This is a genomic window from Arthrobacter sp. 05N425 (assembly GCF_056397125.1).
Map to the genome: position 1 here is coordinate 223,035 of NZ_JBFTMU010000004.1, position 55,403 is coordinate 278,437.

General features: G+C 67.9%; 54 protein-coding genes and 1 tRNA gene (2 of these 55 cut by a window edge). 24 read left to right on the forward strand and 31 right to left on the reverse strand.

Annotated features, from left to right (window positions below; genetic code table 11):
• The 4 genes from nhaA to AC1DGE_RS08710 form a co-directional block, all read right to left on the reverse strand.
• Window positions 1-195, reverse strand: partial view of a Na+/H+ antiporter NhaA gene (gene nhaA, locus AC1DGE_RS08695; RefSeq protein WP_476893448.1) — the beginning only. Its footprint begins 1,167 nt before the window's first position; 195 of the gene's 1,362 nt are visible here — the first part of the coding sequence; its start codon is at window positions 193-195; its stop codon lies off the left edge, out of view.
• Window positions 196-271: 76 nt separating this feature from the next.
• On the reverse strand, window positions 272-967 hold the full coding sequence (locus AC1DGE_RS08700) for a potassium channel family protein (RefSeq protein ID WP_476893449.1): 696 nt from the start codon (window positions 965-967) through the stop codon (window positions 272-274).
• Complete coding sequence (locus AC1DGE_RS08705) at window positions 960-2,351, reverse strand: TrkH family potassium uptake protein (protein ID WP_476917282.1); 1,392 nt, start codon at window positions 2,349-2,351, stop codon at window positions 960-962. Before AC1DGE_RS08705 ends, AC1DGE_RS08700 begins: the two co-directional genes overlap by 8 nt.
• A gap of 79 nt (window positions 2,352-2,430) precedes the next feature.
• Window positions 2,431-3,225, reverse strand: coding sequence for an alpha/beta hydrolase (locus AC1DGE_RS08710; protein WP_476893451.1), 795 nt, complete (start codon window positions 3,223-3,225; stop codon window positions 2,431-2,433).
• Between the two features lie 206 nt (window positions 3,226-3,431).
• Here AC1DGE_RS08710 and AC1DGE_RS08715 point away from each other — a divergent pair, with 206 nt between their 5' ends.
• Window positions 3,432-4,538, forward strand: a complete 1,107-nt coding sequence (locus AC1DGE_RS08715; protein WP_476893452.1) for a GTP pyrophosphokinase — start codon at window positions 3,432-3,434, stop codon at window positions 4,536-4,538.
• Between the two features lie 37 nt (window positions 4,539-4,575).
• On the opposite strand, the gene AC1DGE_RS08720 is transcribed toward AC1DGE_RS08715, so the two are convergent.
• Window positions 4,576-5,016, reverse strand: coding sequence for a protein-tyrosine phosphatase family protein (locus AC1DGE_RS08720; protein WP_476893453.1), 441 nt, complete (start codon window positions 5,014-5,016; stop codon window positions 4,576-4,578).
• Between the two features lie 128 nt (window positions 5,017-5,144).
• Here AC1DGE_RS08720 and AC1DGE_RS08725 point away from each other — a divergent pair, with 128 nt between their 5' ends.
• On the forward strand, window positions 5,145-5,438 hold the full coding sequence (locus AC1DGE_RS08725) for a DUF4287 domain-containing protein (protein WP_441419084.1): 294 nt from the start codon (window positions 5,145-5,147) through the stop codon (window positions 5,436-5,438).
• 10 nt (window positions 5,439-5,448) lie between these two features.
• Here the strand turns inward: AC1DGE_RS08725 and AC1DGE_RS08730 are convergent, their stop codons facing one another.
• Complete coding sequence (locus AC1DGE_RS08730; RefSeq protein WP_476893454.1) at window positions 5,449-6,972, reverse strand: SulP family inorganic anion transporter; 1,524 nt, start codon at window positions 6,970-6,972, stop codon at window positions 5,449-5,451.
• A 198-nt stretch (window positions 6,973-7,170) separates the two neighbouring features.
• Between AC1DGE_RS08730 and AC1DGE_RS08735 the strand changes: the two genes are divergently transcribed.
• From AC1DGE_RS08735 to AC1DGE_RS08745, 3 genes are all read left to right on the forward strand, one after another.
• The gene (locus AC1DGE_RS08735; RefSeq protein WP_476893500.1) at window positions 7,171-7,566 is read left to right on the forward strand and encodes a MerR family transcriptional regulator; all 396 of its coding nucleotides are present in this window, start codon (window positions 7,171-7,173) and stop codon (window positions 7,564-7,566) included.
• A 70-nt stretch (window positions 7,567-7,636) separates the two neighbouring features.
• Window positions 7,637-8,647 (forward strand): bile acid:sodium symporter family protein, encoded by a 1,011-nt coding sequence (locus AC1DGE_RS08740; RefSeq protein WP_476917283.1) that lies wholly within the window; start codon window positions 7,637-7,639, stop codon window positions 8,645-8,647.
• A gap of 147 nt (window positions 8,648-8,794) precedes the next feature.
• On the forward strand, window positions 8,795-9,394 hold the full coding sequence (locus AC1DGE_RS08745; protein ID WP_476893456.1) for a DUF6919 domain-containing protein: 600 nt from the start codon (window positions 8,795-8,797) through the stop codon (window positions 9,392-9,394).
• A gap of 14 nt (window positions 9,395-9,408) precedes the next feature.
• On the opposite strand, the gene AC1DGE_RS08750 is transcribed toward AC1DGE_RS08745, so the two are convergent.
• The 5 genes from AC1DGE_RS08750 to AC1DGE_RS08770 all read right to left on the reverse strand — a co-directional run bounded on the left by AC1DGE_RS08750 (window position 9,409) and on the right by AC1DGE_RS08770 (window position 15,677).
• Window positions 9,409-9,705: an antibiotic biosynthesis monooxygenase family protein gene (locus AC1DGE_RS08750; protein ID WP_175322995.1), complete on the reverse strand. Its 297-nt coding sequence runs from the start codon at window positions 9,703-9,705 to the stop codon at window positions 9,409-9,411.
• 211 nt (window positions 9,706-9,916) lie between these two features.
• Complete coding sequence (locus tag AC1DGE_RS08755; RefSeq protein WP_476893457.1) at window positions 9,917-11,698, reverse strand: acetyl/propionyl/methylcrotonyl-CoA carboxylase subunit alpha; 1,782 nt, start codon at window positions 11,696-11,698, stop codon at window positions 9,917-9,919.
• A complete protein-coding gene (locus AC1DGE_RS08760) occupies window positions 11,698-13,404 on the reverse strand; it encodes a 5-oxoprolinase subunit B/C family protein (protein ID WP_476909626.1) in 1,707 nt (568 codons plus the stop codon). The genes AC1DGE_RS08755 and AC1DGE_RS08760 overlap by 1 nt, the downstream gene beginning before the upstream one ends.
• 30 nt (window positions 13,405-13,434) lie before the next feature.
• On the reverse strand, window positions 13,435-14,808 hold the full coding sequence (locus tag AC1DGE_RS08765; RefSeq protein WP_476917284.1) for an MFS transporter: 1,374 nt from the start codon (window positions 14,806-14,808) through the stop codon (window positions 13,435-13,437).
• A gap of 95 nt (window positions 14,809-14,903) precedes the next feature.
• A complete protein-coding gene (locus AC1DGE_RS08770; protein ID WP_476917285.1) occupies window positions 14,904-15,677 on the reverse strand; it encodes a LamB/YcsF family protein in 774 nt (257 codons plus the stop codon).
• Window positions 15,678-15,785: 108 nt separating this feature from the next.
• Here AC1DGE_RS08770 and AC1DGE_RS08775 point away from each other — a divergent pair, with 108 nt between their 5' ends.
• Window positions 15,786-16,472 (forward strand): GntR family transcriptional regulator, encoded by a 687-nt coding sequence (locus AC1DGE_RS08775; RefSeq protein ID WP_441419092.1) that lies wholly within the window; start codon window positions 15,786-15,788, stop codon window positions 16,470-16,472.
• 30 nt (window positions 16,473-16,502) lie between these two features.
• On the opposite strand, the gene AC1DGE_RS08780 is transcribed toward AC1DGE_RS08775, so the two are convergent.
• The 8 genes from AC1DGE_RS08780 to AC1DGE_RS08815 all read right to left on the reverse strand — a co-directional run bounded on the left by AC1DGE_RS08780 (window position 16,503) and on the right by AC1DGE_RS08815 (window position 25,578).
• Window positions 16,503-17,030, reverse strand: a complete 528-nt coding sequence (locus AC1DGE_RS08780) for a hypothetical protein (RefSeq protein ID WP_476917286.1) — start codon at window positions 17,028-17,030, stop codon at window positions 16,503-16,505.
• Between the two features lie 101 nt (window positions 17,031-17,131).
• Window positions 17,132-18,313 (reverse strand): galactokinase, encoded by a 1,182-nt coding sequence (gene galK, locus AC1DGE_RS08785; protein WP_441419094.1) that lies wholly within the window; start codon window positions 18,311-18,313, stop codon window positions 17,132-17,134.
• Window positions 18,310-19,452, reverse strand: coding sequence for a galactose-1-phosphate uridylyltransferase (galT, locus tag AC1DGE_RS08790; protein ID WP_476917287.1), 1,143 nt, complete (start codon window positions 19,450-19,452; stop codon window positions 18,310-18,312). Before galT ends, galK begins: the two co-directional genes overlap by 4 nt.
• Before the next feature lie 90 nt (window positions 19,453-19,542).
• Window positions 19,543-20,445 (reverse strand): aldose 1-epimerase family protein, encoded by a 903-nt coding sequence (locus AC1DGE_RS08795; RefSeq protein WP_476917288.1) that lies wholly within the window; start codon window positions 20,443-20,445, stop codon window positions 19,543-19,545.
• On the reverse strand, window positions 20,442-21,962 hold the full coding sequence (gene araA / locus AC1DGE_RS08800) for an L-arabinose isomerase (RefSeq protein WP_476917289.1): 1,521 nt from the start codon (window positions 21,960-21,962) through the stop codon (window positions 20,442-20,444). Before araA ends, AC1DGE_RS08795 begins: the two co-directional genes overlap by 4 nt.
• 36 nt (window positions 21,963-21,998) lie before the next feature.
• Complete coding sequence (locus AC1DGE_RS08805; protein ID WP_476917290.1) at window positions 21,999-22,709, reverse strand: L-ribulose-5-phosphate 4-epimerase; 711 nt, start codon at window positions 22,707-22,709, stop codon at window positions 21,999-22,001.
• Window positions 22,706-24,421 carry a ribulokinase gene (araB, locus tag AC1DGE_RS08810; protein ID WP_476917291.1) on the reverse strand — a complete coding sequence of 572 codons (1,716 nt, stop codon included), beginning with the start codon at window positions 24,419-24,421 and terminating at the stop codon, window positions 22,706-22,708. Before araB ends, AC1DGE_RS08805 begins: the two co-directional genes overlap by 4 nt.
• A gap of 134 nt (window positions 24,422-24,555) precedes the next feature.
• Window positions 24,556-25,578 carry a LacI family DNA-binding transcriptional regulator gene (locus AC1DGE_RS08815; RefSeq protein WP_441419100.1) on the reverse strand — a complete coding sequence of 341 codons (1,023 nt, stop codon included), beginning with the start codon at window positions 25,576-25,578 and terminating at the stop codon, window positions 24,556-24,558.
• Between the two features lie 273 nt (window positions 25,579-25,851).
• Between AC1DGE_RS08815 and chvE the strand changes: the two genes are divergently transcribed.
• From chvE to AC1DGE_RS08835, 4 genes are all read left to right on the forward strand, one after another.
• On the forward strand, window positions 25,852-26,976 hold the full coding sequence (chvE, locus tag AC1DGE_RS08820; protein WP_476917320.1) for a multiple monosaccharide ABC transporter substrate-binding protein: 1,125 nt from the start codon (window positions 25,852-25,854) through the stop codon (window positions 26,974-26,976).
• A 103-nt stretch (window positions 26,977-27,079) separates the two neighbouring features.
• Complete coding sequence (gene mmsA, locus AC1DGE_RS08825; RefSeq protein WP_441419101.1) at window positions 27,080-28,609, forward strand: multiple monosaccharide ABC transporter ATP-binding protein; 1,530 nt, start codon at window positions 27,080-27,082, stop codon at window positions 28,607-28,609.
• Between the two features lie 5 nt (window positions 28,610-28,614).
• Window positions 28,615-29,922, forward strand: a complete 1,308-nt coding sequence (gene mmsB / locus AC1DGE_RS08830; protein ID WP_441419102.1) for a multiple monosaccharide ABC transporter permease — start codon at window positions 28,615-28,617, stop codon at window positions 29,920-29,922.
• Between the two features lie 131 nt (window positions 29,923-30,053).
• Entirely contained in the window at window positions 30,054-30,389 is a 336-nt protein-coding gene (locus AC1DGE_RS08835) for a hypothetical protein (protein WP_476917292.1), read from the forward strand.
• Window positions 30,390-30,423: 34 nt separating this feature from the next.
• Here AC1DGE_RS08835 and AC1DGE_RS08840 read toward each other — a convergent pair whose 3' ends face one another.
• The gene (locus AC1DGE_RS08840) at window positions 30,424-31,161 is read right to left on the reverse strand and encodes a LysR family substrate-binding domain-containing protein (protein WP_441419104.1); all 738 of its coding nucleotides are present in this window, start codon (window positions 31,159-31,161) and stop codon (window positions 30,424-30,426) included.
• A 133-nt stretch (window positions 31,162-31,294) separates the two neighbouring features.
• Here AC1DGE_RS08840 and AC1DGE_RS08845 point away from each other — a divergent pair, with 133 nt between their 5' ends.
• On the forward strand, window positions 31,295-31,699 hold the full coding sequence (locus AC1DGE_RS08845; RefSeq protein ID WP_138767873.1) for a DUF5997 family protein: 405 nt from the start codon (window positions 31,295-31,297) through the stop codon (window positions 31,697-31,699).
• Between the two features lie 86 nt (window positions 31,700-31,785).
• On the opposite strand, the gene AC1DGE_RS08850 is transcribed toward AC1DGE_RS08845, so the two are convergent.
• Window positions 31,786-32,163 (reverse strand): VOC family protein, encoded by a 378-nt coding sequence (locus AC1DGE_RS08850; RefSeq protein ID WP_441419105.1) that lies wholly within the window; start codon window positions 32,161-32,163, stop codon window positions 31,786-31,788.
• A gap of 134 nt (window positions 32,164-32,297) precedes the next feature.
• Between AC1DGE_RS08850 and AC1DGE_RS08855 the strand changes: the two genes are divergently transcribed.
• Complete coding sequence (locus AC1DGE_RS08855) at window positions 32,298-32,915, forward strand: hypothetical protein (RefSeq protein ID WP_476917293.1); 618 nt, start codon at window positions 32,298-32,300, stop codon at window positions 32,913-32,915.
• Window positions 32,912-33,550: an NADPH-dependent F420 reductase gene (locus AC1DGE_RS08860; protein ID WP_476917294.1), complete on the forward strand. Its 639-nt coding sequence runs from the start codon at window positions 32,912-32,914 to the stop codon at window positions 33,548-33,550. The genes AC1DGE_RS08855 and AC1DGE_RS08860 overlap by 4 nt, the downstream gene beginning before the upstream one ends.
• A 36-nt stretch (window positions 33,551-33,586) precedes the next feature.
• On the opposite strand, the gene AC1DGE_RS08865 is transcribed toward AC1DGE_RS08860, so the two are convergent.
• The 4 genes from AC1DGE_RS08865 to AC1DGE_RS08880 form a co-directional block, all read right to left on the reverse strand.
• Entirely contained in the window at window positions 33,587-34,069 is a 483-nt protein-coding gene (locus tag AC1DGE_RS08865) for a pyridoxamine 5'-phosphate oxidase family protein (RefSeq protein WP_441419108.1), read from the reverse strand.
• A gap of 140 nt (window positions 34,070-34,209) precedes the next feature.
• Window positions 34,210-35,739, reverse strand: coding sequence for an APC family permease (locus tag AC1DGE_RS08870; RefSeq protein ID WP_441419109.1), 1,530 nt, complete (start codon window positions 35,737-35,739; stop codon window positions 34,210-34,212).
• Window positions 35,736-36,650 (reverse strand): universal stress protein, encoded by a 915-nt coding sequence (locus AC1DGE_RS08875; RefSeq protein WP_476893465.1) that lies wholly within the window; start codon window positions 36,648-36,650, stop codon window positions 35,736-35,738. Before AC1DGE_RS08875 ends, AC1DGE_RS08870 begins: the two co-directional genes overlap by 4 nt.
• Window positions 36,651-36,724: 74 nt before the next feature.
• The gene (locus AC1DGE_RS08880; RefSeq protein WP_476917295.1) at window positions 36,725-38,110 is read right to left on the reverse strand and encodes a flavin monoamine oxidase family protein; all 1,386 of its coding nucleotides are present in this window, start codon (window positions 38,108-38,110) and stop codon (window positions 36,725-36,727) included.
• 168 nt (window positions 38,111-38,278) lie between these two features.
• Here AC1DGE_RS08880 and AC1DGE_RS08885 point away from each other — a divergent pair, with 168 nt between their 5' ends.
• Window positions 38,279-38,968, forward strand: coding sequence for a TetR/AcrR family transcriptional regulator (locus tag AC1DGE_RS08885; RefSeq protein WP_476917296.1), 690 nt, complete (start codon window positions 38,279-38,281; stop codon window positions 38,966-38,968).
• A 111-nt stretch (window positions 38,969-39,079) separates the two neighbouring features.
• On the opposite strand, the gene AC1DGE_RS08890 is transcribed toward AC1DGE_RS08885, so the two are convergent.
• A tRNA-Leu gene (locus tag AC1DGE_RS08890) sits at window positions 39,080-39,162 on the reverse strand.
• A gap of 386 nt (window positions 39,163-39,548) precedes the next feature.
• Between AC1DGE_RS08890 and AC1DGE_RS08895 the strand changes: the two genes are divergently transcribed.
• From AC1DGE_RS08895 to pknB, 7 genes are read left to right on the forward strand one after another with little or no spacing between them, the layout of a single operon-like run.
• Complete coding sequence (locus tag AC1DGE_RS08895; RefSeq protein WP_441419113.1) at window positions 39,549-40,292, forward strand: FhaA domain-containing protein; 744 nt, start codon at window positions 39,549-39,551, stop codon at window positions 40,290-40,292.
• Window positions 40,289-40,771 (forward strand): FHA domain-containing protein FhaB/FipA, encoded by a 483-nt coding sequence (locus AC1DGE_RS08900; protein WP_056736728.1) that lies wholly within the window; start codon window positions 40,289-40,291, stop codon window positions 40,769-40,771. The genes AC1DGE_RS08895 and AC1DGE_RS08900 overlap by 4 nt, the downstream gene beginning before the upstream one ends.
• Window positions 40,772-40,773: 2 nt before the next feature.
• Entirely contained in the window at window positions 40,774-42,453 is a 1,680-nt protein-coding gene (locus AC1DGE_RS08905) for a PP2C family protein-serine/threonine phosphatase (RefSeq protein ID WP_476917297.1), read from the forward strand.
• On the forward strand, window positions 42,450-43,907 hold the full coding sequence (locus tag AC1DGE_RS08910) for an FtsW/RodA/SpoVE family cell cycle protein (RefSeq protein WP_476893468.1): 1,458 nt from the start codon (window positions 42,450-42,452) through the stop codon (window positions 43,905-43,907). The genes AC1DGE_RS08905 and AC1DGE_RS08910 overlap by 4 nt, the downstream gene beginning before the upstream one ends.
• Entirely contained in the window at window positions 43,904-45,361 is a 1,458-nt protein-coding gene (locus AC1DGE_RS08915) for a peptidoglycan D,D-transpeptidase FtsI family protein (RefSeq protein WP_476917298.1), read from the forward strand. Before AC1DGE_RS08910 ends, AC1DGE_RS08915 begins: the two co-directional genes overlap by 4 nt.
• Entirely contained in the window at window positions 45,358-47,181 is a 1,824-nt protein-coding gene (locus AC1DGE_RS08920) for a protein kinase domain-containing protein (RefSeq protein WP_441419117.1), read from the forward strand. Before AC1DGE_RS08915 ends, AC1DGE_RS08920 begins: the two co-directional genes overlap by 4 nt.
• Window positions 47,182-47,187: 6 nt before the next feature.
• Complete coding sequence (pknB, locus tag AC1DGE_RS08925; protein ID WP_441419118.1) at window positions 47,188-49,173, forward strand: Stk1 family PASTA domain-containing Ser/Thr kinase; 1,986 nt, start codon at window positions 47,188-47,190, stop codon at window positions 49,171-49,173.
• A gap of 13 nt (window positions 49,174-49,186) precedes the next feature.
• Here the strand turns inward: pknB and AC1DGE_RS08930 are convergent, their stop codons facing one another.
• From AC1DGE_RS08930 to AC1DGE_RS08940, 3 genes are read right to left on the reverse strand one after another with little or no spacing between them, the layout of a single operon-like run.
• Window positions 49,187-49,828, reverse strand: a complete 642-nt coding sequence (locus AC1DGE_RS08930) for an anthranilate synthase component II (RefSeq protein ID WP_476917299.1) — start codon at window positions 49,826-49,828, stop codon at window positions 49,187-49,189.
• Complete coding sequence (locus AC1DGE_RS08935; RefSeq protein ID WP_476909589.1) at window positions 49,825-49,995, reverse strand: hypothetical protein; 171 nt, start codon at window positions 49,993-49,995, stop codon at window positions 49,825-49,827. Before AC1DGE_RS08935 ends, AC1DGE_RS08930 begins: the two co-directional genes overlap by 4 nt.
• 3 nt (window positions 49,996-49,998) lie before the next feature.
• Window positions 49,999-50,814, reverse strand: coding sequence for a class E sortase (locus AC1DGE_RS08940; RefSeq protein ID WP_476917321.1), 816 nt, complete (start codon window positions 50,812-50,814; stop codon window positions 49,999-50,001).
• Window positions 50,815-50,994: 180 nt separating this feature from the next.
• On the opposite strand from AC1DGE_RS08940, the gene AC1DGE_RS08945 reads away from it, so the two are divergent.
• Both AC1DGE_RS08945 and AC1DGE_RS08950 read left to right on the forward strand, forming a co-directional pair.
• A complete protein-coding gene (locus tag AC1DGE_RS08945; RefSeq protein WP_441419121.1) occupies window positions 50,995-51,249 on the forward strand; it encodes a cell division protein CrgA in 255 nt (84 codons plus the stop codon).
• Window positions 51,250-51,378: 129 nt separating this feature from the next.
• Entirely contained in the window at window positions 51,379-51,984 is a 606-nt protein-coding gene (locus AC1DGE_RS08950) for a DNA-3-methyladenine glycosylase I (protein WP_476917300.1), read from the forward strand.
• Between the two features lie 1,003 nt (window positions 51,985-52,987).
• Here the strand turns inward: AC1DGE_RS08950 and AC1DGE_RS08955 are convergent.
• Together AC1DGE_RS08955 and AC1DGE_RS08960 are read right to left on the reverse strand one after the other, a co-directional pair.
• Entirely contained in the window at window positions 52,988-53,881 is an 894-nt protein-coding gene (locus tag AC1DGE_RS08955; RefSeq protein WP_476917301.1) for a rhomboid family intramembrane serine protease, read from the reverse strand.
• Between the two features lie 8 nt (window positions 53,882-53,889).
• Window positions 53,890-54,435 carry a peptidylprolyl isomerase gene (locus tag AC1DGE_RS08960; RefSeq protein ID WP_441419124.1) on the reverse strand — a complete coding sequence of 182 codons (546 nt, stop codon included), beginning with the start codon at window positions 54,433-54,435 and terminating at the stop codon, window positions 53,890-53,892.
• Between the two features lie 154 nt (window positions 54,436-54,589).
• Here AC1DGE_RS08960 and AC1DGE_RS08965 point away from each other — a divergent pair, with 154 nt between their 5' ends.
• On the forward strand, window positions 54,590-55,403 hold the 5' portion of the coding sequence (locus AC1DGE_RS08965) for a hypothetical protein (RefSeq protein ID WP_476917302.1). 125 nt of this gene lie beyond the right edge of the window; only the first 814 of its 939 coding nucleotides appear in the window; it begins with the start codon at window positions 54,590-54,592; its stop codon lies off the right edge, out of view.

A 55,403-nucleotide genomic window follows, 5' to 3' on the forward strand; every position in this document is an offset into this window, starting at 1 on the left:
CGCAAAGTAGCTCTCCGACGCCGGCGAGTTGGCCCAGATCAGCGCGGCGACGGCCGCGAACACGAGCAGGGCTCCGCCGACGGTTTCCTTTCGGAGGATTTCGCCGATGCGCAGGGATTCGGCGTAACTGCCGCGACCGAAGATGGTCAGGCGCGGCGTGCCGGCCTGGGGCGCGGGAGGAGGTGTGTGGCTCATGCGGAAGTCCTAAAATTTGGGTCGACTGAACTATGCCGACCAGACTTCCCGGCGCACCAGATCCCAGTCTACTTGCCTACGGCATCGTGCTGAATCGTTCCGCCTGTGACTTGGCACCCTGGACGATGATCTGGTCCTCCTCATAGAGGACCGTTTGCGCCGTGGTGTGGCCCCAGATCCCGCCGGGGCGCTTGACGGCCACCACGGTCACGCCGAATTTCTCCCGCAGTCCCACGACCCCGAGCGGGCGGTCCCGGACGATAGCCGGAGGGCCCGTCCGGATCATCACAAAATCGTCCTCGAATTCCACGTAGTCGAGGATGGAGCCGAGGACCAGGTGGGCCACCCGCCTGCCCATGTCATGCTCAGGCCGGATCACGTGCTCGACGCCGAGCTGGGCGAGGATTTCGGCGTGCGGCTCGCTGATTGCCTTCGCCCAGATCTGCGGGCGCTGGAATTTCAGCAGCCGCGAGGTGGTCAGGATGCTGGCTTCAATGTCGGAGCCGATGCCCACCACCGCGCGGTCAAACTCGTGCACGGACAGCTGGCGCAGCACCTCCTCCTTAGTCGAATCGGCCCTGACCACATGGGTGAGGCGCCCGTTGAAGGACTGGACAATTTCCTCGCTGGCGTCCACCCCGAGGACCTCGGTCCCCTGGGCCTCGAGCTCCAGGGCCAGGGAGCCGCCGAAGCGGCCGAGCCCAATGACCACCACCGAGGACGCCTTGGTGCTGGCGGCCGCAGTGCGGGCGGCAAAAATGTTCTTAGCCAATGAGCGGCCTTTCCTTGGGGAATTCGTAAAGCAGGGGCCGTTCGCGCAACGCGAGGGCGGCGCCGAGGGTCACCGGCCCCAGCCTGCCGACGAACATTAGCAGGATCAGGACCAGCTGGCCGGCCGGCGGCATGGCGGCGGTGATGCCCGTGGACAGGCCCACTGTCGCGAAGGCGGAGACAACTTCGAAAAGGATCCGCTCCTGGCCAAAGTCGGTAATGAGCATCAGGAACATGGTGGATCCGACCACCAGGGCGATCGCGAGGAGCACCACGGTGATCGCCTGGCGGTGGACGGCCCGGGAGAGCCGTTTCCCGAAGATGTTCACGGCCGTGCCGCCCTGGAGTTCGGTGCTGAGGATGAAGAAGAGCACGGCGAAGGTGGTGATCTTCAAGCCGCCGGCGGTTCCGGCCGGGCCACCGCCGATGAACATCAGGATGTCCATGCCGAGCCAGGACACGGGATGCATCTGCGAGATGTCGATGCTGTTGAAGCCGGCGGTGCGGGTGATGGCGGACTGGAAGAAGCCGGCGAGCACGCGGTCACCGGCCGGCAGCGCGCCGAGTGTGGCCGGGTTGGTCCACTCCACCGCGGTCAGGAAAACGGTCCCGCCGGTGAGTAGCACCGCCGAGCCGACCAGGACCAGTTTCGTGTTCATGCCCCAGAAGATCGGGCGCCGGTACTGCCGGACCAGTTCAAAGAGGACAGGGAAACCAAGGCCGCCGATGATCACCGCCGCGGCAATCGGAAGGCACACCCAGGGGTCGCCGACGAACCCCATCAGGTTGTCCGAATACAGGGCGAAGCCGGCGTTGTTAAAGGCTGACACCGCATGGAAGATGCCACGCCATACGGCCTCGCCGGGCGGGTAGCCGTAGCCGGCCATGAAGCGGGCCGCGAGAATCACGGCCAACAGCGCTTCCACGATCAGGCTGATGCCGAGGACCCCCACCAGCACCCCGCGGACGTCGCCGAAACCGGTGCTTTTGGTCTCCGCGGCGGCGGACAACCGGGATTTCAGGCCCAGCCGACGGGCGGTCAGGACCCCGAGCAGGGTGCCGAAGGACATCACGCCGAACCCGCCGATCTGGATCAGCACCAGGATGACCACCTGGCCGAAGCCGCTCCAGAACACGGGCGTGTCCACGGTGCTCAGGCCTGTCACGCAAACGGCTGAGGTGGCCGTGAAGAGGGCTTCCAGGAAGGTGGCCCCGCCGTCGCCGGTCTTCGCCACCGGCAGGGACAGCAGTCCGGTCCCCGCGGCGACGGCGCCGGCAAAGCCCAGGACGATCACCTGGGCGGGATGGCTGGGCGCGAAGGCGCGCGCGAACCTGGTGAAGCCCGCCACGGGGGCACGGAGCACCGCGGGAACTTTCACATGCATGGGGCCACGCTATCACCGGCGCCGGGCTGCTTCGCCGGGCCCTTTCGGGCGGCCGCTCCCGGGGGCCGCCTCGGCCGGTTCAGCCCAGCAGTTGCTGCACGAGCTCGCGGCATTTCCGGTAGGCGGCCGCCTTCGGGTCGATCAGCGCGAAGTGGTCGCCGGGGACCTTGAGGAACTGGACCGGGGCGCCGCAGGCCTTGGCCGCGGCCGAGTAGGCCTCGGACTGGCTCATCGGCACAGTATCGTCCTCGGTGGTGTGCACGGCGTACACCGGAACCCGCAGCGGCACGGCGCTCATCGGGTCGGCGAACTTATGCCGTTTGGGGTATTTTTCCGAGGAACCGCCCAGGAAGTTGCTCACCGCGCCGTTGCTCAGGTTGAGCCGCTCCGCCTCGGCCAGGTTCAGCAGCCCGGACTGGCTGACGACACCGGTAAGGTGCACCGCGCCGTCGTCGTCCTTGCGCTGCAGCTGGCGGTCCGCGTCCGGGGCGCCGAGCTGGCCAAGCCGGCTGCGGCCGGCCGCCCAGACGGCCAGGTGCCCGCCGGCGGAGTGGCCGAGCGCGACGACGCGGTCCAGGCCGAGGCCGTGTTCGTCGGCGATGTCGCGCAGCTTGTCGATTCCGGCGAGGATGTCCGCGAAAGTGTGCGGCCAGCCTCCGCCGTTGCCGGCCCGCCGGTACTCCAGGTTCCAGGCGGCCACGCCGTGCGCAGCGAGGTCCTTGGCCAGCGGTTCGCCGAGTTCGGCGCCGTACTGCGAACGCCAATAGCCGCCGTGGATCACCACGACCACGCCCCTGGGCTCGGCCGCGTCCGGGAGGAAGAGTTCCCCCCACTGGCTCGGGTCGTCGCCGTAGTGGTACTTCTGCCGCTTCACTGTGTCCTCCTTGGGGCCCGGTGAACAGGCAGCGACCGCCCCCAGTGTCGCCGCCGCTGCGGCCGCCAATAGAGTCCGACGCCGCACATCAGCCATCTGCAGAGCCTACCTTGGGCGCCGCGCGGCGCCGTTGAGGCCGGCGCTGTATTGCCGCCACACGGTGACGGGCCGGGCTGGCTGTCACAGCTGCGCCGTAAGCTAGGCCCATGGCTAGCAACTGGGAGCGCCTTGACCCCGCGCTGCGCGAATCCGTGCAGGACAACGTGGAACTCTATGAGCGGGTCCGTCCTGCCCTGAAACTGGTCACCCGCGAAGTGCTGCTGACGCTGCGTGCCATGCTCAAGGGCACGGAGGTGACACCGCTGTTCGTGACCGGCCGGACCAAGACGGTGGAGTCGTTCCGCGAGAAGATTTCCCGCATTGAGGAACCGCTGGAGCCGGGCGGGCCGCCGGTGCTGAAATTTCCGGACCCGTTCCGCACGCTCAATGACATGGTCGGCATCCGCGTCATCACCAAGCTCCCGGCCGAAAACGCCGTCGTCGCCAACCTGATCAAGCGCCAGCGCCAGCTCTTCGACTGCCGGGGCGACCGCGAGAAGGACATCGGCTCGATCGAGTCCGGAACCTACGGCTACTCCAGCCGGCACCTGATCCTGCGGACCATCCAGAATGATGCCGTCAAGGAGTACCAGCAGGCCTTCAACCCAGAGGCGCAGCCCAACGGCAGCTACTTCTTCGAATGCCAGATCCGGACGGTCTTCGCGCACGCCTGGAGCGAAATTGAGCACGACATCCGGTTCAAGGCCGAGGATCCGCGGGCATGGACCCCGCATTTCGACCGCCAGTTCACCGCCACGGCCGCCATGTTGGAGACCGTGGAGGGCGCCTTCGCGGACCTGCATGAGCGCTACGAGGAGGTCCGCAGCTACTGGGACATGGACGGCGAGGGCGCCGCGCAGCTCACCCCGAACCGGATCCGGGACGTCTGGCGGACACTGCTGCCGCACGTGGACCGCAAGGTCGACGACGACTGGGGCTGGGCCGCCGAGTTGATGGCCGCGCACGGCTTGAACCAGACCGTGCAGCTCGCGGGCCTGCTCAGCGCCAACCGGATCACCGAGGTCCGTAAGGCCCTGGACCACCGCTACTCCCCCGGCCCAGACCGGCTGCTGGACGACCTGCTGCTGTGGCAGTACGGAACGGCGCACATCGACCTCACCGCGGAACCGGCCGACGCCGTCCCGCACCCGCGGCGCGACAGCCTGCTGCGCCGGCTCAAGCAGATCGAGCGCTACCGGCTGACGCAGGGCTAGGGCTGGGGAATCGGCGCCTCGCCGATGCGTTTGCGGCTTAGGAAACTGCCCCGCCAAAGCGCCTGACGTAGCGACGCTGCCAGGGCGTCTCCACGGCGGTGCGCCGGTAGTTCCGCCGCACGAAGGCGACAGCTTCGGCGGGCGGGACGCCGTCGAGCACCGCGATGCAGGCAAGAGCGGTGCCGGTCCTGCCCCGGCCTGCCCAGCAGGCCACCTCGACCCGCTCCGTCTCCGCGCGCCGCCACGCCTCCCGGAAGGCGTCTAGGGCATCGGCGTCGTCGGCGGGAACATGCAGGTCCCGCCAGCGGACCCAGCGGGAGTCCCACTCCGTCGGATGCGGGCGACTGCCCAGCAGGTACAAGCCGAATTCGGGCCGTGGACCGGACGGGAACGGCGCCAGCAGGCCCCGGCCACGGATCAGGCGTCCGGAAGGAAGACTGAGCACACCGGGTTGACCCGGTTCCCATGTCTGCGCCATAGTCCCGAGCGTAGCCCCTCCCGGTACCCGGTTGAAGGACCCCAAATTAGGGCCAGACGGGTCTGGCGGTAACCGATCCCGGTCCTTAGAGTGGCCGGAACTCAAGAACCGCTGAAGGGAATCCAAGGATGTCATTCCAGGCGTACCTCGACACGATCGAGGACAAGACCGGGCTTACTCCCCGCCAGCTCCTCGAGCTCGCCCGGCAGAAGGGCTTCGCGGACGCGCCCGCGCAGGCCGGGGAGATCCTCGACTGGCTGAAGACGGATTACGGGCTGGGCCGCGGCCACGGGATGGCACTCGTCCACGTCATCCGGCAGGGCCCCGGCATCAGCAGCAAGCACGTTGGCGCCACCGGCGCGCACAGCGACGAGTCTGACACGCTCTGGCTCGACGGGAAGGCGTCCAAGCCGTCCTCGTAGCGCCCGGTTCCTAGTGCCCGGCGCCGAGTTTGCCGCCGAGGCGTTCGCGCATGTGGACGCTGGCGTCGTTGAGGCCGACGACCAACACGTCCTTGCCGTGTTGGTGGTACTTCTCGGTGATGGCGTCCAGCGCCGCGATGGTGGAGGCATCCCACAGATGTGAGGCATGCAGGTCGATGACCACGCGCTGGGGGTCCAAGGCGTACTCGAACTGGGTATAGAGGTCGTTTGAGGAAGCGAAGAAGAGTTCCCCGTCGACCCGGTAGGTGGCGACGGGGCCGCCGTCGACCTCTGCCACGGTGCGGTGCACGGTAACGAAGTGAGCGACCCGGCGGGCAAACATCACCATCGCGACCAGCACCCCGACGCCGACGCCGATCGCCAGGTTGTGGGTGGCGACGGTGACGATGACGGTGGCGACCATGACGGCGGTTTCGCTCTTGGGCATCATTTTCAGGGTCCGCGGACGGATACTGTGCCAGTCGAAGGTGGCCACGGAGACGAAAATCATCACAGCAACGAGCGCGGCCATCGGGATCAGCGAGACGATGCCGCCCAAGGCCACCACCAGGATCAGCAGGAAGACACCGGCCAGGAAGGTGGAGATCCGGGTGCGGGCGCCGGAGGCCTTCACGTTGATCATGGTCTGGCCGATCATTGCGCAGCCACCCATGCCGCCGAAGAACCCGGTGACGACGTTTGCCACGCCCTGGCCCCAGGCCTCCCGGGTCTTGGGCGAGCGGGTGTCCGTGATGTCATCGACCAGTTTGGCGGTCATCAGGGATTCGAGCAGCCCCACGAAGGCCATGGCGAGGGCGAAAGGGAAGATAATTTGCAGGGTCTCGAGCGTGAAAGGCACGTTCGGGATGAAGAGCGCGGGCAGCGAATCGGGCAGTGCGCCCTTGTCCCCCACGGTAGGGACGGCGACGGCGGCGAACACCGTGATGAGCGTCAGCGCCACGATAGCGACCAGCGGGGCAGGGACTGCCTTGGTGAGCTTGGGCAGCCCGAACACGATCAGCAGCCCCAGCGCCGTCAACGGGTAGACCAGCCACGGGACGCCGATCAACTCCGGCAACTGCGAGAGGAAAATCAGGATGGCCAGCGCATTGACGAAGCCCACCATCACCGAGCGCGGGATGAAGCGCATCAGCTTGGCAACCCCGGAGAGTCCCAGGATGATCTGGAACAGGCCGGCCAGGATCACCGCGGCGACTAGGTAGTCCAGCCCATGGGACTTCACCAGCGGGGCGATCACCAGGGCGACGGCTCCGGTCGCAGCCGAAATCATTGCCGGCCGGCCGCCGACGAAGGAGATGGTGACGGCCATGGTGAAGGACGCGAAGAGCCCGATTCGCGGATCGACGCCGGCGATAATCGAGAAGGCGATCGCCTCCGGGATCAGGGCCAGCGCGACGACGAGTCCGCCCAGGACCTCTGTCTTCAGCCGCCGAGGGGACAGCAGGGCGCCCCGGACCGATTGCAGCTGTTCGGGAGTGAAGGCCGGGGAATTCCCGGCGGTTTTGACGGCCATCGCTGGCTCCGTTCAGGGTCAGGAGGCGCGGCAGGGCCCCTCAGTTGCGAAGAATGCGGGGGCGCAGCACTGCGCCGGCAGGGAGCGGGACCGGCCTTGGCGGTCGCACCACTCCCCACAAACTCTACCCTAACGTGATGGTAGAGTTTCAACCGGACGAAGGAAGGGGCCCCATTGACGGACGCGAGCCGCAGCACCATGCACATCGGCGAACTGGCAGAACGCACCGGACTGTCCTTGCGGACTATTCGCCATTACGACGACGTCGGGCTGCTCCCCGCGACGGCCCGCACCGGGGGCGGCTTCCGGGTCTATTCCGAGTCTGACGCCGCGCGCCTGATGCTGATCAAGCAAATGAAACCGCTGGGCTTCTCCCTCGAGGAGATGGCCGAAATCCTGGGCCTGCTAAGTACGGAGGCCGCCGGCCCCGCTGACACTGCTGGCGCCGACGCCCGGCTGGCTGAATTCCTGGAACGGGCCGAACACCAGCGCGCCAAGATGGCCCGCAACCTGCGCCAGGCGGAGGAGTTCATCGCCATGCTGGGCCAGCGAACCCCGTCGCCTAACCCCGCTAGCCCGGCACCGGGGCTTTAAATCTGACATACTCGTCCGCCGATTGGTCATAAAGTGGCCGCATGGCGGACGCTGGTGGCACCATGCTTGGATGCTTGAGGCAACCAAATCCCCACAGTCCGCACCGGAGTCCCGCACTGACGCGGCCACCCCGGTCAATCCGGCCCTCGCCGCCGAGGCGAAGATCGCCCGCATTGCGGTCAGCGTTTTCCCGCTCCTGGTGGTGGTGGCCGGCGTCGCCGGTTTCCTCCTGCCGGGCGCCTTCAAACCGCTCGCTCCGAGCGTGCCGTACCTGCTCGGCATCATCATGTTCTGCATGGGCCTGACCCTGACCCCGCCGGACTTCGCCTCCGTGGCGAAGCGCCCCTGGGCCGTGGTGCTGGGCATCGTGGCGCACTACGTCATCATGCCCGGCGCCGGGTGGCTGATCGCCCAGGCACTGCACCTTGAGCCGGAACTCGCCGTCGGCCTGATCCTGGTCGGCTGCGCCCCGTCGGGCACGGCGTCGAACGTGATGGCGTTCCTGGCCAAGGGCGATGTGGCCCTCTCGGTGGCCGTCGCCTCCGTGTCCACGCTGATCGCCCCGATCGTCACACCTTTGCTGGTGCTCTTCCTGGCCGGGTCCTACCTTCAGATCGACGCCGCAGGCATGGTGCTGGACATCGTCAAAACCGTGCTGCTGCCGGTAATCGCCGGCCTGCTGGCCCGCCTGTTCCTGAAGAAGGTCGTCGCCAAGGTGCTTCCGGCGCTGCCCTGGGCCTCCGCCGTCGTCATTTCGCTGATTGTGGCAATCGTCGTGGCGGGCAGTGCGAACAAGATCGTGGCCGCCGGCGGCATCGTCTTCCTCGCCGTGGTGCTGCACAACGGCTTCGGCCTGGGCCTGGGCTACCTGGCCGGAAAGCTCGGACGCCTGGACGACAAGGCCCGCCGCGCCCTGGCCTTCGAGGTGGGAATGCAGAATTCCGGCCTCGCGGCGACGCTGGCCACGGCCCACTTCAGCCCGCTGGCGGCCCTGCCGTCGGCCGTGTTCTCGCTCTGGCACAACATCTCCGGCGCCATCGTGGCCGCCTGGCTGGCCCGGCGCCCGCTGCGCGAGGCCTGATTCCCGCCGGGGCCCTTCCCGGTTCACATCGATTGCTCCGGCAGCCGTTCCGTGACGCGGCGCTAAATCTGCCTTGCGGTGGAAGCTCGGGGTCAGCAGGATGAAGTAGACCGGATTCAATGCACGGCAGGGAGGTGGAACTCGCTCATGGACGACCAGTACACAACTGAACGGGACAGCTTCGGCAGGCTGCTGGCGGACCGGCAGGTCTGGCGGCAGGCCACCACGATCCCAGCAGCCGGCGAACTGACGGCACGCTGGCTGGAGGGCCGGAGCCAGTACCAGCCCGGAACGTTCACCCCCGGCATCGATGCGGAGACGGAGGCGATCGCCGGCCAGCTGGCGGCACTCAACCGGAACGGGCTGTTCACCAAGGAGTCGCAGCCCGGGCTCCGCGAGGGCGGCAACGTCCAGCGGGCCTACGTGACGGGCTACTGCACCCCGGAGTCGGCGGGCAGCCTTCTGGACCTCTCCTCGCGGACGGAACTGGTGACGGTGGCACACGCCCCGGGGGAAATGAGCCGCGCCTCGATTCCCGTGACACTGCAGGACGCCGAGATCGTTACCGTGCTGGGCACCAGCGAAAGCCCGATCGAAGCGGACCAGCTCAAAGACTGGTCCGCCGAGGCCAACGAATCGCTGGCGCTGGTGCTGGCCGAGTCCTGGTACGTCGAGATTTTCGACCCCGTCTGGGGCCGGGACGGTGTGCTGCTGGCTGCCGTGCTGGACGCACTGGCACAAAGCTGACGACGGCGGCTGCCTCAGCCGATGCTGGCTGCCTCGTCGAGCGTGCGCGATTCGAAGTGCTCCAGCATCTCGCGCATTGCGTCCACCCCCTGGGTGAAGGTGGCTGATGCCCGCCACTGTTCAATCTGTTCGAGTGATTCCCAGGGGCCGGTGCTGATGAACCGGTTCCTGACGTCATGGTCGTGCATCAGCACGGCCTTGGTGTTGGGATAGTCCTCCTGCGTTTTCCTCGCCAAATCCCGCCAGGCCTGGACAAAATCATTCTCGCGTCCCGGGTGGACCAGCCAGATTCCAAGCGTGTAGACAGACATGGCTGCCGCCTTCCATTCTCCGTACGGGGTTGATACCGCCGATTATGTTCCCGGGACGCGCGTGGCGGTAGGGCCGGACTGCCCGGCGGTGCGGCCGAAAGCTCGGAAGGCGGCCCGCTCGACGGACGAGCATGCCCAGCCCTGAGCGCCGGGGTTGGACATAGTGGCACTATGTCCACCCGCCGGCTCGGGAGGTGGGCATGTCCCGCGGCTACCCGATCAGCGCCAGCACCGCTCCGGCCGTGACCACGCCGCCGGCTTCGGCCCGGACGTCGGTCACCGTTCCGTCCCGGTGTGCGGCAACCTGGGTTTCCATCTTCATCGCTTCGAGCACGACGACGGGTTCCCCCGCCGCGACCTCGGCCCCCGGCGCGACGAGCCACTTCACCACGGTCCCGGCCATGTGGGCCCGCAGTTCCCCCGGATCCGCGGGCGCGGCAACGCCGCCGTCGGACGCGGTCCCCGGTGAGCCCTCCAGCGAGCCCCCAAGCGAAACTCCGCCAGGCAGCGCCCGGCCGGACCGCGCCCAGCCGTCCAGCAAATCCGCCGGCAGCCCGACGGCGAGCCGCTTGCCGTCGACCTCGACCGTGATGGTGCGGCGTTCGCCGTCGGGCGCAGTGGTGCTGTAGCCGGGGTCGGCCGGAATCCGGTCAGCGAAGTCGGTTTCGATCCAGCGGGTGTGGATTCCCAGCCCGGCCTCGGAGGTGAAGTCCGGGGACTCCAGCACGGCCCGGTGGAACGGCAGCACGGTGGCCACCCCGGTGATGCTGAGCTCCGCGAGGGCGCGGCGGGCGCGGCGCAGGGCCTGCTGCCGGTCCGCGCCGGTGACGATCAGCTTGGCCAGCAGCGAGTCGAACTGCGGCGGGACAAACGAGCCGGAGCGGACGCCGGAGTCGAGCCGGACCCCAGGGCCGGTGGGGCCGGAGAACCCGGTCACGGTGCCCGGCGAGGGGAGGAAGCCGCGGCCCACGTCCTCGGCGTTGAGCCGGAATTCGAAGGAGTGGCCGCGGGGTGCCGGGTCCCCGGTGAGGCGCAGCGGCTCCCCGGCCGCGATGCGGAACTGCTCCTGCACCAGGTCGATCCCGGTGGTTTCCTCGGTGATGGGGTGCTCCACCTGCAGGCGGGTGTTGACCTCCAGAAAGGCGACCGTGCCGTCGGCGGCGACGAGGAATTCCACCGTGCCGGCGCCGGAGTAGCGGGCTTCCCGGCAGACCGCCTTGGACGCCTGGTAGATCTGCTCGGTCTGCGCCTCCGTGAGGAAAGGTGCGGGGGCTTCCTCGACGAGTTTCTGGTGCCTGCGCTGCAGCGAGCAGTCGCGGGTCCCGACGACGACGACGTTCCCGTGGGTGTCCGCCAGGACCTGGGCCTCGACGTGGCGCGGCCGGTCGAGGTAGCGCTCCACGAAGCACTCGCCGCGGCCGAAGGCGGCGACCGCCTCGCGGACGGCGGAGTCGAAGGCCTCCTCGATTTCGTCGAGCGCGCGGACCACCTTCATGCCGCGGCCGCCGCCGCCGAAGGCCGCCTTGATCGCGATCGGCAGTCCGTGCTGCTCGGCAAAGGCGCGGGCCTCGGCGGCGGAACCGACCGGACCGTCGCTGCCGGCCACGAGGGGTGCCCCGGCGCGGACGGCGGTTTCGCGGGCGGTGATCTTGTTGCCAAGCAGCCGGATGGCGTCGGGCGCGGGCCCGATCCAGGTCAGTCCGGCGTCGAGGACGGCCTGGGCGAACTCGGCGTTTTCGGACAGGAAGCCGTAGCCGGGGTGGATGGCGTCGGCGCCGGATTCGGCGGCCGCGGCCAGCAGTTTGGGGATGTTCAGGTAGGTGTCGGCGGGCGAATTGCCGCCCAGGGCGAAGGCCTCGGCCGCGGCGGAAACGTGCACCGCATCGGCATCGATGTCCGCGTAGACGGCGACGGACGCCAGCTGGGCGTCGTCGCAGGCCCGGGCGATCCGGACGGCGATTTCGCCGCGGTTGGCGATCAGGACCTTGCGCATCAGTTACTCACTTCTTCGTCGGGGGCTTGTTCGGCGGGGATGTCGGCGGGGCTGTGGTCGGAGGTGGCGGGGCCGGTGGTGCCGGAGTCCGCCCAGCGGAAGCGGATGGTCCCGCCGATCGGGACCTGCGCGGCGAGGTCCAGTTGCGAGTCGACGACGACGGCGATCACGGGGTAGCCGCCGGTGATGGGGTGGTCGGCGAGGAAGAGCACCGGCAGGCCTTCGGGCGGGACCTGCAGCGCACCCGCGACGGTCCCTTCGCTGGCCAGCTCCCCGTCCCGGGTGCGCTGCAGCGGTGTTCCGTCGAGCCGCATGCCCACCCGGTTGGACTGCGGCTTGACCAGCCACTCCTGGGCGGTAAGCGACTCCAGCGCCTCGGCGTCGAACCAGTCAGCGCGCGGGCCGGGGACGACGTCGAGCACGGTCACCCCGGTGCCGGGGAACTCGGGCTGCAGTTCCGGGTGGCCGACGACGCCGGACTCGGAGTCGCCGCCGGAGGCCAGGAGCTGCCGCGCGGTCAGCGGCGCCGGGCCGATCCCGGACATCGTGTCGGTGGAGCGGCTGCCGAGGACCGGGGCGGCATCCACGCCGCCGCGGACCGCGAGGTAGCTGCGGAAGCCGCTCTCCGGCGCGCCGATGCTGAGCGTCTCGCCGTCAAGCAGGGCGAACGGGGTGGCCATCGGCACGGTACGGCGGTCGGGCTCCGCGTCAGGGCGGCCCGGGGTGGTGATGGCCAGTTCCGACGGCGCCCCGGCGACGGCCAGGACCTGGTCCCCGACGGCCTGGACCGTGAGCCCGCCGGCGGCGGTCTCGATCGCCACTGTCTCAATACCGGCTGCGCCGGGCGCGTTCCCGACCAGCCGGTTGGCGCGGCGCAGCGAGGCGCGGTCCAGGGCTCCGGCGGCGGAGACACCCAGTCCGGAGTGGCCGTGGCGTCCGAGGTCCTGGATCAGGCTCTGCAGGCCGGGCGAGACGATCCGGAGTCCCGAAGTCACCTCCGGCGCGGGGGTCTCGGGCTGCGGTTCCGGGGCAAGCGCCACCGTCTCCCGGACCGCGCGGAACTGGATCCGGTGGCCGGGCGCGGCCAGGGCGGGCTGCTCGCGGTCCAGGTCCCACATCCGGGCGGCGGTGTGGCCGATCAGCTGCCAGCCGCCGGGTGAGCGGCGCGGGTACACGGCCGAGTACGTTCCGGCCAGCGCCACGGCACCTGCGGGAACGGCGGTGCGCGGGGAACTGCGGCGGGGAACGTTGAGGACTTCGTTCTCCCCGACGAGGTAGCCGAATCCCGGGGCGAAGCCGGCGAAGGCCACCGTCCACTGCTGGCGGCAATGGGCGGCGATCACGCCCTCGATCCCGAGCCCGGTCAGCTCCGCCACTTCGGCGAGGTCCGCGCCGTCGTACACGGTGTCGATGACCACGAGGCCGCCGTCGCGCTGCACCGGGGCGGTGAGGTCGAGCTGCAGCAGCTGCGCGGCGATCCGGCGGGCGGCGACGGGCGAGTCGGCCGTAACCATGACGGTTTCGGCGGCGGCGAGCACGTCCAGTTGCCCGGGCAACGGGTGCTCAAGGAGCAGCGCCTGCAGCGCCAGCACGCCTTCGGTGCCGGTGAGTTCTGCGAGCACCGCGCGGGTGCCCACCGCCCGCACCGCGTTCACTTTGTGGACGGCCGCCTGCCGCGCTGCCACCGTTTCCATTGCTGTCTCCATCATTGCCGCCGTCTCCAGGGTCCGCGCCGTTTAGGCGCGGGCTTCCTGCAGCAGCCGCTCTTCCTCGGCTGTCTGCGGGTTCCGGCCGATCGCCAGGCCTACCACCGTCACCACGGCGGAGACCGCGAGGTAGCCCGCGATCAGGAACCAGTTGCCGGTGGCGGCGTAGAGCGCCGTAAAGACCAGCGGGGCAATGGCGCCGCCGATCACGCCGGCGAGGGTGTAGGCCAGCGAGCTGCCGGCGTAGCGCAGCCGGGCCGGGAACTGCTCGGTGATGTAGGCGGCCTGCGGGCCGTACATGAACGCGTGGAAGGCAAGGCCGATTACGACGCCGATGGTGAGCATCAGCACGGACTTGCCTTGGATCATCAGGAAGAACAGCGGGATGTAGAGGGCCGTGCCAACGGCGGCGATGCCGTAGACGAGGCGCCGGTTGAAGCGGTCCGTCAGCGCGCCGGCGGCCGGGATCAGGGCGAGCTGGAAAGCCGAGCCGATCAGGATGGCGCCGAGGACGTTGCCGGTGGTCATGCCCAGCTGCTTGGTGGCATAGAGGGCGACGAAGACAGTGAAGAGGGAGTAGAGCACGTCGGGGCAGATGCGGGACAGGGCGGCTGCCAGCAGCGCGCGGGGTTCCTTGGTGAAGACCTCTTTGATGGGGGCCTTGGGGGCCTCGCCGTGGGCCTGGATGGCCTTGAAGACGGGGGTTTCTTCGAGCTTGAGTCGGATCAGGAGGCCGAAGACCACCAGCAGGGCGGAGGCCAGGAAGGCCACGCGCCAGCCCCAGGACAGGAACGCCTCGTTACTGAGGGTTGCCGCGAGGAGGGCCAGCACACCGTTGGCCATCAGGTTGCCGGCCGGCGGGCCGATCTGGGCTGCCGAGGACCAGAAGCCGCGCTTGCGGGCGTCGCCGAATTCGCTGGAGAGCAGGACGGCTCCGCCCCATTCGCCGCCGACGCCGATGCCCTGCGCCAGGCGCAGCAGCACCAGGATCGCCGGAGCCGCGACGCCGATCGCGGAGTAGTCGGGGAGGGCGCCAATGAGCACCGTGGCGACGCCGATAAGCATCAGTGTGACCACCAGGACGTGCTTGCGGCCGATCTTGTCGCCGAGYCGGCCGAAGATGACGCCGCMGATCGGGCGGGCCAGGTAGCCGACGGCGAAGGTGGAGAAGGACAGCAACAGGCCGACCAGCTCGTCGCCCACCGGGAAGAAGATCTTGGGGAAGATCAGCGCCGACGCCACGGAGTAGATCGCGAAGTCGTAGTACTCCAGCGAGGTGCCGGTGAGGCTTGCGATGTAGGCCTTGAGGGCGCCAGGGGGCAGGTTCCTCTTGCCGGGCCTCTTGCCGGGCCTCTTGCCGGGCCTCTTGCTTGCGGCCGGGGCGGCCTGGTGCGGTGCGGTCATGATGTTCCTCCAGATGCGGGTGCTGCCTGTGCTGGGTGGGTGTGCTGAAGTCGCGCCGGGCTCAAGACGCAGCGCCGGTGAGGCTGTTGGTGTTCCTAGATGAATGAGGCGGTGCCGATGCCGGCAGCGCTAAGCGCTTCGCGAACCGCGGCTGCCATGGCTACGGCTCCCGGGGAGTCGCCGTGGACGCAGATGCTTTCGGCCCGGATTTTCAGGATGGAGCCATCGATGGTGCGGACGGCTGAATCGGTGGCCATCCGGAGGACATGTTCGGTGACCTCGGTGTGGTCGTGCAGCACGGCTCCGGGGAGGGTGCGGGAAACCAGGGTGCCGTCGCGGTTGTAGGCGCGGTCCGCGAAGGCTTCGGTGACCGCCCGGATCCCGGCCGCCTCTGCCAGGCGAAGCACTTCCGAGCCCGGCAGGCCCAGGATGGGCAGGTTCGGATCCACGGACTTCACCGCGTCGACGACGGCCCGCGCCTGCGCGGTGTGCGCGACGATCGCGTTGTACAGGCCGCCGTGCGGCTTGACGTAGCTGACCTGGCCGCCTTCCGCGGCGGCCAGGGCCTGCAGCGCACCGATCTGGTAGACGACGTCGTCCGCCAGCTCGTTCGGATCGATGTCGAGGAAGCGGCGGCCGAAGCCGGYCAGGTCGCGGTAGCCGACGTGGGCGCCGATCCTGACGCCGGCGGCGACCGCCTCGCGGCAGGTCCGCCGGATGACGCTGGGGTCTCCGGCGTGGAAGCCGCAGGCCACATTGGCGCTCGAAACGGAGCGGAACATTGCTGTGTCGTCACCGAGGCTCCAGCGTCCGTAAGACTCGCCGACGTCGCTGTTCAGGTCGATGGTGTTTAGCCCGGTGTGTGCCATTTGTGATCCTCGTCTCAGTGCTTGGCCCCCTCTTAGGATGCACTATCCCGTCGGATTGTTCAACAATCCGACGATTCCTGTTTTGGACAATCGTGTACATTCGGCACTATGACGACTTCCGAAGCCGGTCCGCGCGCCCTGGCGGCCGCGGCGCGGCTGCGCATCGCCGTCCCCTCCGTGGCGGACCGGGTCGCGGCCGAACTCCGCCAGCAACTGGCCGACGGAGTGCTGCTGCCGGGCACCCGGCTGACCGAGTCGACGATTGCCGAAGACCTGGGCGTCTCACGCAACACCGTGCGGGAGGCCTTCGCCGAACTGGCCGCGGAGCGCCTGGTGGTCCGGCAGCCCAACCGCGGAGTGTTCGTGGCCAGCCTGGCCCCCGGCGACATCCACGATGTGTACACGGTGCGGCGCGCCGTCGAGGTCGCAGCCCTGCGCGGCGGAGGCACTCCGGAGCGGGTGGCCGCGGTCCGTGCCGCGGTCGAGGAAGGCAAGGCCGCGGCGGCCGCCGACGACGAGGAGGCTCTGGGCACCGCCAACCAGCACTTCCACCGCGCGATCGTGGCGCTGGCTGGCAGCCGCCGACTGGACACGATCATGTCGCAGGTTCTCGCCGAGATGCGGCTGTTCTTCCACAAGGCCACCGTGGACGCGCACTTCTACCGGAGCTACCTCGACGACAACGAGCACATCTGCGCCGCACTGGAAGCCGGCGAGCCTGACCGCGCAGCGGAGCTCCTGCTGGCCTACCTCGACCGCTCGGAACAGAAGCAGAGCGCCGTCCACGGCGCGTGAGGTCCCCGGGCGGCGGCCGTCAGGCGGATGTCACAGGCATTCGTCCACGATCTTGCCGGCCACTCCGCCAATGATGGTGCCAAGCGCGGCACCAGCGGCCCCCCCGAGGATGCCGCCGATCGCGGCGCCCGCCCCCGCCAGGGTCTCCTGCCAGTTCCCGCCGGACTTTTTGTAGACAACGCCGGTGCTGCCTCCGCCACCGTCCTCCGTAACGTCGCCGGACAGATAGGAGCCGGCCGACGCCGATGCGAAGGCGAGCGCTACCGGGCTGGCACCTGGTTGCAGGAGCAATTGGTCATAGGATTTCCGGACCTCGTGGTACGCCGCGGATGCCTCCTTCTTGCCGGAGCTGGCGGCAAATCCTTCCTCACAGATCCGGACCAGGACCGGGAGGTCCGCTTCCGTGATCAGCCCCATCTCCAGGAGTTTGTCCAGGATGATTTTGGTTGCCTTCAGCCGGTCGCCTTTGGCCTCCCGCATGATGCGTGCGGTCTCCCGTGAAACCGCGAACTGCAGGTCTCCTGCACCGACTCCCAGCACCTGCTTTTTGTCCAACATTGTGCCCACCTCCATCAACTAGCGTCCTGCAAGTGCGCACAGGTTACGCCCGGGGAGGGGCTTCCGGAAGGCCCCGCGGGTTCCGCGACAGACCCCCCGGCTCAGAGCCGCCGGGCTCCCGCGGCGGGGCGCGCGGCAAAGATCTCCGGCGCCCCGAATCCCTGCCCGGCAAAGGCCCGCAGCACGGCCTCTTCCACTCCCCGGGCTTCGGCCGCGGGAACCAGCGCGATGGCGGAGCCGCCAAACCCGCCCCCGGTCATCCGGGCACCGATGGCCCCGGCGCCGCGGGCGGCGTCCACCGCGAGGTCCAGTTCCGCGCAGGAAATCTCGAAGTCGTCCCGCATGGAGCGGTGGCTCGCGTCCAGCAATTCGCCGATCGCCGCTGCGCCCCGGCTCTCCAGCAACGCGACGGTCCGTGCCACGCGGTCGTTTTCGTGGACGATGTGGCGGACCCTCCGGAAGGTTTCCCCGTCGAGAATACTTTCGGCGCGGGTTAGATCAGTGACGTCGAGGTCCCGCAGGGCACCCACGCCCATCAGCTCGGCACCCCGGGCGCAGGAGGCCCGCCGCGCCGCGTAGCCTCCGTTGGCATGGGCATGCGAGACCTTCGTGTCGATCACCAGGCACACCAGGCCGGCCCCCTCCAGTCCCAGCGGTACCCGGCGAAAGCTTCCGTCGCGGCAGTCCAGGTAAACCGCGCAGTCCTGGGCGCCCAGCATCGAGGCGTACTGGTCCATGATCCCGGTGGGGGCTCCGACCACGTTGTTCTCCGCCCGCCGCCCGACGTCCGCCAACTCGGTGGCGCCCAACTTCGCCCCGGCGAGCTCGGCGAGGGCGGATGCGACGGCGCACTCCAGCGCCGCCGACGAGGAAAGCCCCGCGCCGACCGGGACGTCCGAGGACACCAACAGCTCGAAGCCCGGGACGGAAACCCCGGCCCGCCCGAGCTCCCAGGCAACGCCGGCCGGGTAGGCGGACCAAGCCCCCGCTGGCCCGGGTGCGAAGGTGGCGGGGTCGAAGGTGTTCAGGTCAAACTCGACGGGCGCCGCCCCGGCGAAGGCGGATGCCAGCAGCACGCGGCGGTCATTGCGTGCGGCCACCGCGACCGTCGTCGCCCGGTCGATCGCGAACGGCAGGACCAGGCCCTCGTTGTAGTCGGTGTGCTCGCCGATCAGGTTCACCCGGCCCGGAGCCTGCCACAGCCCGTCCGGGGCATGCCCGAAGTGCGCGGTGAAGGCGTCGGCAAGCTTTACGGCGGGTCCCGCGGTTTCCGTCGGTGTCATGGCGTTCCTATCCTGCCCGGGACGGTGTCCCGCAGCGCGGCGGCGACCTGTTCCGGTGTGGTGTCGTTGATGAAGGCGCCCATCGCGGCCTCGGAGCCGGCGAGGAATTTGAGCTTGTCCGCGGCCCGGCGTGGCGAGGTGATCTGCAGGTGGAGGTATCCGGAGCGGCGCAGGACCGGGTCCACCGGAGCCTGGTGCCAGGCGCTGATATACGGCGTCGGGGTGCCGTAGAGACCGTCGAGGCGGCCCAGGAGGTCCGGATACAGCACGGCCAGCTCGTCGCGTTCGGCACCGTTCAACGCCGCGAGGTCGGCCACCTGGCGGTGCGGGACGAGGTGGATTTCGAGCGGCCAGCGCGCCGCGAACGGCACATAGGCGCTGAAGTGCTCGCCTTCGACCAGCATCCGCGAGCCGTCGGCCCGTTCGCCGGCCAGGATGTGCCCGGTGAGGGTCCGTCCCGTGTCCGCGAGGAAGGCCTCGGCGGCCCTGGCCATCACCGCGGCCCGCGGCGTGAGGTACGGGTAGGCGTAGATCTGCCCGTGCGGGTGGTGCAGGGTCACGCCGATGTCCTGGCCGCGGTTTTCGAAGCAGAACACCTGCTGGACCCCGGGCAGGGCGCTGAGGGCTTCGGTACGGTGCGCCCACGCGTCGATCACGGTGCGGACCCGCCGGGTGCCCAGATCGGCGAAAGCGCCGGTGTGGTCAGGGGTGAACGCCACCACTTCACAGCGGCCGCCGGCAGTCCCGCGGGTTCCCCAGCCGGGCGAGGACGGTGCGGCGGCGAGGTCTGGCCCCAGCGAGGGGAAACGGTTTTCGAAGACGACGACGTCGTAGTCCGGCGCCGGGATCTCCGAGGGCCGGTCCGGGGTGCTGGGGCAGAGCGGGCATTCGTCCGCCGGCGGCAGGTGCGTCCGGTGCTGGCGGTGGGCCGCCACCGCCACCCACTCCCCGGTCAGCGCGTCGAAGCGGAGCTCACCGGAGGGGCCCCGCTCGGGCAGCGCCCGGGAGTCTTCCGTGCGGCGCTGCTGGGCGCGCGCGCCGTCGTCGAAGTAGAGCAGCTCCCGCCCGTCGGCGAGGCGCGTGCTGCTGACCGCCGTCAGCGATGCGGGGGCATCTTCCCGGCTGGTGCTGCTGGTCATGGTGTCGTCCTTGCGCGGATTGGGTGAAGCGGAATTGGGAGGGCGGAAATCGGGGAGGCGGGATGCGAAACGGGGCCGGGCGGGCCGCCTCTAAACGGCGAAGATGCTCCACGAGGCCCGGTGCGAGGCCCCCGGCTCCAGCCGCACCAGGTCCTGTCCGCTGTTGAAGGCATCCGGCGGGCAGCTCATCGGCTCGACGGCGAGCCCGGCCCTGCCGGTCGCGGGCGGCTCGGTGTCGCCGGTGAACAGCTGCAGCCAGGGCAGGCTCCGGTCCCAGGACATTCCGGCGCCGTTGCCGCCGGGGTCCCGGACGGTCAGCCGGGCGCGGCCGGCGTCGTCGAAGCCCAGCCCGGTGAAGGCGTTGTCGATCTTCGTCGCGCCGATGGGACGCGGGGTGCGGAAGTTGAAGGCGTGCCCGCGCACCGGCTGCGGCCCTAGGGGCAGGCGCCGTTCCGGATCGGCCGTCAGGAAGGTGTCGGCCGAAAATTCCAGGGTCCACTCGTCCAGCGGTGCGGGACCGGCCAGCAGGTACGGATGCGGGCAGATGCCGTACGGCGCGGCCCGGTCCCCCGTGTTGGTGGCGGTCACCTCGGCGTGCAGGCCGTCCGCGTCCAGCCGGTAGCTGGCGGTGAGCCGGACCGCGAAGGGGTAGCCCGGCGCCGGGCCGAGGGTGCAGGCCAGCACCAGCGAGGACTCCCCCCGGGCCTCGGCTGTCCAGTCCTCGCCGAGGCCCAGGCCGTGCAGGGCGCAGCGGCGTTCGGGTTCGTTGACCGGCAACCGGTGGCTTCCGCCGTCGAAACTGTAGCGGCCGTCGGGAATCCGGTTCGGCCAGGGGGCCGCGATGATGCCGCGGAAGTCCGGGATCGGGCCGCCGGCCGGGAACGGGAGCACCAGATCGCGGTCCCCGTGCCGCAACTGGCGCAGGGCGCCGGCCCGCGCGGTAAACACGGCACTGTACCCGTCCGCCTCGATCCGGTGGTCGGCCCAGGTCACAGGCCGCCGGCCAGCCGGTAGTACGCCGCATTCCAGTTCAGTTCCTTCTTGAACTGCTTGATCGTGGTGCCCTCGTCGATGGCCAGCAGCTCGGTGCGGGCGATCTCGGCAAAGTCCTCGAAGACCTCCATGCCGACGGCGGTGGTCAGGACGGTGTGGTGGGCCGCGCCGGCGGTCAGCCAGGCAGTCGCGGAGGTGGCGAAGTCCGGCTTAGGCGACCAGAGGGCGCGCGCCACAGGAAGCTTCGGCAGCGGTTCGTCCAGGTCCACGACGTCGACGGCGTTCGCGACCAGGCGGAAGCGGTCGCGCATGTCCGAGAGCGCCACCACGACGCCGGGCCCGGCGTCCGTGTCGAAGACCATCCGGACGGGGTCCTCCTTGCCGCCGATGCCGAGCGGGTGGATCTCGACGCGCGGCTTGGAGGCGGTCAGCGAGGGGCAGACCTCCAGCATGTGGGCGCCCAGGATTTTCTCCTGGCCGGGGGTGAGGTGGTACGTATAGTCCTCCATCAGGGAGGCGCCGCCGGGCAGGCCGGCGCCCATGACCTTCGCCGCGCGGACCAGGAGCGCGGTCTTCCAGTCGCCTTCGGCGCCGAAGCCGTAGCCGTCCGCCATCAGCCGCTGGACGGCCATGCCGGGCAGCTGCCGCAGCGCGCCAAGGTCCTCGAAGGAGGTGGTGAACGCGGCGGAGCCGTTGGCCTCAAGGAAATGCCGCAGGCCCAGCTCAATCCGGGCGCTGTAGCGCAGCGACTCGTGCCGCGCTCCCCCGGCCTTCAGCTCGGCGGCCACCTCGTAAAGCCGCTCGTACTCCGCCACCAGCGCGTCGACGTCGGACTCCGCGGCGCCGTGAACGGCGTCCGCGAGCTCGTTGACGGACCAGGTGTTGACCGAGACGCCGAAGCGCAGTTCGGCCTCGGTCTTGTCGCCCTCGGTGACGGCCACGTTGCGCATGTTGTCCCCGAAGCGGGTCAGTTTGAGCGTCCGCACCGCGGCCCAGCCGGCGGAGGCGCGCTGCCACACCCCCACCTGGCGGGTGACCTCGGGGTTGGACACGTGGCCCACCACCGTCTTGCGCGGGATGCCCAGCCGCGACTGGATGTAGCCGAATTCCCGGTCGCCGTGCGCGGCCTGGTTCAGGTTCATGAAATCGAAGTCGATCTCCGCCCAGGGGAGTTCCACGTTGGTCTGGGTGTGCAGGTGCAGCAACGGCTTGCGCAGCAGGTCTAGGCCCTGGATCCACATCTTCGCCGGCGAGAACGTGTGCATCCAGGCGGTCACGCCAATCACCGCGTCGTCGGAGTTCGCCTCGAGGGCGGTCCGCCGGATCGCGTCCGAGTCGGTCAACACGGGTTTCCAGACCACCCGGACCGGGACGTCGGAGGAGCTGTTGAGCTGGCGGGCGATCTCCTGCGACTGCTCCGCCACCTGCTTTAGGACGGCTTCGCCGTAGAGGTGCTGGCTGCCGGTGAGGAACCAGACCTCGTAGGGCTCAAGGGAGGTGTTGTGGGCGTGGGTCATGGGTTTCTCCTGGAAATTCTTGGGCTGGTCCGGGCCCTAGCGGCCGTAGACGTTCTGGTAGCGGGCGTGCAGGGCCTCGATCTGGGCCTGGTCGATCGGCAGCGGTTCGCCGAGCTGGCGGGAGATGTGCACGGTGCGGGCCACTTCTTCGCACATCACGGCGGCCTTGACGGCCGCGCGGGCGTCCGCACCGATGGTGAAGGGTCCGTGGTTCTGCATCAGCACCGCCGGGGAGTGCGAGCCGGACAGGGTCTCGACGATCCCGCGTCCGATCGCGTCGCCGCCGATCAGGGCAAACGGTCCCACCGGGATGCTGCCGCCGAATTCGTCGCCCATCATGGTCAGCACGCAGGGGATCGCTTCGCCCCGGGCCGCCCACGCGGTGGCGTAGGTGGAGTGGGTGTGGACCACCCCGCCCACCTCCGGCATATGCCGGTAGACGTATGCATGCGCGGCGGTGTCCGACGACGGCGTGAGCTCCGGGTTTTGCCACTGCGCCGGGGAACCCGCGGCCGCGGTTACGGGGTTGCCGTGCAGGTCCGTGACCACCATGAGGTCAGGGGAGAGCTCGTCGTAGGAGACGCCCGAGGGCTTGATCACCATCAGGTCGTGGCCGGGGACCCTGGCCGAGACGTTGCCGGCGGTCCAGACGACCAGTTCGTACCGGGTCAGTTCGGCGTGCAGGGAGCAGACTTCCCGGCGGAGCCGGGCGATGGTTTCCGGCAGATCTTCCGCTCCGGAGCTCATGCCGGGACCCCCGCGGACAGCAGCGGGGCGGCGGCTTTGCGCTGGATCGCCTTGAGCCGGTGCATGACCTCGTTGGCTCCCCTGCCGAAGTAGTCGTGCAGGGCCCGGTATTCGTGGAACAGTTCCTCGTAGGCTGCCACGTTTTCCGGGATCGGCGTGTAGACCGCTCCCGGTTCGGCGCCCATGGCTTCGGCCGCGGACCGGACGTCGGGGTAGCGGCCCGCGGCGACGGCCGCATGGATCGCCGCACCGAGCGCCGGGCCCTGCGTGGACCCGATCGTGGAGAGCCGCAGCCCCGTTACATCGGCGTAGATCTGCATCAGCAGCTGGTTCTTGATCAGTCCCCCGGCCACAATGAACTCGCGGACCGGAACCCCGGAGTCCCGGAAAGCGTCCACGATCGTGCGGGTACCGAACGCCGTCGCCTCCAGCAGGGCCCGGTAGGTGTCTTCGGGGCGGGTGGCCAGCGTCTGGCCGACAATGACGCCGGAGAGCTCGTGGTCGACCAGGACGGAACGGTTGCCCGAGTGCCAGTCCAGGGCGATCAGGCCGTGTTCGCCGATCGCCTGGCGCGAGGCGAGTTCGGTGAGGTACTCGTGGATGCCGAGCCCCCGTCCGGCTGCCGCTGCGTGGTATTCGGGCGGAACGCCGTTGCCCGTGAACCACCCGAAGATGTCGCCCACACCGCTCTGGCCCGCCTCGTAGCCCCAGAGTCCGTCCACGATCCCGCCGTCGACCGCACCACACATGCCCGGCACCTCGCTCAGCTCGGTCCCGTTCATGACGTGGCAGGTGGAGGTGCCCATGATCGCGACGAGCTGTCCGGGCTCGACTGCGCGGGCTGCCGGGGCGGTGACATGGGCGTCCACGTTGCCGACGGCGACGGCGATCCCCGCCGGCAGCCCGGTCCAGGCGGCGGCCTCGGCCGTGAGGTAGCCGGCTGCGTCGCCGAGCCGGCCGATCGTGTGCTCCAGCTTGCTGCTGACGAAATCCTTGAAGTCCGGGTTGAGCGCAGCCAGGTAGTCCTCCGAGGGGTATTTGCCGTCCTGGTAGATGCCCTTGTAGCCGGCCGTGCAGGCGTTCCGGACGTAGCTTCCGCAGAGCTGCCAGACGATCCAGTCCGCCGCCTCGACCCACCGGTCCATGGCCGCGTAGACCTCGGGGGCTTCCTCCAGGAGCTGGAGGCCCTTGGCGAACTCCCATTCGGAGGAGATCAGGCCGCCGTAGCGCGGCAGCCATTCCTCGCCGCGCTCCCGGCCGAGGGCGTTGATCCGGTCCGCTTGCGGCTGCGCCGCGTGGTGACGCCAGAGCTTGACGTAGGCGTGCGGGCTGTTCGCGAACTCCGGCAGTTCGTTCAGCGGCGTCCCGTCGGCCTTGACCGGCACCATGGTGCAGGCGGTGAAGTCGGTGGCGATCCCGACGACGGCGGCCGGATCGATCCCGGCGTCGGCGACGGCAGCGGGGACCGCGTGCCGGAGGACGTCACGGTAGTCGTCGGGAACCTGCAGCGCCCAGTCCCCCGGCAGACGGGCGGCGTCAGCGCCGGCCAACTCGGCGGGGAGGGTGTCGGTCAGGACGGCGTGCGGGTAGTCGAAGACGCCGCTGCCGAGTTCCTTGCCGTCGCGCACCCGCACCACCACGGCCCGGCCGGAGAGGGTGCCGTAGTCCACCCCGATGACATAGTTTTCGGTGCCGTCAGCTGTGACGTCCATGAAATCCTCCAGTTACGTGCCCGCCAGACCGCGGGCTGAGCTCAATTGTGAGCGCTAACACTTTGGCTGTCAAGGAGTGCGCCGGCTTGGGTGCGCAGCCGGCGGCGGCAGTCGGGGATTGCGGGCGGGGCGGACTAGGCGATGCTGGCGGTGCTCGCGCGGACTACCAGCTCGGGCGCCACTACGGTATTCCCGCTCGGCGCACCGTGCTCGATCTGGGCCAGAATCACGTCCACGCAGCGCCGCCCCAGCTCCCGGAAGTCCTGCCGGACGGTGGTCAGGGGCGGGGTGAAGTACGCGGCCTCGGGCTGGTCGTCGAAGCCGACCACCGAGACATCCTGCGGCACCCTGACACCGGCCTCCGTGAAGGCCCGCAGCAGGCCCAGTGCCATCTGGTCGTTGCCCACCAGGACCGCAGTGGCGGTGCGGTCGGCGGCGAGCTTGCGGCCAAGCCGGTACCCGCTGCCGGCACTCCAGTCGCCCTCCAGTTCAAGGTCCGGTTCGAGTCCCATCTCCGCCAGCTGCTCGCGCCAGCCCTGGGCGCGCGCGTGGGCATCCATCCAGTCCCGCGGTCCGGAAATGTGCCCGATCCGGCGGTGCCCCTCGCTGATCAGGTGCGCCACCGCCATGCGGGCGCCGAGCTTCTGATCCACCATGGCGCCGCTGAACCGGCCGGGGCTGCCGGCGCCCACGACGACGACGGGCACCTGGAGGTTGAGGCTCTCGAGGGTCTGGACTGTTCCGCCGTGCGGGACGATCACGATGATGCCGTCGGCGCCCTGGTCGGTGAAATGCCGGACGGCGTCGGCGATGGAATCCGCGCTGGAGTCCTTGAGGGCCGCAATGCTGACAAAGTACCCGGCCTCCCGGGCGGCCTGCTGGACCCCCACCAGGGTGTTTGCCGGGCCGTACTGCGCGAGCTCGACGCCGAGGACCCCGATGGTCTGGGAGCGGCGGGTGACCAGGCTCCGGGCCGCGGTGTTGCGCCGGTACCCGAGCTCGGCGATGGCTGCCTCGACCCGGTCCCGGGTGGCCTTGCTGACGTTGGGGTGGTTGTTGACCACCCGCGACACCGTCTGGTGGGACACGCCGGCCCGCGAGGCCACGTCCTCAAGTCGTGGCGGACGTCGTTCGTTAGCGTTCCCCGGCTGAGGCATCTTCCACTCCCTGTGCAATGTGTTGTCAACATCCTACGGCCGGAGCCGAAGCCCCCTCGGCCGTGCCAATTCTGTGACTTGACTCACAAGCCGGGCCGGTGCTACGTTCATCAAACAGACTTGTTAGCGCTAACACAAGCGGGCACAATCTAGGCTCGTCGGGACATGGCTAACCGGACCTCATCCATACTGGGCTCTCTAGTTGCGCAGGCGCTTCCAGAGCCCGTATCAGTTCGCGGACTGTGCTGTCCGCGGAAGGAGAATATCGTGAGAATGAAGAAACTCCTGGGCGCGTTCGCCGTCGTCCTGGCCATCACCGCCGGGGCCACCGGCTGCGGGAGCCGCGGCGGCGCCGCCGCCCCGTCGTCGGCTGCGGCCTCGGATGCCGCCGGCGCCCTGGTCGGCATCTCGATGCCCACCCAGACTTCCGAGCGGTGGATCGCGGACGGTAAGAACGTCTCCGAATCCGTCACGAAGCTCGGCTACAAGGCGGACCTGCAGTTCGCCAACGACGACATCCCGACGCAGGTCTCGCAGATCGAGAACATGCTCACCAAGGGCGCCAAGGCCCTGATCATCGCCGCGATCGACGGCACCACGCTGACCGATGTCCTCGCCAAGGCGAAGGAGCAGAACGTCAAGGTCATCGCCTACGACCGGCTCATCAACGGCTCCCCTAACGTGGACTACTACACCACTTTCGACAACTATACGGTGGGCGTCCAGCAGGCCACGTCGCTGCTGACCGGCCTGGGGCTGGTCGACGCGAGCGGCAAGAAGGTGGACGGCAAGGGTCCCTTCAACGTGGAGCTCTTCGCCGGCAGCCCGGATGACAACAACGCCAACTTCTTCTGGAGCGGCGCCATGGACACGCTCAAGCCCTACCTCGATGCAGGCACCCTGAAGGTTCCGAGCGGCCAGACCAAGTTCGAGCAGGCCGCCATCCTCCGCTGGCAGGCTCCCGTGGCCCAGAAGCGGATGGAGGACATCCTGACCGCGGCCTACAGCTCCGGCAAGAAGCTCGACGGCGTGCTCTCCCCGTATGACGGCCTGTCCATCGGCATCATCTCGGCACTGACCAGCACCGGCGGCTACGCCAAGGGCAGCCTGCCGATCGTCACCGGGCAGGATGCCGAGAAGGGCTCCGTGAAGTCCATCATCGCCGGCGAGCAGTATTCCACCATCTTCAAGGACACCCGCCAGCTTGGCGCCCAGGCCGTAAAGATGGTCGACGCCGTACTCAAGGGCCAGGAGCCGGAGACCAACGACACCAAGACCTACAACAACAAGGTCAAGGTTGTTCCGGCCTACCTGCTCAAGTCCGTGATCATCACCAAGGACAACTACAAGAAGGAACTCATCGACTCCGGCTACTACACCGACGCCGACGTCAAATAGCCGAACTAGCGGGTGCGGCCGGGCCACCGGCCGCACCCGCTGTGCAGAGGCCCCTTATTAACCGCAGAGCGGTCCAGTTTCGACCAGTCAGTGGGAATTGACGATGAAAACACCCATTCTTCAAATGCGAGGAATCACCAAGACCTTCCCGGGCGTGAAGGCCCTGCAGGACGTCACCCTGGAGGTGAACCGCGGCGAGGTCCACGCGATTTGCGGCGAAAACGGCGCCGGCAAGTCCACCCTCATGAAGGTGCTGTCCGGCGTCTACCCGCACAGCTCCTTCGACGGTGAGATCCTCTTCGAAAACGAACCCTGCAATTTCTCCGACATCTCGGACAGCGAAGAGCGCGGCATCGTCATCATCCACCAGGAATTGGCGCTCAGCCCGTACCTGTCCATCGCCGAGAACATCTACCTCGGCAACGAACAGGCCACGAACGGCTGGGTGGACTGGCGCAAGACCAACCTCGAGGCCGCCAAGCTGCTGGCCCGGGTGGGCCTGAGCGAGAACCCCGTCACCCCGGTCCAGCAGATCAGCGTCGGCAAGCAGCAGCTGGTCGAAATCGCCAAGGCGCTCTCCAAGAAGGTCAAGCTCCTCATCCTCGATGAGCCGACGGCGGCCCTAAACGACGAAGATTCGGGCCACCTGCTGGACCTGATCCTGCACCTCAAGGGCCAGGGCGTCACCAGCATCATCATCAGCCACAAGCTCAACGAGATCCGCAAGGTTGCGGACGCCGTCACGATCATCCGGGACGGCAAGACCATCGAGACCCTCCGCCTCGACGAAGGCAGCGTCACCCAGGAGCGCATCATCCGCGGGATGGTGGGCCGCGACCTGGAAAGCCTGTACCCGGAGCGTGAGCCCGTGATCGGCGAGGAAGTCCTCCGGATCGAAGACTGGTCTGTCCGGCACCCTCAGGACCACAGCCGCATGGTGGTCAACAACGCCAGCCTCAATGTCCGCAGGGGTGAAGTGGTGGGACTGGCCGGCCTCATGGGTGCCGGCCGGACGGAGCTGGCCATGAGCGTCTTCGGCCGCTCCTACGGCACCGCGACGTCCGGGAAGGTGTTCAAGCACGGTAAGGAGATCAACACCTCCACCGTTGCCGAGGCCATCAAACACGGCCTCGCCTACGCGACCGAGGACCGCAAGCTCTACGGCCTGAACCTCATCGAGGACATCAAGCGCAACATTTCCATGGCCGCGCTGCGCAAGCTTGCCAAGGGCGGCTGGGTGGACAAGAACAAGGAAACCCTGGTGGCCAACGGCTACCGGAAGAGCATGAACATCAAGGCCCCTTCCGTGGCGGCCATCACCGGGAAGCTTTCCGGCGGCAACCAGCAGAAGGTCGTGCTGAGCAAGTGGATGTTTTCCGATCCGGATGTGCTCATCCTCGACGAGCCCACCCGCGGAATCGACGTGGGCGCCAAGTTCGAGATCTACACGATCATCGCCAAGCTGGCCGCCGAGGGTAAGGCGGTCATCGTCATCTCCTCCGAGCTGCCGGAGCTGCTGGGCATCTGCGACAGGATCTACACCCTGTCCGCGGGCCATGTCACCGGCGAGGTGCCCATCGCCGAGGCATCCCAGGAAACCCTCATGCACTACATGACCCAAGAGAAGGAATAGCGAACATGTCCGCCCTACGAGAATCCCTCGGCTTCCTGACCAGCCGCCTCCGCCAGGTTGGCATCTTCGTCGCCCTGATCCTGATCGTCCTGCTGTTCCAGGTCCTGACCGACGGCATCCTGCTGGAGCCCCAAAACGTCACCAACCTGGTCGTTCAAAACAGCTACATCCTGATCCTCGCGATCGGCATGGTGATGGTCATCATCGCCGGCCACATCGACCTGTCCGTGGGCTCCGTCGCCGGCTTCATCGGCGCCGTCGCCGGCGTCATGATCGTGCACTGGGGCTGGCCCTGGTGGGCGGCCATCCCGGCCTGCCTCCTGGTCGGCGCGCTGGTCGGCGCGTGGCAGGGCTATTGGATTGCCTACGTCGGCATCCCCGCATTCATCGTCACCCTCGCCGGCATGCTGATCTTCCGCGGCCTGACCCTGATCACGCTCAAGAACCAGCAGATCACCCCGTTCCCGGCGGAGCTGCGCGCCCTCGGCGGCGGATTCCTTCCCGACATCTCCGGCGGGACCTCGGTGCTGGAATGGCTCACCGTCATCCTGGGCGTCGGAGCCACGCTGGCCCTGTTGATCCAGTCCATCAAGGAACGCCGGATCCGCGCGAAGTTTGAGCTGGAGAACGAGCCCATGACCTGGTTCGTGATTAAGACCGCGTTCATTGCGCTGCTCATGCTGGTCATCACCTTCCTGCTGGCCAGCTACCGCGGCACCCCGATTGTCCTGATCGTGCTCGCGGTCCTCGTGATCGTCTACAGCGCCCTGATGAACAACAGCGTTTTCGGCCGCCACACCTACGCAATCGGCGGGAACCTGCACGCCGCGGAGCTGTCCGGCATCAAGACCAAGGCCGTCACCTTCCGCCTGTTCGTGAACATGGGCGTCCTCGCCGCGCTGGCCGGCCTGGTGTTCACCGCGCGGCTCAACTCCGCGCAGCCTGCCGGCGGCACCGGCTTCGAACTGGATTCCATCGCGGCGGCCTTCATCGGCGGCGCCGCGGTCACGGGCGGCATCGGCACCGTGGCGGGCGCCATGATCGGTGGCCTCATCATGGGTGTGCTCAACAACGGCATGTCCATCCTGGGCCTCGGCACCGACTACCAGCAGCTCATCAAGGGCCTGGTGCTGCTGATCGCCGTCGGCTTCGACATCTTCAACAAGAACCGCGGCGGCGGGGGCAGCGTCCTGGGGAACCGCTTCAAGCGCAACACCACTCCCCCGGCCACCGAGACTGCCGCTCCCCCCGCGGCACGTCCCGCCGGCGCCGCCGAGGAACCGGCCCGGACCGCGACCGTCCCCACCCCCTGACCCGTCGTTGCGCAAAATTCCTGTCGGCCCCGAATTCGGGGGTCGGCAGGAATTTTCCGCGTCGCGGGCCGATCTTCACGGACGAATGCCGGTCACCAGGTCCGGCACCGGCAGCTTGCTAGGCTGAAAACATGAAACGTCCCCTCGCCGCCGCGTCCCTTGCCGTCCTCGTGGTTGTCCTGACCGGCTGCGGCCAGGTGCAGCAGGCCGCCGAGAAGGCCGTCAACGACGGCGCTTCCCAGGTCGCGACCGCGGCCGGCAGCGAGATCAAGAAGCAGGCCTGCTCCCTCGTGGCGGACGGCCTGGTCAGCGTCCAAGACAAGAAGGCCCTTGGCGGCCTGGTGGCCGGTGCCCAGGGCGCCGGAGTGCCTGCGGAGATCACCACCCCGCTGAAGCAGATCGCGGATTCGGGCGACCAGGTGCCGGCCGATTCGGTCAAGGCCCTACAGGACGCCTGCGCCAAGTAGCTGGCAGTTATTGCGAGCCAGCTGGGTGGGCTGGCTAGCGCTTTCCCTTTTTCCGGGATCCCTTGCCGCGGCCCTTGTCCGGGTTCGGCGCGTACCGTTGCGCCACCTTGGGTTTCTTGACTGCGGGCCCGCGCCGGTCCGGCTTCGGCTCGCGCTTGGGTTTCTCCTGCTGGGCCGAGGGCTGCCGGGAGCTGGCCGCAGTGCGGCCGCGGACGATCCCGATGAACTCCTCGATCACCGCATCCGTTGAATCGCTGGGCCAGGCCAGGGCGATCTCGGTCGTTGGCGCGCCGGTAAGCTTCCGGGCCACCGTGTCCTTGACGTTGAAGTGCCGCGCCACAGACATCGGCAGGATGGCCAGCCCGGCCCCGGTGGCCACCACCTGCAGCGCCTGTTCGGGTCCGCCAAGGGCAGCCACATCGAGGAACGTCTCGGCGGCCAGGTCAGCCAGCGCGACCTCCTCGAACACGGAGATCTCATGGCCCTTCGGCGCCACCACCACGGGTTGCTCTTCGTAGAGCGGGATGACGCTCAGGCCCTCGCGCTCCACCGGCAGGCGGACGAAGCTCAGGTCCGCCGAGCCGTCGCGCAGCACCGCGAGCTGGGCGCCCTCGTCGGACATGAACGAGTGCAGCGGAACATCCGGCATCCGCTCTTCCCAGCGTCGGATCCATTTACCGGGAGTCACGCCGGCAACATACGCGAACCTCAGTTCCCGGCTCTCGGGTACCGATTCGTCGTGGGGCTGGGCTGTTTCTTCTTCTGCGGGCACAGGTTCACAGTACCGTCAGTGCCGCAGGATGCTCCCGCCCCGGCGACCGCTTGGTGTTGCTTTGCTGCCGCTTTGGTCCTGCTTTGATGCTGCGTTGGTGCCCTGCGGGCGCCCCGCCGGATACCCTTGAAGCATGACCTCTGCAAACTCCCAGTCCATGAAGCCGGCCACCGTTGCCAAGAAGCTTGGCATCTACCTGCCCGCGACACCCCAGGAGTTCCAGGATTCGGTTATCACCCGCGCTGATTTCGCCGAGCTCCAGGCCAATCCGCCGGAGTGGCTCGCCGAACTGCGCCGCACGGGCCCGCACCCGCGCCCGGTTGTCGCGCAGAAGCTCAACGTCTCCATCAGCGGCCTCGCCCGCGGCGGCGTCGAGGAGGCGCTGACGACGGCGGAAATCACCGCGCTGCTGCAGGCTCCCCCGGCCTGGCTGGTCGCCGAGCGCGCCACCCACGCCGCGGTCCGCGCCGAAGCCCAGCGCGTCAAGGACGAGGCTGCCAAGAAGGACGCCAAGAAGGCCCGCGCCAAGGCCGAGTAGCCGCTGCCGTTTCGACGGTTCCGCGCCCACTCGACGCCGCTAACCGCGCTGCCGGCAGACAACCGTCGAAACGGCGCTGCCGTCGCTTAGTCCTGGTGCAGCTGGACGTAGTTCCCGCAGCCGTCGTCGAGCACCACGCTCGTACCCCAGGGTCCGTCTGAAGGTTCCGCCTGGAAGATGACACCCTTGGCCGTCAGCCGCTCGTACTCCGCCCGCACGTCCGGTACGCCGAGCACGATCGCGGGCAGACCGGCGTCGTGAACCGCATTCATGTACGCCGCGCCGATCGGGTTGTCGCTGGGCTCCAGCAACAGCCCCGCGGACTCTCCGCCGCCGGGGTCCTTGATGATGTAAAGGTTCTGTTCCGGCAGCGCCATGAGCGTTTCGAACCCCAGGATTCCGGTATAGAACTCGTGGGCCGCCGCCGGGTCCTTGACGTGGATACTGCACATCTTCAGTCGCATGGGCCCTAGGCTACCCGGGACGCACCCGGGTGGGAACCGCGTGGGAACCGGCCATTGACGGCCTGCGCGGGATGGATTCCAATGGAAGCAGCGGAACTGCACCCGCCCGGGACGGGTTCCGCAGGAGGTGCGCCATGCCGTCACTATCAGGCTCCGCCCCGCTGGGGGCGTGGCAGTTCGCGTCCCTTGCCTTCCTCGTCGCGGCCGCGGTGGCCGGCACGGTCTACCTCGTCCGGAAGCACCGGGCGTCCGACGGCGGGCTACCGGACGCTGTGTTCTGGGACGGTTTCGCAGGGATCGCGGTCGTCGCCCCCGCTGTGTTCCTGCCATCGCTGGTTTCCCCGTGGACCGGGCTCATGCTCGCAGCCGTGGCCGTTATGACGGCTGCTGCCAGCTACCGCTGGACGCCTAGGCTGTTCCGCTGGCAGGAAGCAAGGCGTACCGCCCGGGGCGCCGCAGCCGCCGATGCAGCCGCGGCCATCCGGCACCGCGCGGTCCTCGCACGGTGGCAGCGCTACGAACTGGATCCCGCATTCTGCATCGATTTCCCGGCCATGAGCGATCCGGCCCGGCCGGAAACCGCCGCGATGCTGAAGGCGATGAAGGCGGCCGAACGGCTACGCCACGGATCCGGCCCGGACGGCCAGGCACCCGGCGGCTACAGCACCGCCGTCGACCGGCTGGAACAGGCACTGGCGGAGGCAGAGCGCGCCGCCGGCGCGTTGCAGGTTTCCACTGAAGGGGCACGATGACTGACGTCACGATTATCGGCAGCGGCAACATGGCCCGGGCGATTGGCCTGAGGGCGGTCGCGGCCGAACGCTCCGTCCAGGTCCTGGACCGGAGTCCGGACAACGCCGCCAAGCTTGCGGCGGAGCTGGGTCCGGCTACGACGTCGGGCGGCCTCGGCGATGTGCCCGAGGGCGACATTGTGGTCCTGGCCCTCTACTTCGAACCGGCCAAGGAAGTCGCAACCCACTACGGCGACACGCTCAGCGGCAAGACGGTGATCGAGATCAGCAACCCGGTCAATATGGAAACCGGGGACTCGCTGGAGGTCGAACCGGGGACCTCGGCGGCGGAAGAGATCGCCCGGCTGCTGCCCGGAGCCCGGGTGGTGAAGGCCTTCAACACGACGTTCGCGGGCACCCTGGCGGAGGGCTCGGCGAAGGGCATGGCGCTGGATGTCTTTATCGCCTCCGACTCAGAGGCGGCCCGCAATGAGGTGGCGGCCTTTGTCGCCGCGGCAGGACTCCGGCCCCTCCAGGTCGGGGCGTTGCGGCACGCCCGCGAACTGGAGGGGATGCAGCTGCTGGTGATCGGCCTGCAGCTGAACCCGGCCTATGAATCCTTCAATTGGGGGACGGCGCTCAAGATCATCGACTGAGATGATCGGCTGAGCAGCGCCGCCGGCCGGGCCGGCCTAAAGTTCGACCGTACCGCTTTCGCCGACGCTCATCCGGCTGTTGGTGACCTTCGACTTCACCCACTGCAGCACAGTCGCGGCCGTTCCGCCCGGGCTGGTCCAGTACTCGGCCGAATCGGAGTCCACGCGCAGCAGTACCACCTCGGGGGTGTCCGGCCCGTCCGGGAACCATGCCTCGACAGCCTGGTTCCACCGGTCGCGGATGGCCTGCCGGTCCGTGACCACTTCCGCCGTACCGGCCACCGACACCCACTCGGTGCCCTTGCCGAAGGACACATTGACCGCGGGGTTGGCCTTGACGTGTGCCACCTGCGAGGTGCCCTCCGAGGTGAAGAACCACATGTCGCCGTCGTCCTGGACGTCCTGGACGGCCAGCGGGCGGCTGACGAGGGCGCCCTGCTCGTTGATAGTGGTGAACATCCCGATCCGCGAATCGTTAATAATGTCCGTCACCTTGCTGATGTCCTGTGCGTCCGACATGCGCTCACCTCGTCCTTGATCCAACGGAGGAAGGTCCTCCTGCCGCCAGCCTATTGATAAGTGTGCTTACTTTTCAAGGCGCACACGCAGGGCTGGTGGAAGGAGGACCTTCGACTGTCCGGATTCCGGCTTACTTCTGGTCAGTTGCCGCGGGTCAGGACCTGTCCCTTGAAGAACTCGGGGCGGAGTTTGGCCATCACCAGCATGAGCACCGCACCCAGCAGGATGACGCCCATCCCGAGGATGAACACCAGGCCCAGGCCGCCGACGGATGAACCGGAGCCGTACTCCGGGTCCATCGAGTCGTAGGCGGTCTTGAAGAACATCACCAGCAGGATGACGCCGCCCAGCAGCGGAGCGAGGAACTTGAAGAAGAAGGAGTGCGCTCCACTGAAGGCCTGGGCGCGGAAGAACCAGACGCAGGCCAGGGCGGTGATGCCGTAGTAGAAGCAGATCATCATGCCGAGGGCCGTGATGGTGTCCCACAGCGCATTTTCGGAAAGGGTCCGGGTGACGACGTAGAACACGGCGGCGGCCACGGCCGAGGCGATGGTGGCGTAGCTCGGGGACTTGTAGCTGGGGCTGATCTTGCCGAATTTGTGCGGCAGCGCCTTGTAGTGGCCCATCGACAGGAGGGTGCGGGCCGGGGAAACGAAGGTGGACTGCAGCGATGCGGCCGAGCTGCTCAGGATGGCCAGTGACATCAGGATCGCGAAGGGGCCCATCACGGGTCCGGCGAGGACGGCGAAGATGCTGCCCTGGTTCTCCGGGTTGCCGGTGCCGAGGCCCTCGGTCCCGACGCCGGCGAAGGCCAGGGTGGACAGCGCGACGGTCATGTAGATGATCACGATGACCAGCACCGTCACGGTGGCCGCGCGGCCAGGGGTCTTCTCCGGGTTCCGGGTCTCCTCGTTCATGGTCAGGGTGACGTCCCAGCCCCAGTAGATGAAGATGGACAGCGAAACGCCGGCCGCGAAGGCGGAGAAGGATTCGACGGCGAAGGGGTTGAACCAGTCCGGCGCGATGGCGGTGGCGTCAAAAGCCGTGCCGTTCGCCACGTGGCTGAAGGCCGCAACGGCGAACCAGCCCAGCACGAGCAGCTGGAAGGCGACCAGAACGTACTGGACGGTCTTGGTGGTTTCCATGCCCCGGTAGGAAATCCAGCACGCCAGGGCAATGAAGACCAGCGTGGTGGCGATGTTGAGCGGCAGGTTGGTGGTCAGGTCCGCCAGCTCCGGGTTGCCGAAAAGCTGGGCCAGCATGAGGTAGAAGAAGTCCACGGCGACGGCGGCCAGATTGGACAGCACGATGATGGTCGCCGCGATCAGCCCCCAACCGCCCATCCAGCCGATCCACGGGCCGAAAGCCCGCGAGGCCCAGGTGAACGAGGTGCCGGCGTCGGGCATGGCGTTGTTCAGTTCGCGGTAACCGAAGGCCACCAGCAGCATGGGAAGGAAGCCCACCAGGAAGATCGCCGGAAGGTGGACGCCGACCTCGGAAACCGTCGGGCCCAGGGCCGCGGTCAGGGTGTACGCCGGTGCGATGCAGGAGACGCCGATGACGACGGCGCCAATCAGCCCCACCGATCCGGCCTTAAGTCCCTTCTCGCTCAGGCCGTGGTCCTGCTTGCTGTGTGCTGCGGCCTTGGCGGTCGCGTGTTCAGTGCTCATGCTTGTGCCTCTCGGGAGGTGTCAATCGACGGTGATTGGTTCTGGTGCTTGAGCTCGTAGTCGCTGGGGACCACGATCATCGGCACCGGCAGGGCGCGCAGGATGCGGTTGGCCGTGCTGCCCAGGAAGATGGAGCGGCTCCGGGCGAGGCGGCTTGATCCGATCAGCAGGATCTCGCCGTCTTCCCAGTCCAGCCGGTCCACGGCCTCTTCGACGCTGCGGCCCTGGGCCACCACGACGTCGGCCTTCGCGGCCGGCGCGGCGCCCGACGAAGCGGCCGGGAGGGCCGCCGCGAGGTGCTTGTTGGCGTACTCGCGGGCGGCATCTGCCGCCTCGTCCGAGTCACCGGCATCCAGGGTCAGCAGCGACACGACGCGCAACGGCACCTCCCGGTTCACCGCCATGGAGACGGCGAAATCCAGCAGCTTCTCGGCGCCGGCACGGCTGCCGAGCCCGCAGCTGACGCGGGTAAGCGCGTCCCGGCGGTGGTAGCCGTGCGGAGCCAGTGCCACCGGGACCGTTGCAGCGTGCAGCAGCGCACTGGCCACGGAGCCGACGGTGAAGCGCTTGAACAGCCCGCTGCTGGTGGCCCCGATGATAAGCATGTCGGCCTGGAACTCGTCGCAGGCCTCGATCAGGGTCTGTGCGTCGGATTCCCCGCTGCGCACATGGGCCTTGGCGGGGACGTCCGCCGGGATGAGGGAGAGGGCTTCGTCGAGCCATTCCCCCGCCTGCTGGTGCAGGTAGCTGTCATAGCCCGCGGCGGGCGCGTGGGCCGCGTTGAACACTCCGGCATCCGGGATGGCCACCACCAGGTCCAGGCTCGCTCCACGGCCGCGGGCCAGGGAGACGGCCAGATTGACGGCATCACGGCCTCTGGCATTGGCGGAATACCCCACTACGTAGCGCATCTGGCCGACCTCTCTGACTTCTTGGATAGGGTTCTGGGACAAGGATTGATTTGAAGGGACGTGCTTTTCGGGGGCTAGCGGGCGGCCGGCATGCGGTCGGCAGCGGCGGTGATCCGGGCGGCTATCCGGCGCCCCATCCGCACTGCGCCGTCCACGTGCTGGTACCCCTCGGCCGCGAGGTCGGAGGAAGCCCAGTAGATCGGACCCACCGGCGCGTGCTGGTCCTTGCCGTAGCGGTGCAGGCCGCCCAGGTCGTAGCTGGCGGCGTAGGCACCTCGGGTCCATTCCTCCGAACCCCAGTCGGATTCGTAGTAGACCTCCGGCTCAAGGGCCTTCTCGCCCAGGAAGCCGGCGATGGATTCAAGGATGGCGCGGCGTCGCTCCTCCGCGCTGAGTTCGAACATGGCGTCGGCCTTTTCGTCCGAGACGAAGCCCACCAGGGTGCCGCGGGGGTCCTCGTGGTTGGTGTTGTCGTAGACCTCCTGGACCAGCGCGTCAGCCCCGAAACAGGTGCCGGACAGTCCGTCCTCGCGCCAGAACGGCGTGCTGTAGACGGCGTGCACCTTGATGACCAGGCCGAGGGACTGGTGCTGGTGCATCTGGTGCTGGCGGCGGGGCAGCGGCGGGTTGTAGGAGACCCGGGAGTAGAGGTTCGGCGGCACAGCCATGATCACGAAGCGGGCGTTCACGGTGGCGCGGTCCGACACCACAGTCACCCGGTGTCCGGTGCCACTCTCATCCCAGTTGATCGTGCGCACCGGGCTGGAGAGGACGACGTCGTCGCCCAGTTCCGCCGCCTGCAGCAGCGAGACCTGCTGCATGCCGCCGACGACGCGCTTGTCCAGGATGAAGTCCTCATCGGTGAGGTGGGTGAAGGAACCCGCCGAAGCCGCCATCAGGACGGCCTGCAGGGCGGAGAAAGCGTGCGCGGGCTTGGTCAGCATGCCGCCGGCGATGAACAGGCCGATGTTGTTGCAGGCTTCCTCGTCGGAGGAGTTCTGGCGCAGCCAGTGGTGGAAGGAGATGGTGTCCAGTTCACGGGCCTTGGGGTGCGCCCACGGCTCGGTGGCGCCGATTTCCGCGGCGAGCGAGTCCAGCAGCGCGGTCAGTTTGTCCATCTCAGCGGCAGTGGTGTCACTGACCGGGAAGGAGTCACCGGTGTACAGCGTGCGCTTGCCGTCGGCACCGATGTAGACGGACTGGCCGTCACGGTAGCGGTCGTAGGTCTTCAGGCCGAGCTCATCGAGGAGCTCAAGCAGCGCCGTCTGGTCCGGCGAAACCCACTGTCCGCCGATCTCCAGCATGGCGCCGTCAATCGTGTCCGTCCAGGTGCGGCCGCCCACCCGGTCGCGGGCTTCCAGCACGGCAACGCTCAGGCCGGCCTTCTGCAGCTCCCGTGCTGCGGTCAGCCCGGCCGGCCCGGCTCCAACGATGACGACGTCGCGGTCAAGTTCCAGCATGATGTCCTCTCTGTGGCCGCGGAGTGATGCGAACCACTAAATGAATGCCATTCATTTAGTACGACTATAGCGGTAACGTTGGAAAGAGGGAAGACCCCGGCGCAAGATCGCATCCGGTGGAATAATCCGTGGAATAGTCCAGAGGACAGCCCAGTAGAAAGGCCCGCAATGCCGGCAGCCAAAAGCGCCACCGCGGATCCGCACCGACCCGACGCCAAACCGCGCCGCCGGGTGGGCAGGCCCCCCTCGGCCGTCCTCGACCAGGACGGCATCACCGCGGCCGGCCTGCAACTGGTGCGCAAAAGCGGCTACGACGGCTTCACCATGGCAGCCCTGGCCCGCTCGCTGAACGTGGCGCCGTCGGCGCTGTACAACCACGTGTCCTCAAAACGGGAGGTGCTGGTCCTCATCCAGGACCACCTGACGTCATTCGTGGACGTGTCGGCCTTCGAGACCGAGCATTGGGACCAGGCGGTGCGCGATTGGGCCTGGAGCTACCGCGACGTCTTCTCGCGGCACACCCCGCTGATCCCGGTTATTGCGGTGCTTCCGGTGGCCGACGCCCCGAAGACCCTCGCCATGTACGAGGCCGTCAGCGCGGGGTTCCGCCGGGCAGGGTTCCCGCAGGAACGCATCATCTCGGCAATCGTGGCCCTGGAGTCCTTCATCTTCGGTTCCGCCTACGACGTGACGGCACCGGCGGACATCTTTGATTCCGGCAGCCTGGCGGCCGAGACGCCGAACTTCTCCGCCGCCGTCGCCAGCCTGGGCGAGCAGGGCTACGCGAACCAGGCGGACGTGGCCTTCGGCCTGGGACTCGAAGCGCTGATCGAGGGCTTCGGGGCGCTGCGGGGGTAGGACGGTGGCGCCGGACCGGCCGGGCGGCCCAACGAAGCCCGGAATCTGACTGAGACGCGGCATCAAACAAAAAAGAACCCCGGTCCGAAGACCGGGGTTCTTTCATTTGCGTGCGCGAGGGGGGATTTGAACCCCCACGCCCTTTCGGACACTGGCACCTGAAGCCAGCGCGTCTGCCGTTCCGCCACTCGCGCGCAACTTCTTTCACCCGGCAGAGGCCCGGAATCCGGACCAGCAACCTCGTAAAAGCAGCGAGATCAAGCATAACGGACAACTGCGGGAAAACACCAATCGGGACTCCGGGGGCGCCAAACCGCCGCAACGAAGGCACCCGGAACCCGCCTGCCCAGTCCCCCGCGGCGCCAGCCCACCCGCAGTGGGCTCCCGGACATCCGCGCACGTCAGGGCCGGTCAGACGCAAATATCCCGACCGCAGCGGCGGGCCGCATTAAGGCCATTCCCAGCCTTGCCCAGTAGTATCTGATGTAGGAGTGCCCGGTTACGGCGGACTCCTGCGAATGTTGGAAACCGAGTTCCGGAACAAACGCTGCCCCGCAGCTGCCAGGAAAGGAGAAGGACCATGGGCTTGCTGGACAAAGTCGAGCGCGGCATCGAAAAGGCCGTCCGCGGAGTCTTCTCCACCGGTTCCCGCGCCCAGGTTGAGCCGGTCGAGATCGCCAGCCACCTCCGCCGCGAAGTGGACAACAAGGCCCTCACCGTCGCCGCGGGACGCACCCTTGCACCCAACGTTTTCGATGTCCTGCTCAGCGGCGACGATTTCCAGCGGGCCCAGGAGTGGGGAACCCCGCTCGCGGAAGAACTGTGCGACGTCGTCATCAACCACGTCCGCAGCCAGGGATACACCCTCCAGGGTCCGGTGCGGATCAGCTTCCGCCGCGACGAGGACCGCCGGGCCGGCGATTTCGAAATCACGTCCCGGACCGAAAAGGCCGGTGGAGCCCCCGCCCAGCCCGGCGGCCAGGGCACCATGCCCGCAGCCCCGACCCGGCAGCCCGGCCGCCTCCAGCCGGTGCTTGACATCGACGGCCAGCGGTATTCGCTGAATGCACCCTCGGTGGTCCTGGGCCGCTCCTCCGAAGCGGACATCCTGATCGACGACACTGGAGTGTCGCGCCGACACCTGGAGATCCGTACCGGCCAGGGCGCAGCGCAGGCCATCGACCTGGGCTCAACGAACGGCAGCTACGTGAACGGCCACAAAGTGGTGGGCAGTTCGGAACTCACCGACGGCGCCACGATCACGATGGGACGGACCAAAATCATTTTCCGCCTGATGCCCGCCAACCCGGGCGGCCGCCCGTGAGTGAACTGACCATCACCGCCCTGCGCTTTGGTTTCCTGATCCTGCTCTGGGTGCTCATCTTCAGCATCGTCTCAGCCATGCGCCGCGACCTCATGATCGGCCGCAAAGCCGCCGCCGGTGCCCCCACCGCACGGCAGGTGCGCCGGAACCCTGCACTGGCCGAACCTGCCCCGGCCCCGGTGAAGCAGCAGGCCCGCCAGCTCGTCGTCACCGAAGGCCCGCTGAAAGGCACCACCCTTCCGTTGGCCGCGAGCCCCATCCTGCTGGGCCGGGCACAGGAAGCCACCCTGGTCCTGGAGGACGACTACGCCTCCGGCCGGCACGCACGCCTGTTCCCGCAGGGCAGCCGCTGGTTCATCGAGGACCTCGGTTCCACCAACGGCACGTATCTGGCAGATCAACAGCTGACCCGGGCACTTCCGGTGGAGCTGGGTGTCCCCGTGAGAATCGGCAAGACGGTCATTGAATTGAGGCCGTAGCCATGGCTGCCCCCGAATCCCCCGCAGACAAGGCAGCAACTGCCCTGAAGCGGCCGCTCATCATGCGCTACGCCGCGCGCTCCGACGTCGGCCGCGTGCGCGCGAAAAACGATGACTCCGCCTACGTCGGCCGCCACCTCGCCGTCGTCGCGGACGGCATGGGCGGGCACGCCGGCGGTGACGTGGCATCCGCCGCCACCGTCCTGGACATGATCCATTTGGACCGCGATGACTACGACGCGGAGGCCGGCGAGGCCGACACCGTCCTGGCTGACGAGATCCAGACCGCCAACTCGCTCCTCTCCGAGCTGGTCCACATGAACCCGAAACTCGCCGGCATGGGGACCACCGTGACCGCGCTGCTGCTGGCCGGGGGCAAGCTCCACTTCGCGCACATCGGCGATTCGCGCGCCTACCGGCTGCGCAACGGCAAGTTCGAGCAGGTCAGCGTGGACCACACCTTCGTCCAGCGGCTCATCGACGAGGGCCGGCTGCGCCCCGAAGAGGCCGAGACGCACCCGCACAAGAACGTGCTCATGCGTGTCCTCGGCGACGTCGACGCCAGCCCGGAACTCGATCTGGACGTCCTCGACGTCGAACCCGGGGAACGCTGGCTGCTCTGCTCCGACGGGCTGAACTACGTTGCCGGCCACGTCGTTGAGCGCACGGTCCGGGAGACCAAGAGCCTGCGCGAGTGCGCCGAAAAGCTTGTTGACCTCACCCTGGAGGCCGGCTCCCCGGACAACGTGACAGTCGTCATGGTGGACATCGCGGAACAGACGCCGGACGACGTGAACACCGCCGCCGTCCAGGTCGTCCCGGCAATTGTCGCCGCGACAGCACTGGCATCGAAGACCGCACCACCGGCCGCACCACCGGCCGGCAGTGCCGGCAGCACCTATGCCGGCAAGGCTTCCGAGAACGCCAAAGACGACTACTCGGCCGGCAGATCAGACAAAACCCCGGAGGAGGCCGCCGGCCCGGCCAAGGAGCCAGAGCCCTCCACCGATCCGCATCTCGGCGAGCACCTGTCCGCCGAAGTCCTGCGTGAGGAACTCTCAACCCGTCCGCATGAACTCGTCGGCGCGGCGGCCTCCGCCGCGGCCTCCGGCTCCATCCCCTCCATCGCTGGCCGCACGGTGGCCCGCCGGGCCGCAACGGTGTTAACGCACAAGGCGGAGCCGGACAGGGAAGACGCCGACGAGTACAAACCGCCGGTCAGGCGCCGGCGCTGGCTGACAATCTCCATCGCCGCGGCGATCGTGGCCGTGCTGGGTATCGGCCTCTGGCTTGGTTACGCCTGGACGCAGACCCGGTACTACATCGGGGAGCACGATCAGCGAGTTGCCATTTTCAACGGGGTTTCCCAGCGCTTGGGCCCCATTCCGCTTTCCACCCTCGAGACGGTGACCGATATCCGGATGTCTGACCTGCCAGAGTTCTCGCAGCAGCGTGTACGCCAGACCGTTCCCGCGCGGGACCTCTACGACGCGCAACGGATCGTCAAGAACCTTGAGCGCACCGGCACGACGGCGCCGGCCGACGAGTGCCTGACCCCCTCCCCCACGCCGAGCGCCAGCGCGACCGGGCGGGCCACATCCGGCGCGGCCGCCCGTTCCAAATCGGCTTCCCCGACCCCGACGCCCTCGCCGTCGCCGAGTTACTGCGAGGGGGGCAAATGACGCCGATCGATCCCACGCCCAAGCCGCGCCGCAACGCCGAGCTGGTGCTGCTGGTCCTTGCCCTCGCGGTGGGGATCGGTGCCAACGCCCTCGTCGGCGTCGACCGGCAGAAGGCCTTCGACACCGATTTCTGGTTCCAGTCCGGCCTGCTCACGGCCGCGGCGCTGGCCTTCCATCTGGTGCTCCGCATCCGCGCAAAATACGCCGATCCGGTAATACTTCCCCTGGTCGTCGCGCTTAACGGCCTTGGCCTGGCAATGATCCACCGCCTCGACCGCGTCGGGGAAGACACCGGCAATAACCAGCTGCGCTGGACCCTGGTGGCGATGGCCGTGGCCATCGCCGTCATCTGGTTCCTGAAGGACCACCGGATCCTGCGCCGCTTCACGTACATTTCCCTCGCGGTCAGCGCAGTGCTGCTGATCCTGCCGCTGGTACCGGGGATCTCCGCCGGCGAGGTTCTGGGCGCGAGTGTCTGGATCAAACTCGGGTCCATGACCTTCCAGCCCGGCGAAATCGCGAAGATCACCCTCGCCATCTTCTTCGCCGGCTACCTTTCCTCCAACCGGGACCTCATCCTGCTGGCCGGACGCAAGATCGGGCCCCTTCAGTTCCCCCGGTTCAAGGACATGGGCCCCATGATCACCGCCTGGCTGGTCAGCATTGGCGTGCTGATCTTCCAGCGCGACCTCGGCACCTCGATCCTGTTCTTCGGCCTGTTCCTGGTGATGATCTACGTCGCCACCAGCAGGATCAGCTGGGTGATCATCGGCGTCGTCCTGATGGTGGCCGGCGGCTTCGTGGCGTCCAAGGTCTTCTCGCACGTGGCACTGCGGATCGACGGCTGGCTCAATGCGTTCACCGAGGAGGTCTACGGGCGGGAATTCGGCGGCAGCCGGCAGATCGTCGAAGGGCTCTTCGGCATGGCCAACGGCGGCCTCGTCGGCACCGGCCTCGGCCAGGGCCGCCCCAACCTCGTCCCGTTCGCCAACAGCGACATGATCGTCGCCTCCTTCGGCGAGGAACTCGGGCTGATCGGCGTCTTTGCGATCGTGCTGATGTATCTGCTGCTCTTCACCCGCGGTTTCCGCGCCGCGCTCGGAACCCGGGACGCGTTCGGCAAACTGCTCGCCACCGGATTGTCCTTCGCCATCGCCCTGCAGTGCTTCGTGGTGATCGGCGGCGTCACGCGCCTGATCCCGCTGACCGGCCTGACGACGCCTTTCCTGGCGGCCGGCGGCTCCTCCCTGCTGGCGAACTGGATCATCGTTGGCCTGCTGCTGATGATCTCGCACACCGCACGCGGGCCGGTGGACACCACGCCCCTCCCGCCGGGCCAGGATCCTGGGCTGCAGAATGAGACTCCGGCCATGCCGCCGAAGCCTGCCACGGCACCGGCCCGCGGCACCAGCACCAGTCCAGACGCTCCCACCGAGGCGGTGAAACTCCCGTGAACCAGGCCATTCGCAACTCCTGGATCGCCGCGATCGCGATGTTCGCGCTGATCTTCGGTGCGCTCAGCTATGTCCAGGTGGTGGGCGCCGATGAACTCAAAGCCAACGCGTGGAACAAGCGCACCTTGCTGCAGAACTACTGCAACGACCGCGGTGCMATCATCGTCGGCGGCAAGCCGGTGGCGCAGTCCGTGGCGGGCAGCGAGAGCTGCCAGTTCCAGCGCACCTACGCGCAGCCGGAGCTCTACGCCGGCATCACCGGCTATTTTTCGAAGAACTACGGCCTGACGGGCATGGAACTGGCCATGAACGAACAGCTCGCCGGCAGCTCGGACCAGTTGTTCCTGGACCGGGTCGGCCAGCTGTTCCTCGGCAACCAGCCCAAGGGCGCCTCAGTCGAGCTGACGCTGGATCCGAAAATCCAGAAGCTTGCCTATGACCTGATCCCCGAGGGCCAGCGCGGATCGATCGTGGTGTCCAACCCGAAGACCGGTGCGATCCTGGCCATGGTGTCCAAGCCCTCGTATGACCCCAATCTGGTGGCCACCCAGGATTCCGACGCCGAAGCGGCGAACATCACCAAGCTGAACAAGATCCCGGGCATCAACCTGAACCAGTCAGTGAGCGGTCCCACCGGCGCGCTGCTGGCTCCGGGGTCCGTTTTCAAGATCATCGACACGGCGGYGGCCCTGGGTTCCGGCAAGTACAACAAGGACAGCGTGCTGCCCAACCCGGCCGAGATGCCGTTCCCGGGAATCCAGTACAAGCTGCCGAACTACGCCGGCGGCAACTGCTACACCCGGAACACCGCCTCGTTCGCGTTCGCCCTCCAGCAGTCCTGCAACACCCCGTTCGCCAGCATCGCTATCGACCTGGGCCAGAAGGCGATCGAAGAACAAGCCAGCAAGTTCGGCTTCGGGCAGGACTTCGGCGACCAGCTGAAGCTCCAGATGGCAAAGAGCACTTTCCCGAGCGAGCCGCTGGACGACGCCGGGCTCGCGCAGTCGGCCATCGGACAGCGGGATGTCCGTGCCACGCCGCTGCAGATCAACATGATGACCGCGGCCATCGCGAACGGCGGCGTTCAGATGAAGCCCAACCTGATCAAGGCCCTGCGGTCCCCCGATCTGCGGATTCTCAACGAGCCCAAGCCCGAGGCACTCCGGACCTCCACGAGCCCGGAAATCGCCCGCCAGATCAGCGAATGGATGACCAGCGTCGTCAGCGAAGGCATCGCCCGCGGCGCCGCGGTGCCCGGCGTCGAGGTGGCAGGCAAGACCGGCACGGCCGAGCTCGGCACGGGCCTGAACAATTCATGGTTTACCGGGTTCGCCCCGGCGAATGACCCGCAAGTGGCCGTCACGATTGTCATGCAAGGCGTGGACATCACCACCGGCGCAAATCTAACCAGTCCGAACGCGAAGAAGATTTTTGAGGCGGTGTTGAATAAGTGAGGCCTACATCGGGAATCACCCTCGGCGGCAGATTCCAGCTGACCACACGCATTGCGATCGGCGGCATGGGAGAAGTCTGGAAGGCCAAGGACCTGATCCTTGGCCGGATCGTCGCGATCAAGGTCCTCAAGGAGGAATACACCGGCGACCCGGGGTTCCTCCAGCGTTTCCGGGCCGAAGCGCGGCACACCGCCCTGCTGAACCACGTGGGCATCGCCAACGTTTTTGACTACGGCGAGGAAGAAGGCTCCGCCTACCTCGTCATGGAACTCGTTCCCGGACAGCCGCTCAGCAGCATCATCGAGCATGAGCAGGTGCTCTCGCCGGACCGCACCCTGTCGATGATCTCCCAGACGGCACGAGCCTTGTCCGTCGCCCACGCCCAGGGCCTGGTGCACCGGGACATCAAACCAGGCAACCTGCTCATCACCCCGGACGGCCGGGTCAAGGTCACCGACTTCGGCATCGCGCGGCTGGCCGACCAGGTTCCGCTGACGCAGACGGGCCAGGTGATGGGCACGGCCCAGTACCTCGCCCCGGAACAGGCCACCGGGCAGACCGCGACCGGCGCCTCCGACATCTACTCGCTCGGCGTGATCGGCTACGAATGCCTCACGGGGCACCGTCCGTTCTCCGGCGAATCCCAGATTGCGATTGCGCTGGCCCAGGTCAACGACGCCCCGCCGCCATTGCCGGACAGCCTTCCCAGGCCGGTCCGCGCGCTCCTGATGTCGATGCTGGCCAAGGACCCCAAGAATCGCCCGGCCGATGCGATCAAGCTCGCCGAAGCGTCCGATGCCATCCGCAACGGCGACATCGCGGCCGCGCACGCGGCCGTTCCGGGCATGCTCCTCTTCGAAGCAGCCACCGGCCCCATTACCGCACCGGTGAACGTCCCCACCGCAGCGACGGGTGTCATCGGCGCCAGCGCGGCTGAGGACAAGTCGACGTCGGCGCTGCCGGTGATCGGCGCCGCCGGCGCGGGTGCCGCAGCCGGGCTGGCGGCCGGGGCCGCCGCGGCAAGCGGACATGGCGCACGCAGTGCCCTGTCCCGCGCGGATGCGCTGGCCGCGGAACGCAGCTGGATACCTGAGGAAGAGGACTATGACGGCTACGAACCGGAAGAGGAAGAGCCACGGCGGAAAGGCCGCAGCCCCTGGACCTGGCCGCTGATCGCCCTGATCCTGCTCGTTCTGTTTGCCTTGGTGGGAGTGGTCCTGTCGCAGGCCGGGATCCTGTTCCCCTCGTCCCCGGCCGCCACCAGCTCCAGCGCCAAGGCCAGTACGACAAGCGCCGCGCCGACGTCCAAGAGCCCGAGCCCCAGCCCCTCCAGCAGCTCGGCCACGCCAACTGAGTCGACGCCGGCCGCCATCAACCTGATTCCGGATGCCTACAAGGGCCGCCCCTATAACGACGTCCGGGCGGAACTGAACGGCCTGGGCCTTCAGGTCAAGGGCAACCCCATCGCGGACCCCTCCGCCCCCGACACGGTGATCGACATCGATCCCTCCGGCCCCGTACAGCCGGGTGAAACCATCACGGTGAGCTACTCCAAGGGACCGGAAAAGGTTACCGTTCCGACGCTGGAAACGGGGGCCAGCGAGGCAGCCGTCCAGCGCGCGATCGAGGGGGCCGGGCTGCGCTGGCAGAAGGGTGCTCCGGTCGAAGGCGACGGAACGCAGCAGGAGGGCACCTTTGTCAGTTCCGAGCCGGGATCAGGCGAGAAGGTCCCCGCCGGTTCCGTGGTCACCTATCACCTTGCCACCGCGCCGGCGCCCGTCTCGGACTCTCCCTCGCCGAGCGTCAGCACCACCAAGTAGGCGCCCGTGTCCACTTCACCCCGCACTCCATCGCACCGGGAGGACAGCAGCCCGGCGTCGGCCCAGCGCGTCCTCAGCGGGCGCTATGAGCTGGGTGAGCTGATTGGCCGCGGCGGGATGGCGGACGTGTTCCGCGGGATTGATACCCGGCTGGGACGAACCGTGGCCATCAAGCTGCTCCGCCCGGACCTGGCGCGGGACCCGCAGTTCCAGGCCCGGTTCAAGCGTGAGGCCCAGGCCGTCGCGGCGCTGAACCACCCTTCCATCGTCGCCGTCTTCGACACCGGGGACCATGCCGTCCCCGGTGGCCACGACGACACCGTGCGGGTGCCGTACATCGTGATGGAGTACGTCTCGGGCAAGACCATCCGCGACCTGATCAGGGCCAAGGAAGTCACGATCGACCAGGCCATAGACTTCTCGCTGGGGGTTTTGGCGGCCCTCGATTACAGCCACAAGGCCGGGATCGTGCACCGCGACATCAAACCGGCCAACGTCATGTTCTGCCCGGATTCGAACAGCGTGAAGGTGATGGACTTCGGGATTGCCCGCGCCATGGCCGACTCCTCTGCGACCATGACGCAGACGCAGGCCGTGGTGGGAACGGCCCAGTACCTCTCTCCCGAACAGGCACGCGGCGAAACAGTCGACGCGCGCAGCGACCTGTACTCGGCCGGTTGCCTGCTCTACGAGATGCTGACCGGACGCCCGCCGTTCGTCGGCGACAGCCCGGTCTCGGTCGCTTACCAGCATGTGCGTGAGATTCCGGAACCGGCCAGCAGCCTGAACCCTGAAGTTTCCGCGGCGCTGGACAGCGTGCTGGCCAAGGCCCTGCAAAAGAACCGGGCCGACCGGTTCCAGGACGCGGCTGCATTCCGGCGCGCGCTCCGGGCGGCCCGCAGCGGCGTCGCCGTGGCGGCCCTGCCGGCCAGTGAGGCGCCGACAGACCCGAACAACACGGTCGCGGGCACGGAGCAGGCGCCGCCCACGGCCGCCTTCGCCTTGACTGGGGCCAAGTTCCTCGATGACGTCCCTTCCGGCCGCATCACGCCGCAACAGACCGCCGCGGAGGACGAGGCACTCGCCCAGTCCGGCTCGGCTCCGCACGGTCACCCCGACACCGACAGTCTCGAGCTGAGCCTTCCGGCCGAACGCGAACCCACCCCCCGGCAAAAGTCCCGCCGCCGGATGTGGACGGCGACGCTGCTGATCTTCACGCTGCTGGTATTGGCCGGAGGCGGTCTGTGGCTCTACAACATGGTCAACCAGCGGCCTGCGCCCATAGCCAAGGTGGACGTCCCCGCGGTGACGTCGCTGACCGAATCCGAGGCGCTGCAAAGGCTCTACAACGCCGGGCTCAAGCCCCAGTTGAAGCGCATCCAGCACGAGACCGTCCCCAAGGGCATCGCCGTCGGCACCGTGCCCACGGCCGGGAGCTCGCTGGAAAGCAATTCCGAGATCACCCTCAATATCTCCGAGGGCCCCAGTGTGATCACCATCCCCGCGGACCTGCCGGGCCGGACCGAGGCGGATGCCCGGGACGAGCTGCGCCGGATAGGGCTGACCGGTGCCCCGAAAACCACCCTGGACAACAGCCCCAATGTGCCGGCGGGCATCGTCATCACGACCAACCCGGCGCCGGCGCAGACCGTGGCCGTGGACAGCACGGTGGAACTCATCGTGTCCACCGGCAAGGTTGCGGTGCCGCAGCTCATCGGCCTTCCGAAGGCGGAGGCGCAGGCTGCACTGAAGAAAGTCGGGCTCCTCGCCATCATCAAGGAAGTCGAAAACACGCAGGTCCAGCCGGGCAAGGTGACGGCGCAAAGCGACGCCGCGCAGGCCGCCGTCGAGCAGGGCAAGGCGATTACCGTAACCGTGGCCAAGGCCCCGCCGCCTCCGCCCCCGCCGACGCCTACCCCTTCGCCCACACCTTCGCCGACCCAGACGGACGTCACGGAAGGCGTCGGCAAGCTGCTGGGGCCCGGCGCCTAGCAGCGCGCCGGGTTCAGTGCTGGATGAGCGGGCTCAGGGCCGCGGCCCGCGCCGCGGCCCCCGCCATGCCCAGTGACTCAAGCCAGTTCCCGAGCATCAGGTAGCCGCCCTCGGTGAGCACCGACTCGGGGTGGAACTGGACGCCGCAGAGCGGTGCCGTGCGGTGCTGCAGTCCCATCACGACGCCGGTGGCCGTCTCAGCGGTGACCTCCAGGATCTCCGGGATGCTTTCCCGCACGGCGGCGAGGGAGTGATACCGCGTCGCCGTGAACGGCGACGGCAGGCCGCTGAAAACGCTGGTCCCGTGGTGTTCGACGAGCGAGGTCTTGCCGTGCATCAGTTCGGGGGCGTGCGTAACGCGCCCGCCGTAGGCCTCCGCCAGCGCCTGGTGTCCGAGGCAGACGCCCAGCATGGGCTTGTTGTGGCTGCCGCACCACTTGATCAGCTCGATGCAGACACCTGCGTCGGCCGGCGCACCGGGTCCGGGCGAGACCAGGACGCCGTCGCGGGCTTCGGCCATCTCGATCGCCTCGGCAAGCGTCACGTCGTCGTTGCGGACCACGGTTGTCTCCGCGCCGAGCTCCTGGAGGTAGCCGACCAGGGTGTAGACAAAGCTGTCGTAGTTGTCTACGACCAGGATTTTGGTTGTGCTCATGGGTGCCTTGCTAAGCCAATCGTCGAATCAGTGAACGGGCTGAATTGCGCCATCCAGGGAAATAGGAACTGAACCATCAATACCAGCACGCCGGCCAGCAACACCAGCGATGTGACGATACGCAGCCATAGCGGTCCGGGAAGCCTGCGGAAGATCCATCCGTACATCGTCTAACCCTCCCCGAGGGTGCGGGCCACCTGGGCTGCTATTTCGGCCGGTGGCCCCGCGGAAGCGGGCTGCCAGCGCTCCAGCAGGGAATAGGCGATGATCCGCTCCTGCGAACCGAAGCGCGGGTTGCAGCTGGTCATGGTGAGGTAGCTTTCCGTCGGTTTGGCCGAGGGCTGCGCCGGGACAGGCAGCAGGACGTCCGTGGCGGAAGGCAGAACGATCTCGCTGTTGCGGAACCGGTAGACGTAGTAGCCCTCCCGGGTCTGCACGTAGATCCTGTCGCCCGGGACCAAGGAGTCGATATTGTCCAGGACAGCTCCATGGGTCTGCCGGTGCCCCGCCAGCGCAAAGTTTCCCGCCGCGCCGGGCATCGCGGTGCCGTCGTAGTGTCCGAGCCCCAGCGAGTCCAGTACCTCGGGCGTGGTTCCCTGCACGACGGGCCGCGTGTACCCGGCGCCGAAGCGCGGCACGTAAACGACGCCGATCGTAGTGCCGGCTGCCGGCTCGGAAGCGACAGGGGCTGGACCCGGGCCGGCGGAGGCAGGGCCGGCCGAACCGTCCACGCCGGTGCTCGCGCCACTGGGCCGGGGGGTGCCCGGTCCGTTTAGCTCCCGCGCGAAATCCTTGACGACCTCGCGTTGCCGGGCATCGGCGTCGAGGTTGGTCCACCAAAGCTGCCAGGCGACAAACAACAGCAGGACCACCCCTGCCGTCAGGAGCAACTCCCCGGCAACTTGAAGGGCGCGGGACACCGCGCTCCGCGGAACTTCGCCGCCGCCCCGCGCAGGCGCGGCCAGAAATTCCGCCTTCTCCTGCAGCACCGTGGCCTCTCCTCTGGGCGTTCGCAGCGGGCGGAGTGTGGCCTTAACTACAGCTAGAATTGGCTGCGATTAGGATTTCAAACTCCACCAAGAGCGCGTTGACCGCCGGCTGTTCCTTTTCTTGCAGGATATCAAGCCGAGGCACCCGCTCCTCATCCAGCCCGCCAAGGAGGACCCGTGCCCGAGTCGAAGCCGCGAAAGAGGACTGCCAGCGTCGCGCAGCAGACTTCTGCGACGCAGGCCTATAAGCCCAACCCCGTCTGGTTCAAGCCGGTGATGTTCGGCCTGATGATCATCGGACTGCTGTGGATCATCACCTTCTACATCAGCGAAGGCACCCTCCCGGTCAGGGAGTGGGCGTCGTGGAACATCGTCGCCGGATTCGGCATCGCCATCGTCGGCTTCCTGATGACCACGCGTTGGCGTTCCTGAACCCCGCATTCCCCTTCGCAGCAGGCCGGCACACAGAGTGTGCCGGCCTGCTGCGTTAAGCCCGCGCCGTTAGCGTCGGCTGGTCGGGCGATAATGCTGGAAGGCAAACTCTCCAGCAAAGGATTCCAGATGACCCCCGACGTCAGTGGCTGCATCATCGGCGACGATGGATTGGCCCGGCCGGCCTGGGCAGCCACAGACCCGCTCCTGCGCGACTACTACGACAGCGAGTGGGGGCTCCCGGTCCGGGACGAACAGGGGCTCTACGAACGGATCAGCCTCGAGGCGTTCCAGGCCGGCCTGTCCTGGGCGACGATCCTCCGCAAGCGCCCCGCCTTCCGCGCCGCGTTCGCCGACTTCCACCCTGAGACAGTGGCCGCCTTTACCGAGGACGACGTCGAGCGCCTGCTGCAGGACGCCGGCATTGTCCGCAACCGGCTCAAGATCCGGGCAACGATCACCAATGCCCAGGCCACTGTGGACCTCAGGGACGACGGGGGGTTGGTGGACTTCGTCTGGGGCTTCCAGCCTGACAACTCCCCGGAGCCGACGGCCCTGGCAGAGATCCCCACGAGCTCCCCGGAGTCGGTCGCGTTGTCCAAGGCCCTGCGCAAGCGCGGCTTCGTGTTTGTCGGCCCCACCACGATGTACGCCCTGATGGAGGCCATCGGGATGGTCGACACCCATCTGCTCGACAGCCACCGGCGCGGCACCTCGGGCGTCTGGCTCCGCTAGTCGCAGCCCACCGGGTCCACAGCTGTGCACAAGCAGCCCAAAGTTATCCACAGCCTGTTGATAGCCCGGGCGGATCGCGGCCCGGGGAAAACGGTCCGCGTTGGCCCGCCCGCGCACCCAAATCAGGGGATAGAGACCCGGTCCCTCCGCTGAATCACAGACCTGTAAGTTATTAACACTGTGGACGGTCTGTGGATAACCGCAGTTGGAGCCGAGGTGGCCGCCTTCGACCCTTTGCCTGGCCGGTTGCGCCGTCGCCCAGCTCTCCACTCTGTGCACCGGGTTGCATCGGGTGTGCCTTGGGATACTTGTCCACTTAATAACAGGCCGCTACCCACAACTTATCCACAGCTGGGGATAAGTGGCCGCTGGCCGCTGGCCGGCGGCCCCGGAAAAGCCCGGAATGGCGCGTTTTCCACGGCGATACTCAGAGGATCAAGTTATTAACAATGTGAACAACCCTGTGAATAACGGCCTATAAATCAGATAAATAGGATCCCTCCCGCGATCGCAGTCGCTTAGGCTGCCCTGGCGTGCAGGGCTGGGAGGGCCTGGAAGGGTGATTCCGGCCCTGGCGGCTGACGGCGGCGGCAGCGGCTGGAGCAGGGGCTGGCCGGGGGGAGACGGGTCCGCCTGGGCTGACGGTTGTGGCGGGTCCGCGCGGAGAGTCCCCGGGCGCGCTGCGTCCGGCCGGAGGTTGTCCACTTAACCACAGGCGGTCCCCAGCAAGTTATCCACAGGTGTGGAGAGTGGCGGGTGAGCTGCGCGGGATTTGCCAGCTGTGGCGGTCGGAGCCGGCATCGTCGGTTGAACTACAGGCATGTAAGTTACCAACAATGTGGATAACCCCTGTGGAAAAGTTTCACGCCGGAGATGGCGCGTAACATACGGGGGCAGGGCCTACGGAAAAGCGCGGCAGTTTTGGACCGGCGCATCCCGGACCCGGGGCGCCTCCGTCCGGAACCGTAGCGGAAACCCACAGCCCTAGCGCAGGGCGGGTCGCCTAGGCCGGCAGCGAGGTGGCCGCGGCGTGCAGGGCGGTGGCTGCGACGAGCAGGCACAGCACCACGGCAAGTCCGGCGGCCTGAAGGAGCCCTTGGCGACGGCCCCGCGGAACGTAGGCGATCACCGCGGCGCTCAGCGCTCCAGTGATGAGGCCGCCAAGGTGGGCCTGCCAGGCGATCTGGGGGATGACAAAGCCAATGACGCCGTTGATGGCGATCAGGACCCATAGTTGCCTGGTGTCGCCGCCGCGGTGGCGCTGGACCACCAGCATGGCGCCGAAAAGGCCGAAGATGGCGCCGGAGGCACCGACAACGCCGGTGAGGGCCTGGCCCGGTGCGTAGGCCGGTGTCAGCAGCAGATAGCCTGCGGATCCGCCAACGGCTGACAAGAGATAGAGCGCCAGGAAGCGGACACGCCCGAGGAGGGGTTCCAGCGCCTGGCCGAACATCCACAGCATGTACATGTTGAGCACGATGTGGAGGATGAAGCCTTGCGAGTGAAGGAAGGCCGAGGTCAGCATCCGCCAAGGTTCGAAGGCGCCGTAGGCGGGGTTGGCGTAGACCGTGGCGAAGGCGAAGTTCTGGTAGATCCCGTCGTTGGGAACTATCCACTGCAGCACGTAGACGAGGACGCAGGCTGCGATGATCCCTAAGGTGGCCAGCGGCTTCCCCAGGGCGGCGGCGCCGCCGTAGACCGAGCGGGCCGTCGGCGTCGTACGTTTGGTTTCGTTGACACAGTCAACACACTGGAATCCGACGGCGGCCGCCCGCTGGCAGTCGGGGCACGCAGGGCGCCCGCACCGCTGGCACCGCACGTAGGCGGGCCGGTCCGGGTGCCGGGGGCACACCGGGATCTGCGCGGACGGCTCTGCCGCCGGAATTCCGTAGCTCATGGCGTGGGCTAGAGCTGTTCTACGTCAATGCTGTTGATGACGACGTCCTCGACCGGGCGGTCGCCCATGCCCGTGCGGACACCTTCGATGGCGTCGACGACCTTCTTGGACTCATCGTCCGCGACCTCGCCGAAGATGCTGTGCTTGCCCTGCAGCCAGCCGGTCGGGATGGTGGTGATGAAGAACTGGGATCCGTTCGTGCCGCGGCCCATCTGGATGCCCGCGTTGGCCATGGCCAGCTTGTAGGGCTCGTTGAAGGTCAGCTCCGGGTGGATTTCGTCGTCGAACTTGTAGCCCGGCCCGCCGACGCCACGGCCCAGCGGGTCGCCGGCCTGGATCATGAAGTCCTTGATGATGCGGTGGAAGATGGTGCCGTTGTAGAGCGGCGTGCCGGTCTTGTCCTCACCGGTTTCCGGGTGGGTCCAGGCCTGCTCACCGGTGGCCAGGCCGACGAAGTTCTTGACGGTCTTGGGCGCGTGGTTACCGAAGAGGTTGACGACGATGTCGCCCAGGCTCGTGTGAATGGTTGCTTTTGCGGTTGCGATGGCAGTCATGGCCCTATTCTTCCACGGCAGGGGTTCGCGCACAGGGCCGCAGAGTCAGTTCCGCGCTGGGTGAAATCCAGCCGAAATCGGGCCTGAGAATAGCCGGTGGGGTCCCGGACACGTAGGCTAACTGCAGAACCGTCACATTAATCGGGAGGTAGTTGTGAAGAAAACGGATCGTATTGCCCGTGAGCTGGAGCAGTCAGTCAGCACCGCAGTAGAAAACGCCAAGGACTGGGCAGGCCCGCGGGTCGAAGCAGCAGTCGACTGGGCTGTTCCGCGTCTGCAGCAGGGCCTGGACACCGCTTCTCCCAAGATCCAGGAGGGCCTCAAGTCGGCGGCCCACAACCTGGCCGACGGCGTCGCCACTGTGACCCCCCGCATTCAGGACGGGCTGGCCCAGTTGGCGCCGAAGATCCACGATGCCGTCGAAAGCGCCACCCCCCGGCTGCACGATGCCCTGGACAAGGCCACCCCGGTGATCGCCAACGCCCGTGACCGCGTCGTCGTCGAATACCTGCCCAAGCTTTCGGACCAGATCGGCCACGCCTCCGACGCCGTGCACCGCACCCTGGAAGGCGCACCGGCGCACGTGGACGCTGTGGCACAGCGGCTGGTTGACTCCGGTGTTGTCCACAACATCCAGGGGCAGGCGCAGTCCGCCGGCCAGCAGATCAAGGCCGCCGCCGCCGAAGCCAGCCGTGCCGTCACCGGTGAGCTTGGCAAGCCGCAGAAGCCCAAGCACCGCGGCTTCCTTATCTTCGGCGTCATCGCCGCGGCCGTGGCCGCCGGCGTCGCCGCCTGGAAGGCATCCAAGCCGATCGAGGACCCGTGGAAGACGCCGGCCCCGGTCACGCCCGTGACTCCGGCCCCGGTTCCGGCCACTACGGTCAGCGACGTCAAGGAGACCGTGAAGGAAAGCGTCAGCGACGCCGCCGACGCGACGGTTGCCGCAGCCGACAAGGCGGCCGAGGCTT

Bases quoted from the DNA above. Each gene is read 5' to 3' on its own strand.
- AC1DGE_RS08735 (WP_476893500.1), top strand. From the start codon at position 7,171: ATGCACATCGGCGAACTGGCAGAACGCACCGGACTGTCCTTGCGGACT.
- AC1DGE_RS08850 (WP_441419105.1), bottom strand. From the start codon at position 32,163: ATGCGACTGAAGATGTGCAGTATCCACGTCAAGGACCCGGCGGCGGCC.
- mmsB (WP_441419102.1), top strand. From the start codon at position 28,615: ATGTCCGCCCTACGAGAATCCCTCGGCTTCCTGACCAGCCGCCTCCGC.
- galT (WP_476917287.1), bottom strand. From the start codon at position 19,452: ATGACCAGCAGCACCAGCCGGGAAGATGCCCCCGCATCGCTGACGGCG.
- AC1DGE_RS08705 (WP_476917282.1), bottom strand. From the start codon at position 2,351: ATGCATGTGAAAGTTCCCGCGGTGCTCCGTGCCCCCGTGGCGGGCTTC.
- AC1DGE_RS08845 (WP_138767873.1), top strand. From the start codon at position 31,295: ATGACCTCTGCAAACTCCCAGTCCATGAAGCCGGCCACCGTTGCCAAG.
- AC1DGE_RS08880 (WP_476917295.1), bottom strand. From the start codon at position 38,110: ATGCTGGAACTTGACCGCGACGTCGTCATCGTTGGAGCCGGGCCGGCC.
- AC1DGE_RS08750 (WP_175322995.1), bottom strand. From the start codon at position 9,705: ATGTCTGTCTACACGCTTGGAATCTGGCTGGTCCACCCGGGACGCGAG.
- AC1DGE_RS08930 (WP_476917299.1), bottom strand. From the start codon at position 49,828: ATGAGCACAACCAAAATCCTGGTCGTAGACAACTACGACAGCTTTGTC.
- AC1DGE_RS08955 (WP_476917301.1), bottom strand. From the start codon at position 53,881: ATGAGCTACGGAATTCCGGCGGCAGAGCCGTCCGCGCAGATCCCGGTG.
- AC1DGE_RS08760 (WP_476909626.1), bottom strand. From the start codon at position 13,404: ATGGAGACAGCAATGGAAACGGTGGCAGCGCGGCAGGCGGCCGTCCAC.
- AC1DGE_RS08960 (WP_441419124.1), bottom strand. From the start codon at position 54,435: ATGACTGCCATCGCAACCGCAAAAGCAACCATTCACACGAGCCTGGGC.
- araB (WP_476917291.1), bottom strand. From the start codon at position 24,421: ATGGACGTCACAGCTGACGGCACCGAAAACTATGTCATCGGGGTGGAC.
- AC1DGE_RS08860 (WP_476917294.1), top strand. From the start codon at position 32,912: ATGACTGACGTCACGATTATCGGCAGCGGCAACATGGCCCGGGCGATT.
- AC1DGE_RS08855 (WP_476917293.1), top strand. From the start codon at position 32,298: ATGCCGTCACTATCAGGCTCCGCCCCGCTGGGGGCGTGGCAGTTCGCG.
- AC1DGE_RS08775 (WP_441419092.1), top strand. From the start codon at position 15,786: ATGACGACTTCCGAAGCCGGTCCGCGCGCCCTGGCGGCCGCGGCGCGG.
- AC1DGE_RS08935 (WP_476909589.1), bottom strand. From the start codon at position 49,995: ATGTACGGATGGATCTTCCGCAGGCTTCCCGGACCGCTATGGCTGCGT.
- AC1DGE_RS08815 (WP_441419100.1), bottom strand. From the start codon at position 25,578: ATGCCTCAGCCGGGGAACGCTAACGAACGACGTCCGCCACGACTTGAG.
- AC1DGE_RS08755 (WP_476893457.1), bottom strand. From the start codon at position 11,698: ATGCGCAAGGTCCTGATCGCCAACCGCGGCGAAATCGCCGTCCGGATC.
- AC1DGE_RS08745 (WP_476893456.1), top strand. From the start codon at position 8,795: ATGGACGACCAGTACACAACTGAACGGGACAGCTTCGGCAGGCTGCTG.
- AC1DGE_RS08895 (WP_441419113.1), top strand. From the start codon at position 39,549: ATGGGCTTGCTGGACAAAGTCGAGCGCGGCATCGAAAAGGCCGTCCGC.
- AC1DGE_RS08780 (WP_476917286.1), bottom strand. From the start codon at position 17,030: ATGTTGGACAAAAAGCAGGTGCTGGGAGTCGGTGCAGGAGACCTGCAG.
- AC1DGE_RS08910 (WP_476893468.1), top strand. From the start codon at position 42,450: ATGACGCCGATCGATCCCACGCCCAAGCCGCGCCGCAACGCCGAGCTG.
- mmsA (WP_441419101.1), top strand. From the start codon at position 27,080: ATGAAAACACCCATTCTTCAAATGCGAGGAATCACCAAGACCTTCCCG.
- galK (WP_441419094.1), bottom strand. From the start codon at position 18,313: ATGACACCGACGGAAACCGCGGGACCCGCCGTAAAGCTTGCCGACGCC.
- AC1DGE_RS08870 (WP_441419109.1), bottom strand. From the start codon at position 35,739: ATGAGCACTGAACACGCGACCGCCAAGGCCGCAGCACACAGCAAGCAG.
- AC1DGE_RS08950 (WP_476917300.1), top strand. From the start codon at position 51,379: ATGACCCCCGACGTCAGTGGCTGCATCATCGGCGACGATGGATTGGCC.
- AC1DGE_RS08905 (WP_476917297.1), top strand. From the start codon at position 40,774: ATGGCTGCCCCCGAATCCCCCGCAGACAAGGCAGCAACTGCCCTGAAG.
- AC1DGE_RS08720 (WP_476893453.1), bottom strand. From the start codon at position 5,016: ATGGCGCAGACATGGGAACCGGGTCAACCCGGTGTGCTCAGTCTTCCT.
- AC1DGE_RS08835 (WP_476917292.1), top strand. From the start codon at position 30,054: ATGAAACGTCCCCTCGCCGCCGCGTCCCTTGCCGTCCTCGTGGTTGTC.
- araA (WP_476917289.1), bottom strand. From the start codon at position 21,962: ATGACCCACGCCCACAACACCTCCCTTGAGCCCTACGAGGTCTGGTTC.
- AC1DGE_RS08885 (WP_476917296.1), top strand. From the start codon at position 38,279: ATGCCGGCAGCCAAAAGCGCCACCGCGGATCCGCACCGACCCGACGCC.
- AC1DGE_RS08740 (WP_476917283.1), top strand. From the start codon at position 7,637: ATGCTTGAGGCAACCAAATCCCCACAGTCCGCACCGGAGTCCCGCACT.
- AC1DGE_RS08730 (WP_476893454.1), bottom strand. From the start codon at position 6,972: ATGGCCGTCAAAACCGCCGGGAATTCCCCGGCCTTCACTCCCGAACAG.
- AC1DGE_RS08715 (WP_476893452.1), top strand. From the start codon at position 3,432: ATGGCTAGCAACTGGGAGCGCCTTGACCCCGCGCTGCGCGAATCCGTG.
- chvE (WP_476917320.1), top strand. From the start codon at position 25,852: ATGAAGAAACTCCTGGGCGCGTTCGCCGTCGTCCTGGCCATCACCGCC.
- AC1DGE_RS08805 (WP_476917290.1), bottom strand. From the start codon at position 22,709: ATGAGCTCCGGAGCGGAAGATCTGCCGGAAACCATCGCCCGGCTCCGC.
- AC1DGE_RS08865 (WP_441419108.1), bottom strand. From the start codon at position 34,069: ATGTCGGACGCACAGGACATCAGCAAGGTGACGGACATTATTAACGAT.
- AC1DGE_RS08875 (WP_476893465.1), bottom strand. From the start codon at position 36,650: ATGCGCTACGTAGTGGGGTATTCCGCCAATGCCAGAGGCCGTGATGCC.
- AC1DGE_RS08725 (WP_441419084.1), top strand. From the start codon at position 5,145: ATGTCATTCCAGGCGTACCTCGACACGATCGAGGACAAGACCGGGCTT.